The 46,135-nt window shown below is 61.3% G+C and carries 41 protein-coding genes, 1 tRNA gene and 1 pseudogene; 30 read left to right on the forward strand and 13 right to left on the reverse strand.

Annotated elements, in window-relative coordinates:
• Nucleotides 1–131: 131 nt before the first annotated feature.
• Nucleotides 132–1,421 (reverse strand): citrate synthase, encoded by a 1,290-nt coding sequence (gltA, locus tag N4Q37_RS25705; protein ID WP_260962950.1) that lies wholly within the window; start codon nt 1,419–1,421, stop codon nt 132–134.
• 365 nt (nt 1,422–1,786) lie between these two features.
• On the opposite strand from gltA, the gene sdhC reads away from it, so the two are divergent.
• The 11 genes from sdhC to N4Q37_RS25760 all read left to right on the forward strand — a co-directional run bounded on the left by sdhC (nt 1,787) and on the right by N4Q37_RS25760 (nt 15,688).
• Nucleotides 1,787–2,161, forward strand: coding sequence for a succinate dehydrogenase, cytochrome b556 subunit (gene sdhC, locus N4Q37_RS25710; protein WP_003179220.1), 375 nt, complete (start codon nt 1,787–1,789; stop codon nt 2,159–2,161).
• Nucleotides 2,155–2,523, forward strand: a complete 369-nt coding sequence (sdhD, locus tag N4Q37_RS25715; RefSeq protein WP_260962954.1) for a succinate dehydrogenase, hydrophobic membrane anchor protein — start codon at nt 2,155–2,157, stop codon at nt 2,521–2,523. The genes sdhC and sdhD overlap by 7 nt, the downstream gene beginning before the upstream one ends.
• 3 nt (nt 2,524–2,526) lie before the next feature.
• Entirely contained in the window at nt 2,527–4,299 is a 1,773-nt protein-coding gene (gene sdhA, locus N4Q37_RS25720) for a succinate dehydrogenase flavoprotein subunit (protein WP_260962956.1), read from the forward strand.
• Nucleotides 4,300–4,310: 11 nt separating this feature from the next.
• On the forward strand, nt 4,311–5,015 hold the full coding sequence (locus N4Q37_RS25725) for a succinate dehydrogenase iron-sulfur subunit (RefSeq protein ID WP_024780617.1): 705 nt from the start codon (nt 4,311–4,313) through the stop codon (nt 5,013–5,015).
• Nucleotides 5,016–5,279: 264 nt separating this feature from the next.
• Complete coding sequence (locus N4Q37_RS25730) at nt 5,280–8,111, forward strand: 2-oxoglutarate dehydrogenase E1 component (protein ID WP_260962961.1); 2,832 nt, start codon at nt 5,280–5,282, stop codon at nt 8,109–8,111.
• Between the two features lie 42 nt (nt 8,112–8,153).
• Nucleotides 8,154–9,377, forward strand: coding sequence for a 2-oxoglutarate dehydrogenase complex dihydrolipoyllysine-residue succinyltransferase (odhB, locus tag N4Q37_RS25735; RefSeq protein WP_260962962.1), 1,224 nt, complete (start codon nt 8,154–8,156; stop codon nt 9,375–9,377).
• 97 nt (nt 9,378–9,474) lie between these two features.
• Complete coding sequence (gene lpdA, locus N4Q37_RS25740; RefSeq protein ID WP_260962965.1) at nt 9,475–10,911, forward strand: dihydrolipoyl dehydrogenase; 1,437 nt, start codon at nt 9,475–9,477, stop codon at nt 10,909–10,911.
• 197 nt (nt 10,912–11,108) lie between these two features.
• Nucleotides 11,109–12,275, forward strand: a complete 1,167-nt coding sequence (sucC, locus tag N4Q37_RS25745; protein ID WP_130203743.1) for an ADP-forming succinate--CoA ligase subunit beta — start codon at nt 11,109–11,111, stop codon at nt 12,273–12,275.
• A complete protein-coding gene (sucD, locus tag N4Q37_RS25750; RefSeq protein ID WP_053149972.1) occupies nt 12,275–13,159 on the forward strand; it encodes a succinate--CoA ligase subunit alpha in 885 nt (294 codons plus the stop codon). Before sucC ends, sucD begins: the two co-directional genes overlap by 1 nt.
• Nucleotides 13,160–13,490: 331 nt before the next feature.
• Nucleotides 13,491–14,804, forward strand: coding sequence for a branched-chain amino acid transport system II carrier protein (brnQ, locus tag N4Q37_RS25755; RefSeq protein WP_260962969.1), 1,314 nt, complete (start codon nt 13,491–13,493; stop codon nt 14,802–14,804).
• A 146-nt stretch (nt 14,805–14,950) separates the two neighbouring features.
• Nucleotides 14,951–15,688: a DUF599 domain-containing protein gene (locus N4Q37_RS25760; protein ID WP_260962971.1), complete on the forward strand. Its 738-nt coding sequence runs from the start codon at nt 14,951–14,953 to the stop codon at nt 15,686–15,688.
• 222 nt (nt 15,689–15,910) lie between these two features.
• Here N4Q37_RS25760 and N4Q37_RS25765 read toward each other — a convergent pair whose 3' ends face one another.
• Complete coding sequence (locus tag N4Q37_RS25765) at nt 15,911–16,162, reverse strand: hypothetical protein (RefSeq protein WP_260962973.1); 252 nt, start codon at nt 16,160–16,162, stop codon at nt 15,911–15,913.
• A gap of 156 nt (nt 16,163–16,318) precedes the next feature.
• Here N4Q37_RS25765 and N4Q37_RS25770 point away from each other — a divergent pair, with 156 nt between their 5' ends.
• The 4 genes from N4Q37_RS25770 (at nt 16,319) to N4Q37_RS25785 (ending at nt 20,043) form a co-directional block, all read left to right on the forward strand.
• Nucleotides 16,319–16,795, forward strand: a complete 477-nt coding sequence (locus N4Q37_RS25770) for a PaaI family thioesterase (RefSeq protein ID WP_260962975.1) — start codon at nt 16,319–16,321, stop codon at nt 16,793–16,795.
• Nucleotides 16,792–17,253, forward strand: coding sequence for a PaaI family thioesterase (locus N4Q37_RS25775; RefSeq protein WP_260962977.1), 462 nt, complete (start codon nt 16,792–16,794; stop codon nt 17,251–17,253). Before N4Q37_RS25770 ends, N4Q37_RS25775 begins: the two co-directional genes overlap by 4 nt.
• Before the next feature lie 87 nt (nt 17,254–17,340).
• A complete protein-coding gene (htpG, locus tag N4Q37_RS25780; RefSeq protein ID WP_260962979.1) occupies nt 17,341–19,245 on the forward strand; it encodes a molecular chaperone HtpG in 1,905 nt (634 codons plus the stop codon).
• A gap of 69 nt (nt 19,246–19,314) precedes the next feature.
• Entirely contained in the window at nt 19,315–20,043 is a 729-nt protein-coding gene (locus N4Q37_RS25785) for a dienelactone hydrolase family protein (protein ID WP_260962980.1), read from the forward strand.
• A 101-nt stretch (nt 20,044–20,144) separates the two neighbouring features.
• Here the strand turns inward: N4Q37_RS25785 and N4Q37_RS25790 are convergent, their stop codons facing one another.
• Nucleotides 20,145–21,005 (reverse strand): pirin family protein, encoded by an 861-nt coding sequence (locus tag N4Q37_RS25790; protein WP_260962982.1) that lies wholly within the window; start codon nt 21,003–21,005, stop codon nt 20,145–20,147.
• A 247-nt stretch (nt 21,006–21,252) separates the two neighbouring features.
• Between N4Q37_RS25790 and N4Q37_RS25795 the strand changes: the two genes are divergently transcribed.
• Nucleotides 21,253–21,717 carry a DUF3859 domain-containing protein gene (locus N4Q37_RS25795; protein WP_260962984.1) on the forward strand — a complete coding sequence of 155 codons (465 nt, stop codon included), beginning with the start codon at nt 21,253–21,255 and terminating at the stop codon, nt 21,715–21,717.
• Nucleotides 21,718–21,794: 77 nt separating this feature from the next.
• On the opposite strand, the gene fabB is transcribed toward N4Q37_RS25795, so the two are convergent.
• The 5 genes from fabB to N4Q37_RS25820 all read right to left on the reverse strand — a co-directional run bounded on the left by fabB (nt 21,795) and on the right by N4Q37_RS25820 (nt 28,736).
• Nucleotides 21,795–23,015, reverse strand: coding sequence for a beta-ketoacyl-ACP synthase I (gene fabB, locus N4Q37_RS25800; RefSeq protein WP_260962986.1), 1,221 nt, complete (start codon nt 23,013–23,015; stop codon nt 21,795–21,797).
• A gap of 11 nt (nt 23,016–23,026) precedes the next feature.
• A complete protein-coding gene (fabA, locus tag N4Q37_RS25805) occupies nt 23,027–23,542 on the reverse strand; it encodes a 3-hydroxyacyl-[acyl-carrier-protein] dehydratase FabA (protein ID WP_260962987.1) in 516 nt (171 codons plus the stop codon).
• Between the two features lie 239 nt (nt 23,543–23,781).
• A complete protein-coding gene (locus N4Q37_RS25810; protein WP_260962989.1) occupies nt 23,782–25,683 on the reverse strand; it encodes an ATP-binding protein in 1,902 nt (633 codons plus the stop codon).
• Complete coding sequence (locus tag N4Q37_RS25815; protein WP_260962991.1) at nt 25,680–26,612, reverse strand: ABC transporter substrate-binding protein; 933 nt, start codon at nt 26,610–26,612, stop codon at nt 25,680–25,682. The genes N4Q37_RS25810 and N4Q37_RS25815 overlap by 4 nt, the downstream gene beginning before the upstream one ends.
• Nucleotides 26,613–28,736 carry a TonB-dependent receptor plug domain-containing protein gene (locus tag N4Q37_RS25820; RefSeq protein WP_260962992.1) on the reverse strand — a complete coding sequence of 708 codons (2,124 nt, stop codon included), beginning with the start codon at nt 28,734–28,736 and terminating at the stop codon, nt 26,613–26,615.
• A gap of 199 nt (nt 28,737–28,935) precedes the next feature.
• Here N4Q37_RS25820 and N4Q37_RS25825 point away from each other — a divergent pair, with 199 nt between their 5' ends.
• The 8 genes from N4Q37_RS25825 to N4Q37_RS25860 all read left to right on the forward strand — a co-directional run bounded on the left by N4Q37_RS25825 (nt 28,936) and on the right by N4Q37_RS25860 (nt 35,185).
• Nucleotides 28,936–29,961, forward strand: coding sequence for an NAD(P)H-dependent glycerol-3-phosphate dehydrogenase (locus N4Q37_RS25825; protein ID WP_260962994.1), 1,026 nt, complete (start codon nt 28,936–28,938; stop codon nt 29,959–29,961).
• Between the two features lie 29 nt (nt 29,962–29,990).
• Nucleotides 29,991–30,338, forward strand: coding sequence for a DUF4389 domain-containing protein (locus N4Q37_RS25830; RefSeq protein ID WP_260962995.1), 348 nt, complete (start codon nt 29,991–29,993; stop codon nt 30,336–30,338).
• The gene (sixA, locus tag N4Q37_RS25835; RefSeq protein WP_260962997.1) at nt 30,335–30,778 is read left to right on the forward strand and encodes a phosphohistidine phosphatase SixA; all 444 of its coding nucleotides are present in this window, start codon (nt 30,335–30,337) and stop codon (nt 30,776–30,778) included. The genes N4Q37_RS25830 and sixA overlap by 4 nt, the downstream gene beginning before the upstream one ends.
• Nucleotides 30,779–30,938: 160 nt before the next feature.
• A complete protein-coding gene (locus tag N4Q37_RS25840; protein ID WP_260962999.1) occupies nt 30,939–31,382 on the forward strand; it encodes a hotdog fold thioesterase in 444 nt (147 codons plus the stop codon).
• A gap of 121 nt (nt 31,383–31,503) precedes the next feature.
• A complete protein-coding gene (locus tag N4Q37_RS25845) occupies nt 31,504–32,298 on the forward strand; it encodes an alpha/beta fold hydrolase (protein ID WP_260963001.1) in 795 nt (264 codons plus the stop codon).
• Nucleotides 32,295–33,146, forward strand: a complete 852-nt coding sequence (locus N4Q37_RS25850) for an alpha/beta hydrolase (protein WP_260963003.1) — start codon at nt 32,295–32,297, stop codon at nt 33,144–33,146. The genes N4Q37_RS25845 and N4Q37_RS25850 overlap by 4 nt, the downstream gene beginning before the upstream one ends.
• 129 nt (nt 33,147–33,275) lie before the next feature.
• Nucleotides 33,276–34,094 carry a DUF4892 domain-containing protein gene (locus N4Q37_RS25855; RefSeq protein ID WP_260963004.1) on the forward strand — a complete coding sequence of 273 codons (819 nt, stop codon included), beginning with the start codon at nt 33,276–33,278 and terminating at the stop codon, nt 34,092–34,094.
• A gap of 53 nt (nt 34,095–34,147) precedes the next feature.
• A complete protein-coding gene (locus N4Q37_RS25860; RefSeq protein WP_260963006.1) occupies nt 34,148–35,185 on the forward strand; it encodes an AI-2E family transporter in 1,038 nt (345 codons plus the stop codon).
• Between the two features lie 92 nt (nt 35,186–35,277).
• Here the strand turns inward: N4Q37_RS25860 and xopAW are convergent, their stop codons facing one another.
• From xopAW to N4Q37_RS25875, 3 genes are all read right to left on the reverse strand, one after another.
• Nucleotides 35,278–36,126, reverse strand: a complete 849-nt coding sequence (gene xopAW / locus N4Q37_RS25865; protein WP_260963007.1) for an EF-hand domain-containing protein — start codon at nt 36,124–36,126, stop codon at nt 35,278–35,280.
• 147 nt (nt 36,127–36,273) lie between these two features.
• On the reverse strand, nt 36,274–37,320 hold the full coding sequence (locus tag N4Q37_RS25870; RefSeq protein ID WP_260963009.1) for a sensor histidine kinase: 1,047 nt from the start codon (nt 37,318–37,320) through the stop codon (nt 36,274–36,276).
• Nucleotides 37,320–38,078 (reverse strand): response regulator, encoded by a 759-nt coding sequence (locus tag N4Q37_RS25875; RefSeq protein ID WP_260963011.1) that lies wholly within the window; start codon nt 38,076–38,078, stop codon nt 37,320–37,322. Before N4Q37_RS25875 ends, N4Q37_RS25870 begins: the two co-directional genes overlap by 1 nt.
• Before the next feature lie 292 nt (nt 38,079–38,370).
• Between N4Q37_RS25875 and pyrF the strand changes: the two genes are divergently transcribed.
• Entirely contained in the window at nt 38,371–39,069 is a 699-nt protein-coding gene (gene pyrF, locus N4Q37_RS25880) for an orotidine-5'-phosphate decarboxylase (protein ID WP_260963013.1), read from the forward strand.
• Nucleotides 39,070–39,169: 100 nt separating this feature from the next.
• On the opposite strand, the gene N4Q37_RS25885 is transcribed toward pyrF, so the two are convergent.
• On the reverse strand, nt 39,170–40,174 hold the full coding sequence (locus N4Q37_RS25885; RefSeq protein WP_260963014.1) for an NADP-dependent oxidoreductase: 1,005 nt from the start codon (nt 40,172–40,174) through the stop codon (nt 39,170–39,172).
• Between the two features lie 223 nt (nt 40,175–40,397).
• On the opposite strand from N4Q37_RS25885, the gene N4Q37_RS25890 reads away from it, so the two are divergent.
• From N4Q37_RS25890 to N4Q37_RS28005, 4 genes and pseudogenes are all read left to right on the forward strand, one after another.
• Entirely contained in the window at nt 40,398–41,156 is a 759-nt protein-coding gene (locus N4Q37_RS25890; RefSeq protein WP_260963016.1) for an SDR family oxidoreductase, read from the forward strand.
• 207 nt (nt 41,157–41,363) lie between these two features.
• Nucleotides 41,364–42,755, forward strand: coding sequence for an aminotransferase-like domain-containing protein (locus tag N4Q37_RS25895; RefSeq protein ID WP_260963019.1), 1,392 nt, complete (start codon nt 41,364–41,366; stop codon nt 42,753–42,755).
• Nucleotides 42,756–42,904: 149 nt separating this feature from the next.
• A pseudogene (locus tag N4Q37_RS28000) lies at nt 42,905–43,969 on the forward strand (HAMP domain-containing protein); the annotation flags it as partial.
• Nucleotides 43,967–44,830, forward strand: coding sequence for a methyl-accepting chemotaxis protein (locus N4Q37_RS28005; protein ID WP_390897963.1), 864 nt, complete (start codon nt 43,967–43,969; stop codon nt 44,828–44,830). The pseudogene N4Q37_RS28000 and the gene N4Q37_RS28005, both read left to right, overlap by 3 nt.
• 100 nt (nt 44,831–44,930) lie before the next feature.
• Here the strand turns inward: N4Q37_RS28005 and N4Q37_RS25905 are convergent, their stop codons facing one another.
• On the reverse strand, nt 44,931–45,689 hold the full coding sequence (locus N4Q37_RS25905) for a hypothetical protein (protein ID WP_260963023.1): 759 nt from the start codon (nt 45,687–45,689) through the stop codon (nt 44,931–44,933).
• 372 nt (nt 45,690–46,061) lie between these two features.
• Between N4Q37_RS25905 and N4Q37_RS25910 the strand changes: the two genes are divergently transcribed.
• Nucleotides 46,062–46,134 (forward strand) — tRNA-Glu (locus tag N4Q37_RS25910).
• The last annotated feature ends 1 nt before the right edge of the window (nt 46,135 follow it).

Consider the following 46,135-nt stretch of genomic DNA (forward strand, 5'->3'; position numbering starts at 1 on the left):
GATGATGGCCTCCGAAAACAAAACACCCTGCGAAAGCGTAGCCCTCGCAGGGTGTGGGGGTGACCATCTCATTAAACGGCCCCTGCTCTATATAAGAAGCAGGGGCCGTTTCGGTGTGGCGTCAGACCTTGTTACTTGCGATCTTCCAGCTTGGTGATGTCACGCGACTCGTAGCCGGTGTACAACTGGCGTGGGCGACCGATCTTGTACGGGCTGGAGAGCATCTCCTTCCAGTGGGAGATCCAGCCGACGGTCCGCGCCAGGGCGAAGATCACGGTGAACATGCTGGTTGGAATGCCGATCGCCTTGAGGATGATCCCCGAGTAGAAGTCGACGTTCGGGTACAGCGAGCGCTCGATGAAGTAAGGATCGGTCAGGGCGATCTCTTCCAGGCGCATGGCCAGTTCGAGTTGCGGATCGTTCTTGATCCCCAGTTCCTTGAGCACTTCGTCGCAGGTCTGCTTCATGACGGTGGCGCGCGGGTCGCGGTTCTTGTAGACCCGGTGACCGAAGCCCATCAGCTTGAACGGATCGTTCTTGTCCTTGGCCTTGGCAATGAACTTGTCGATGTTCGAGACATCGCCGATTTCATCGAGCATGGTCAGTACCGCTTCGTTGGCACCGCCGTGGGCCGGGCCCCAGAGTGCGGCGATACCGGCGGCGATACAGGCGAACGGGTTGGCACCCGAAGAGCCGGCCAGGCGCACGGTGGACGTGGAGGCGTTCTGCTCGTGGTCGGCGTGGAGGATGAAGATCCGGTCCATGGCCTTGGCGAGCACCGGGCTGATCGGTTTGATCTCGCACGGGGTGTTGAACATCATATGCAGGAAGTTCTCTGCATAGTTCAGGTCGTTGCGTGGGTACATCATGGGCTGGCCCATGGAGTACTTGTAGACCATCGCTGCCAGGGTCGGCATCTTCGCCACCAGGCGGACCGCGGAAATCTCGCGATGCTGGGGGTTATTGATGTCCAGGGAGTCGTGGTAGAACGCCGAGAGGGCGCCGACGACACCGCACATGACGGCCATCGGGTGGGCGTCGCGACGGAAGCCGTTGAAGAAGCTCTTCAGTTGTTCGTGAACCATCGTGTGGTTCTTCACGGTGCTGACGAACCGGGCCTTTTGCTCTGCGGTTGGCAGCTCGCCGTTGAGCAGCAGGTAGCAGGTTTCCAGGTAGTCCGATTTTTCAGCCAGTTGCTCGATCGGGTAGCCGCGGTGCAGCAGGATGCCGTTATCGCCGTCGATATAGGTGATCTTCGACTCGCACGAAGCGGTCGACATGAACCCTGGGTCGAAGGTGAAGCGGCCCGTGGCCGTCAGGCCGCGAACGTCGATTACATCGGGACCAACGGTGCCGGTTAAAATGGGCAGCTCGACGGGGGCTGCGCCCTCGATGATCAACTGCGCTTTTTTGTCAGCCATGTGGCCTCCTATTAATGCTTGAAATCATCAGACAGACCCCCCACGCAGGGCCCGCACCACTATAGTGAGATAAATCCGAAAGTCAATTTGCCTAAAGTCTTGCTCCAGAAGGCTTTAACCGGACTTTTTCCTCGAAATTGCCTGCCATTTACGCCTTTTGTCCCGTATGTGCAATGCGCTATTAGGGGAAGGTGAACGCGTTGTCATTAGTAGCCTAACTGTCTATACTCGGCCACCGACCGCCAGGGGCTTATGGGCCTGCTTTTCTGGGGGTCGTCACTCCCAGGGTGGTGAGTACCTGACCAGTGCGCGCCCCAACAACTTTGCCCTGATTGTTAGGGGCTCTTCAGTGTGAAAAAAAAGCCGTGAAAAGCCAACGACCTGTAAACCTAGACCTAAGGACCATCAAACTCCCAGTCACTGCTTACACGTCCATTCTTCACCGTATTTCCGGTGTCATCCTCTTCGTCAGCCTGGCCATCATGCTTTATGCATTGGACAAGTCGCTCGATTCGGAAGAAGGCTTCGGTCAGGTGAAAGCGTGTCTGACCAGTCCGCTAGCCAAGCTAGTGATTTGGGGCATCCTGTCCGCCTTGCTGTATCACTTGGTCGCCGGTGTGCGCCACTTGATCATGGACATGGGCATCGGTGAGACGCTGGAAGGCGGCAAGCTGGGCTCGAAAATCATTATCGCCGTGTCTGCGGTGCTGATCGTTCTGGCAGGAGTCTGGATATGGTAACCAACGTCACGAACCTCTCGCGTTCGGGCCTCTATGACTGGATGGCGCAGCGTGTGTCTGCGGTCGTTCTCGCGGCTTATTTCATTTTCCTGATCGGATATGTCATAGCAAACCCTGGCCTTGGCTACGCCCAATGGCATGAGCTGTTCGCACACAACGGAATGCGTATCTTCAGTCTGCTGGCGCTTGTCGCACTGGGCGCTCACGCCTGGGTGGGCATGTGGACCATTGCCACCGACTACCTGACGCCGATGGCGTTCGGTAAATCGGCGACTGCCGTACGTTTCCTCTTCCAGGCAGTATGCGGCGTCGCGATGTTCGCCTACTTCGTCTGGGGTGTGCAGATTCTTTGGGGTATCTGATTCATGGCTAACATTCCTACGATTTCTTTCGACGCCATCATCATTGGCGGCGGCGGCGCCGGCATGCGCGCAGCGCTGCAATTGGCACAGGGCGGCCACAAGACTGCGGTGATCACCAAGGTTTTTCCGACCCGTTCGCACACTGTTTCCGCCCAGGGCGGCATCACTTGCGCCATCGCTTCGGCCGACCCGAACGATGACTGGCGCTGGCACATGTACGATACCGTCAAGGGTTCCGACTACATCGGTGACCAGGACGCGATCGAATACATGTGTCAGGAAGGCCCGGCCGCGGTATTCGAGCTGGACCACATGGGCCTGCCGTTCTCGCGTACCGAAACCGGTCGTATCTACCAGCGTCCTTTCGGCGGTCAGTCAAAGGATTACGGCAAAGGCGGGCAGGCTGCCCGTACCTGCGCCGCGTCCGACCGTACCGGTCACGCGCTGCTGCACACTCTTTATCAGGGCAACCTGAAAGCCGGTACCACGTTCCTGAACGAGTACTACGCCGTTGACCTGGTGAAAAACCAGGACGGCGCGTTCGTCGGCGTGATCGCCATCTGCATCGAAACCGGCGAAACCACCTACATCCGTTCGAAAGCCACCGTGCTGGCGACCGGCGGTGCCGGCCGTATCTACGCATCCACCACCAACGCCCTGATCAACACCGGTGACGGCGTCGGCATGGCCCTGCGTGCTGGCGTACCGGTACAAGACATCGAAATGTGGCAGTTCCACCCAACCGGCATCGCCGGCGCCGGTGTACTGGTCACCGAAGGTTGCCGTGGTGAAGGCGGTTACCTGATCAACAAGCACGGCGAGCGTTTCATGGAGCGTTATGCTCCGAACGCCAAGGACCTTGCCGGTCGTGACGTGGTTGCCCGTTCGATGGTTAAAGAGATCATCGCCGGCAACGGTTGCGGTCCGAATGGCGACCACGTGATGCTCAAGCTCGACCACCTGGGCGAGGAAGTGCTGCACAGCCGCCTGCCAGGCATTTGCGAACTGTCCAAGACCTTCGCTCACGTCGATCCAGTGGTTGCGCCGGTTCCAGTCGTTCCAACCTGCCACTACATGATGGGCGGCGTAGCCACCAACATTCATGGCCAAGCCATCACCCAGAACGCCGAAGGCGTGGACGAAATCATCCCTGGCCTGTTCGCAGTGGGTGAAGTGGCTTGCGTATCGGTTCACGGTGCCAACCGCCTGGGCGGCAACTCGCTGCTCGACCTGGTGGTATTCGGTCGCGCTGCCGGCCTGCACTTGGAAAAAGCCCTGAGCGACGGCATCGAATACGACGACGCCACCGACGCCAACATCAATGCGGCCCTGGCGCGCCTGAACGCGCTGAACAACCGTACCGATGGCGAAGACGTGGCCACCCTGCGTCGCGAGCTGCAAAGCTGCATGCAGAACTACTTCGGTGTATTCCGTACCGGCGAATACATGCAGAAGGGCATTGCCCAGTTGGCGCAATTGCGTGAACGAATTGCCAACGTGAAGATCAACGATAAATCGCAGGCGTTCAACACTGCGCGTATCGAAGCGTTGGAGCTGCAAAACCTGCTGGAAGTGGCTGAAGCCACCGCGATCGCGGCCGAAGTGCGTAAAGAGTCCCGTGGTGCCCATGCCCGCGAAGACTACGAAGACCGTGACGACGAAAACTGGCTGTGCCACACCCTGTACTTCCCGGGTGAGAAACGCGTTGCCAAGCGTGCCGTGAACTTCTCGCCGAAGACTGTTCCGACTTTCGAACCTAAAGTCCGGACTTATTAAGGGTGGCCACTATGTTGCAAGTCAGTGTTTATCGTTACAACCCTGATCAGGACGCCGCGCCGTTCATGCAGGATTTCCAGGTCGATACCGGTGGTAAAGACCTGATGGTGCTGGACGTGCTGGCCCTGATCAAGGAACAGGACGAAGGTTTTTCCTATCGTCGCTCGTGCCGTGAGGGCGTTTGCGGCTCCGACGGCATGAACATCAACGGCAAGAACGGCCTGGCGTGCATCACGCCGCTGTCTGCCGTGGTCAAGGGCAACAAGCTGATCGTACGTCCGCTGCCAGGTTTGCCGGTTATCCGTGACCTGGTCGTCGATATGAGCATCTTCTACAAGCAATACGAGAAGGTGAAGCCATTCCTGCAGAACGACACGCCGGCTCCGGCCATCGAACGTCTGCAGTCCCCGGAAGAGCGTGAAAAGCTCGACGGTCTGTACGAGTGCATCCTGTGCGCCTGCTGCTCGACCTCGTGCCCGTCCTTCTGGTGGAACCCGGACAAATTCCTGGGCCCGGCCGCCCTGCTGCAAGCGTACCGCTTCCTGGCAGACAGCCGTGACACCAAGACGTCCGAGCGTCTGGCTGCACTGGATGACCCGTTCAGCGTATTCCGCTGCCGCGGGATCATGAACTGCGTCAACGTCTGCCCGAAAGGCCTGAACCCGACTAAGGCCATCGGTCACGTACGTAACATGCTGCTGCAAAGCGGCGTGTGATTCAGCTGCTGTACCCGTAGGACCGCTGTACCCGTAGAGGCTAAGGCGCGGGCTTCAACCCGCGTCATAGCTATAACCAGAGCAGCCGCCCACAAAGCGGCGGTTCTTTTATCTTGAAGAAATGAGACAAGCAGGGGAATCCGGGCTGGTACCCGGACTATCAGCATGATCCTTAGTGGCTTGTTTTAGTCGCTGCACTCGGACTTCTGCAAGTTGCTCGGTGTTCTTCGCCGGTGGTGCTCCCCTAATCGAGGGTGACCAAGCATGCAAGAAAGCGTGATGCAGCGCATGTGGAACAGTGCCCACCTTTCCGGTGGTAACGCTGCCTATGTGGAAGAGCTCTACGAGCTCTACCTGCACGACCCTAACGCTGTGCCAGAAGAATGGCGCACCTACTTTCAGAAGTTGCCGACCGAAGGCAACTCTGCCACCGATGTTTCGCACTCCACGATTCGCGATCATTTCGTGCTGCTGGCAAAGAACCAGCGCCGCGCCCAACCGGTTTCCGCCGGCAGCGTGAGCACTGAGCATGAGAAGAAGCAAGTTGAAGTGCTGCGATTGATCCAGGCCTACCGTATGCGTGGCCACCAGGCAGCCCAGCTTGACCCGCTGGGACTGTGGCAGCGTCCTGCACCTGCAGACCTGTCGATCAATCATTACGGCTTGACCAATGCCGATCTTGATACGACCTTCCGTGCCGGCGACCTGTTCATCGGCAAAGAGGAAGCGAGCCTACGCGAAATTCACGAAGCGTTGCAGCAGACATATTGCCGCACCATCGGCGCTGAATTCACGCACATCACCGATTCCGAGCAGCGCCAGTGGTTCCAGCAGCGTCTGGAAAGCGTGCGCGGTCGCCCAACGTACTCCGCCGACATCAAGACCCATGTGCTGGAGCGCGTGACGGCTGGTGAAGGCCTGGAGAAATACCTGGGTACCAAATACCCGGGCACCAAGCGTTTCGGCCTGGAAGGCGGCGAAAGCCTGATCCCGATGCTCGACGAGCTGATCCAGCGTTCCGGTTCCTACGGCACCAAGGAAGTGGTCATCGGCATGGCCCACCGTGGCCGCCTGAACGTGCTGGTCAACACCTTCGGCAAGAACCCGCGCGAGCTGTTCGACGAGTTCGAAGGCAAGAAGAAGGTCGAGCTGGGCTCCGGTGACGTGAAGTACCACCAGGGCTTCTCGTCCAACGTGATGACCACCGGCGGTGAAGTCCACCTGGCCATGGCATTCAACCCATCCCACCTGGAAATCGTTTCCCCGGTGGTCGAGGGGTCGGTTCGTGCCCGCCAGGATCGTCGCAACGACCCGACTGGCGAGAAGGTCCTGCCGATCTCCATCCACGGTGACGCGGCGTTCGCCGGCCAGGGCGTGGTCATGGAAACCTTCCAGATGTCGCAGACCCGCGGTTTCAAGACCGGCGGTACCGTGCACATCGTGATCAACAACCAGGTTGGTTTCACCATCAGCAACCCGCTGGACTCGCGTTCCACCGAGTACGCCACCGACGTCGCGAAGATGATCCAGGCGCCGATCCTCCATGTGAATGGCGATGATCCGGAAGCCGTGCTGTTCGTGACCCAACTGGCCATCGACTACCGCATGCAGTTCAAGCGTGACGTGGTGATCGACCTGGTTTGCTACCGTCGTCGTGGCCACAACGAAGCGGACGAGCCAAGCGGCACCCAGCCTCTGATGTATCAGCAGATCACCAAGCAGCGCACCACCCGCGAGCTGTATGCCGATCGCCTGATCCAGGCCGGTGTGCTCGACGCCGAGCGCGTCCAGGCCAAGGTCGACGAGTACCGCAGCGCGCTGGACAACGGTCTGCACGTGGTGAAAAGCCTGGTCAAGGAGCCGAACAAAGAGTTGTTCGTGGACTGGCGTCCATACCTGGGCCACGCCTGGACTGCACGTCACGACACGCGCTTCGACCTCAAGACCTTGCAGGAACTGTCCGCCAAGCTGCTGGAAATCCCGGAAGGCTTCGTGGTTCAGCGTCAGGTTGCGAAGATCTACGAAGACCGTCAGAAGATGCAAGCCGGCGGCCTGCCGATCAACTGGGGCTACGCCGAAACCATGGCGTACGCGACCCTGGCGTTCGAAGGTCACCCGATCCGCATGACCGGCCAGGACATCGGCCGCGGTACGTTCTCGCACCGTCATGCTGTCTTGCACAACCAGAAAGATGCCAGCACCTACATTCCGCTGAAGAACCTGTACGACGGTCAGCCGCTGTTCGATCTGTACGACTCGTTCCTTTCGGAAGAAGCCGTACTGGCGTTCGAATACGGTTACTCGACCACCACGCCAAACGCGCTGGTGATCTGGGAAGCCCAGTTCGGTGACTTCGCCAACGGTGCACAGGTCGTGATCGACCAGTTCATCACCAGTGGCGAGCACAAGTGGGGTCGTCTCTGCGGCCTGACCATGCTGCTGCCGCACGGCTACGAAGGCCAAGGCCCCGAGCACTCCTCGGCACGTCTTGAGCGCTACCTGCAACTGTGCGCCGAGCACAACATCCAGGTGTGCATGCCAACCACACCGGCTCAGATCTACCACTTGTTGCGTCGTCAGGTGATTCGCCCGCTGCGCAAGCCTCTGGTGGTCCTGACGCCGAAGTCGCTGTTGCGCCACAAGCTGGCCATCTCGACGCTCGAAGACCTGGCCGACGGTTCGTTCCATACCGTTATCCCGGAAATCGATGCCCTGGACCCGAAAAAGGTCGAGCGCGTTGTCCTGTGCAGCGGCAAGGTCTATTACGACCTGCTGGAAAAACGTCGTGCCGAAGGCCGTGAAGATATCGCCATCGTGCGTATCGAGCAGCTGTACCCATTCCCTGAGGACGACCTGAAGGAAGTCCTGGCGCCTTACACCAATGCCAAAGCGGCTGTCTGGTGTCAGGAAGAGCCGATGAACCAGGGTGCCTGGTACTGCAGCCAACACCACCTGCGTCGCAGCGTCGGCAACCTCAACAAGTCTCTCGTACTCGAGTACGCGGGCCGCGAGGCTTCTGCTGCACCTGCATGCGGTTACGCATCGATGCACGCCGAGCAGCAGGAACAACTGCTGCAAGACGCGTTTACCGTTTAACGCCTTCGCGCACCTGAAACCGAATTTAAGGAACCAAAGACAATGGCTATCGAGATCAAAGCCCCCACTTTCCCGGAATCGGTTGCCGATGGCACCGTTGCCACCTGGCACAAGCAACCGGGCGACGTCGTCAAGCGTGACGAACTGATCGTCGACATCGAGACCGACAAGGTCGTGCTGGAAGTCCTGGCGACTGCCGACGGCGTGCTGGGCGCTATCGTCAAGAACGAAGGCGACACCGTCCTGTCCGACGAAGTGCTGGGCTCGATCGTTGAAGGTGGCGCCGCTGCCGCCGCTCCGGCTGCCGCTGCTGCTCCAGCCGCTGCCCAGGCTGCTGCCCCTGCTGCCGATGGCGAAGACGACCCAGTCGCCGCGCCTGCCGCTCGCAAGATCGCAGAAGAAAACGGCATCAACATCGCTTCCGTTGCCGGCACCGGCAAGGGCGGTCGCGTGACCAAGGAAGACGTGGTAGCCGCCGTTGCCGCCAAGAAAGCCGCCCCGGCTGCCGCACCTGCCAAGGCTGCCGCCCCGGCCGCTGCCGCGCCGGTGTTCGCCGCTGGTGACCGCGTCGAGAAGCGCGTTCCGATGACCCGCCTGCGTGCCAAGGTTGCCGAGCGCCTGGTCGAAGCCCAGTCGAACATGGCGATGCTGACCACCTTCAACGAAGTCGACATGACCGAAGTCATGGCCCTGCGTTCGAAGTACAAGGATCTGTTCGAGAAGTCCCACAACGGCGTGCGCCTGGGCTTCATGTCGTTCTTCGTCAAGGCTGCCACCGAAGCGCTGAAACGCTTCCCGGCTGTCAACGCGTCGATCGACGGTTCCGACATCGTCTACCACGGCTATGCCGACATCGGTGTCGCGGTTTCCAGCGACCGTGGCCTGGTGGTTCCGGTACTGCGTAACGCCGAGCTGATGAGCCTGGCCGAAATCGAAGGCGGCATCGCCACCTTCGGCAAGAAGGCCCGTGACGGCAAGCTGTCCATCGAAGAAATGACCGGCGGTACGTTCACCATCACCAACGGTGGTACATTCGGTTCGATGATGTCGACTCCGATCGTCAACCCGCCGCAAGCGGCAATCCTGGGCATGCACAACATCATCCAGCGTCCGATGGCCATCAACGGCCAGGTCGTGATCCGCCCGATGATGTACCTGGCACTGTCCTACGATCACCGTCTGATCGATGGCAAAGAAGCTGTAACCTTCCTGGTGACCATCAAGAACCTGCTGGAAGATCCGGCTCGTCTGTTGCTGGATATCTGATAGAAGCAGCCATGAGCTGCAAGTTCCAGGCTGCGTGAAACGGCGGCCTGGCTTGTGGCTTGCGGCTTGAAGCTTTTCGCTAAAGAGGATTTTTTGAATGTCGCAGAAATTTGACGTAGTAGTGATCGGTGCTGGCCCTGGCGGCTACGTGGCTGCCATCAAGGCCGCGCAACTCGGTCTGAGCACTGCCTGCATCGAGAAGTACACCGATGCCGAAGGCAAGCAAGCCCTGGGCGGCACCTGCCTGAACGTAGGCTGCATTCCTTCCAAGGCACTGCTGGACAGCTCCTGGAAATACAAGGAAGCGAAAGAAAGCTTCAACGTCCATGGTATCTCCACCGGCGAAGTCAAGATGGACGTCGCTGCGATGGTTGGCCGCAAGGCTGGCATCGTCAAGAACCTGACTGGCGGCGTTGCCACCCTGTTCAAGGCCAACGGCGTGACTTCGATCCAGGGCCACGGCAAGCTGTTGCTGGGCAAGAAGGTCGAAGTGACCAAGCCAGACGGTTCGGTTGAAGTGATCGAGGCCGAGAACGTCATCCTGGCACCGGGCTCGCGTCCGATCGACATCCCGCCTGCACCGGTTGACCAGAACGTCATCGTCGACTCCACTGGCGCCCTGGAATTCCAGGCTGTGCCTAAGCGCCTGGGTGTGATCGGCGCTGGCGTGATCGGCCTGGAACTGGGTTCGGTCTGGTCGCGCCTGGGTGCACAAGTGACCGTCCTGGAAGCCCTCGACACGTTCCTGATGGCCGCCGACACCGCTGTTTCCAAGGAAGCGCTGAAAACCCTGACCAAGCAGGGCCTGGACATCAAGCTGGGCGCCCGCGTGACCGGCTCCAAGGTCAACGGCGAAGAAGTCGTGGTGAACTACACCGACGCCAATGGCGAGCAAACCATCACTTTCGACAAACTGATCGTCGCGGTTGGCCGTCGTCCGGTGACCACCGACCTGCTGGCTGCTGACAGCGGCGTGGAAATCGACGAGCGCGGTTTCCTCAAAGTTGACGATTACTGCGCCACCACCGTACCGGGCGTCTACGCCATCGGTGACGTGGTTCGTGGCATGATGCTGGCCCACAAGGCTTCGGAGGAGGGCATCATGGTCGTCGAGCGCATCAAGGGCCATAAAGCCCAGATGAACTACGACCTGATCCCATCGGTCATCTACACCCACCCGGAAATCGCATGGGTCGGTAAAACCGAGCAGGCCTTGAAAGCCGAAGGTGTTGAGGTTAACGTCGGCACCTTCCCGTTCGCCGCCAGTGGCCGCGCCATGGCAGCCAACGATACCGGCGGTTTCGTGAAAGTCATTGCCGATGCCAAGACGGATCGCGTACTGGGTGTTCACGTCATCGGCCCAAGCGCTGCCGAGCTGGTACAGCAAGGCGCGATCGGCATGGAATTCGGCACCAGCGCTGAAGACCTGGGCATGATGGTCTTCTCCCATCCGACCCTGTCCGAAGCCTTGCACGAAGCGGCCCTGGCCGTGAACGGCGGCGCCATCCACGTGGCCAACCGCAAGAAGCGTTAATCAATAATAAGAAACCACGGCGGTTCGGCCCGTCGTGAGCCTTGCGCGCAAGACTCACCGCGGAATGTCCGCTGGACGCAGTCTTGCGTAGCTGGACCGGTTCACCGGAAGGCTACGCAAGCAGCAGTCACAGGTGGTGCGGCACTGGAACGGTGCAGCACCGAATGCGCAGTACCTAAACGAAGACGGTAATAAGCATGAATCTTCACGAGTATCAGGGTAAGCAGCTGTTCGCTGAGTACGGCCTGCCAGTATCCACAGGCTACGCGGTAGACACCCCGGAAGCAGCAGCAGAAGCTTGCGACAAAATCGGCGGCAGCGAGTGGGTTGTCAAAGCCCAGGTTCACGCCGGTGGTCGCGGTAAAGCGGGCGGCGTCAAGCTGGTTCGCAGCAAAGAAGACGCCAAGGCCTTCGCACAGCAGTGGCTGGGCAAGCGTCTGGTGACTTACCAGACTGATGCCAACGGTCAGCCAGTCACCAAGATCCTGGTTGAATCGTGCACTGATATCGCTAAAGAGCTGTACCTGGGCGCTGTCGTTGACCGTTCGAGCCGCCGCATCGTGTTCATGGCTTCCACCGAAGGTGGCGTGGACATCGAGAAAATCGCCCACGACACCCCTGAGAAAATCCTCAAGGCCACTATCGATCCACTGGTTGGCGCACAGCCATTCCAGGGTCGTGAGCTGGCATTCCAGCTGGGTCTGGAAGGCAAGCAGGTTGCTCAGTTCGCCAAGATCTTCGTTGGCCTGGCCAAGCTGTTCCAGGATCACGACCTGGCCCTGCTGGAAGTCAACCCGCTGGTGATCAAGGCCGACGGCGACCTGCACTGCCTCGATGCCAAGATCAACATCGACGCCAACGCCATGTACCGTCAGCCTAAGCTGAAGACTTTCCACGATCCGTCGCAAGACGATCCGCGCGAAGCGCACGCTGCCAAGTTCGAACTGAACTACGTAGCCCTGGAAGGTAACATCGGCTGCATGGTCAACGGTGCCGGCCTGGCCATGGGTACCATGGACATCGTCAACCTGCACGGCGGCAAGCCAGCCAACTTCCTCGACGTAGGCGGTGGTGCTACCAAGGAACGCGTAACCGAAGCCTTCAAGATCATCCTGTCCGACACCAACGTCGCCGCAGTACTGGTCAACATCTTCGGCGGCATCGTTCGCTGCGACATGATTGCCGAAGGCATCATCGGCGCCGTGAAAGAAGTCGGCGTGAAAATCCCGGTTGTTGTTCGCCTCGAAGGCAACAACGCTGAGCTGGGCGCTAAAGTACTGGCAGAAAGCGGTTTGAACATCATCGCTGCTACCAGCCTGACCGACGCTGCTCAACAAGTTGTTAAAGCTGCGGAGGGCAAATAATGAGCGTCCTGATCAATAAAGACACCAAGGTTATCTGCCAGGGTATCACCGGTTCGCAGGGTAGCTTCCACACTCAGCAAGCCATCGAGTACGGCACCCAGATGGTGGGCGGCGTGACTCCAGGCAAAGGCGGCACCGAGCACCTGGGCCTGCCAGTGTTCAACACCGTGAAAGACGCTGTAGCCGCCACTGGCGCCACCGCCAGCGTGATCTACGTTCCAGCTCCTTTCTGCAAGGACTCGATCCTGGAAGCTGCTTTCGGCGGCATCAAGCTGATCGTCTGCATCACCGAAGGCATCCCGACCATCGACATGCTGGAAGCCAAGGTCAAGTGCGACGAGCTGGGTATCACCCTGATCGGCCCTAACTGCCCAGGCGTGATCACTCCAGGCGAATGCAAGATCGGCATCATGCCAGGTCACATTCACTTGCCAGGCAAGGTCGGTATCGTTTCCCGTTCCGGCACCCTGACCTACGAAGCTGTGAAGCAGACCACTGACGCCGGTTTCGGTCAGTCGACTTGCGTCGGCATCGGCGGTGACCCGATCCCAGGCTCCAACTTCATCGACATCCTGAAGCTGTTCCAGGAAGACCCGAAGACCGAAGCGATCGTGATGATCGGTGAGATCGGCGGTTCGGCTGAAGAAGAAGCGGCTGCCTTCATCAAGGCAAACGTGACCAAGCCGGTTGTTTCCTACATCGCAGGTGTGACTGCTCCTCCGGGCAAGCGCATGGGCCATGCTGGCGCAATCATCTCTGGCGGCAAAGGCACTGCAGACGAGAAGTTCGCTGCACTGCAAGACGCAGGCGTGAAAACCGTGCGTTCGCTGGCAGACATCGGCAAGGCCCTGGCCGAGCTGACTGGCTGGGAAATGAAGAAGTAAGCTTCGGCTGACTTTTTGTTCCAGCAACAGAGGCCACCTTCGGGTGGCCTCTGTCGTTTTCGGGAGCAGGACCTGTGGCTCCCTCGCCACAGGTTCTGCGCAGGAAAAATAGATACGTAAACGCGACAAGAGGCTGTCGCGCATCGGATAGTTCGCCCCTTAACAGTGCGTTTTTCCCATAAATTCGTTAGGCTGTCCGCGATTTTCTGCGGCTGCTGCCCACAAGGACGCGACGCGCTAACCGGGTCGGTCTTATACGGATCGACAGCATTTCCCTCACCCATAAGGGAAATCCCTCTCTAAATTCCGATTCAGTAGTGTGGTTTCCTTAATGAAAGCGTTGAAAGGCCAGGATGTCCTGGCGCTTGGTTTCATGACTTTTGCCCTGTTCGTCGGGGCTGGCAACATCATCTTCCCTCCTATCGTCGGTTTGCAGTCCGGACCTCATGTCTGGATGGCGGCGCTGGGTTTCCTGATTACCGCGGTCGGGCTGCCGGTCGTCACCGTCGTCGCGCTGGCCAAGGTCGGTGGCGCGATGGACGCCCTGAGCAGCCCCATCGGCAAGCTCGCTGGTGGCGTGTTGGCGGCGGTGTGCTACCTGGCGGTCGGCCCGCTGTTCGCCACCCCACGTACGGCTACCGTCTCCTTCGAAGTCGGCCTGGCGCCGCTGACCGGCGAGAGCCCGCTGGCACTGTTCCTCTACAGCGCGGTGTATTTCCTGGTGGTGTTCTTCATCTCGCTTTACCCAGGCCGCTTGCTGGACACCGTCGGACGTTTCCTCGCCCCGCTGAAGATCATCGCCCTGGCCGTGCTGGGCATCGCCGCGTTTGCCCTGCCGGCCGGTGACATCGGCGTGGCGACCCCCGAGTATGTGGCGGCACCGTTCTCCCAAGGCTTCATCAATGGCTACCTGACCATGGACACCTTGGGCGCCTTGGTGTTTGGCATCGTCATCGTGAACGCGATCCGTTCCCGTGGTGTCGAGTCGCCAGCCTTGATCACCCGCTACGCCATCATCGCCGGACTGATCGCCGGGGTGGGCCTGGCGCTGGTCTATGTCAGTCTGTTCCGCCTCGGTTCGGGCAGCCATGCAGTGGCGGTGGGCGCGACCAACGGCGCGGCGGTGCTGCATGCCTACGTGCAGCACACGTTCGGTAACCTGGGCAGTGGTTTCCTCGCCGTGCTGATTTCCCTCGCGTGCCTGGTAACCGCGGTCGGCCTGACATGCGCCTGCGCGGAGTACTTCAGCCGCATCCTGCCGCTGTCCTACAAGACCTTGGTGGTGATCCTGGCGGCGTTTTCGCTGCTGGTGTCCAACCTGGGCCTGACCAAGCTGATCGCCTTCTCGATTCCGGTCCTGACCGCTATCTATCCGCCGTGCATCGCCCTGGTCGCCTTGAGCTTCTGCAAGGACTTCTGGCACGAGCAGGGGCGCATCGTCGGTCCGGTGATGCTGGTGTCGTTCCTGTTTGGCCTGATCGATGCGCTCAAGGGCGCTGGACTGGCGGACTGGATGCCGGCACAACTGGCCCACCTGCCGCTGAGCGAGCAAGGCCTGGCCTGGCTGGTGCCATCGGTCATGACCCTGGCGGTCGCCGTGGTGTGTGACCGTCTGTTGGGCAAGCGCAGCGAAGCCTTGGCGTAAGCGGTTATCCACAGCCTCACTGGTTATACCGAAATGCCCCGTATCAATTGATACGGGGCATTTTTTTCAGGTGCAGTGTCTTTTTCCATGGACTAACGTCGAAGCAGTGCCTCGAAAGGCTTACACAAAGACCCACAAGGAATTGCATGCCATTCATCCAAGCCAATCTGATCCATCTTCTGGCCGCCGCCTGGTTCATCACCTGCTGGGCGGGCTATACCCGTTATGCCACCTGGAAGGCACGCGACACCGCGTGCCTGGCCAGTGTGATGCACCTGTACCGCGAAGACTGGATGCGCCGCATGTTGCTGCGCGAAAACCGCATCGCCGACGCCAGCGTGATCGGCAACCTGGAGCGCAACGCGTCATTCTTCGCGTCCAGTACGCTGATTATCCTCGCCGGCATCCTGACGGTCCTCGGGGCCTCTGATCGGGCGGTGTCGCTGCTGGCGGACCTGCCGTTGGTGCAGCAGGCCTCCCAGGGCATGGCGGAACTCAAGTTGCTGTGCCTGGCACTGGTGTTTGTCTATGCCTTCTTCACCTTCAGCTGGTGCATGCGCCAATACAATTTCGCGGCGGTGTTGGTGGGGTCGGCGCCGATGATCGGTGAACGTCATGTCTCGGAGCAGGAGCGCAAGGCTTTTGCACTGCGGGCGGCACGGGTTATTTCGATGGCGGCCAACCAGTTCAACTTCGGCCTGCGCTCTTATTATTTCGGCATGACCATGTTGGCCTGGTTTGTCAGCCCGTGGTTATTCATGTTGATGAGTGCCGGTGTGGTGTTTGTGCTCTATCAACGTGAATTTCATTCCGATGTGCTGGATGTCATGGTCTATACGCCAACGGAAGTGCCGATACCGGAAGTTGGCAAGGATGCAACCTGACAGAAACGCCAATCTGTCCAGGCTCCAGGCAAAAGAAAACCCGCACCAGGCGGGTTTTCTTTTGTGGCTAAGGATTGAACGAAAAGTCGCCGAGCGGTGATTAGGCAAGGCGAAAACAGGCGAGGAAGCGCAGTTTACTGATTGTAAATGAGCATTCCGAGCCTGTTTTCAACGCAGCATGATCATCGCGCAGGCACTTTTCGTTCAAAACCTAAAACCGTATCAGTTGGTCTTAGGCGCGGTGGCAGGGGCTTGTTCCTGCGTGGCGGCTTTGTTCGATTCGGCCTGATCTTTGGCGGCTTCGGCGTTTTCTTTCGCCGCGTCGTTCACTTTATCCTGTGCTTTGTTCATGTCTTGCTGAGCTTGCTCAGCATGTTGTTGGGCATCTTGAGCCTTGTCCTCGGATTTCTTGTCGCAGGCGGCGAGGCCGAGGGAGGCGGCCAACATCAAGGCAATAGCTAAAGTCTTACGCATGGGGTGTTTCTCCTTATGGAAGTAACTACTGGCCTTTTGAGCACACCCCCTCAGGTTAAGTTCCTCTTTTGCGACAGATATATAACTTTGCACCACAGCGGAACTTTATGGCGTACGCCTGTTTTCCGGCACCCGTAGAAAAAGGGCATTGATGAAATGGCTGAAGATCCCGTTTTTGAGCGTGCGACACGCTTTTTATCCGCATTGAGGCATTGCCAGGTGCTGGGCTTGAAGTTGCACAGTGCCAGTCGAGACGGACTGACGGTCGTCCTGCCGTTCAGCCCGCAGATCGTTGACAACCCCCTGACGGGCATTATCCACGGCGGGGCGTTGACCTCACTGATGGACACGGCGTGTGGCATGTCGACCTTGTGCGTGCTGCCGCAGTTCGAGGTCTGTCCGACCCTGGACCTGCGCATCGACTATATGCACGCCGCCGAGCCCCATAAGGACGTCTATGGTTTTGCACAATGCTACCGGGTCACTCCAGACGTGATTTTCACCCGCGGGTTCGCCTATCAGGATGACCCCGAACAGCCCATCGCCCATGTGGTCGGCACGTTCATGCGCCTGGGCCAGCATGCCCGTGGCCTTACAAAAGGAGGCCCGATGGCCGTCGTGGACAAATCATGACCGAGATTACCCAAGAACGACTGCGCCAGGCCTGTGAGCAGGGCGACTACGGATTGCTGCTGGCATCGATTCCCTATGCACAACTGATCGGCATCCAATGCACGCGCCAAGGCGATGAACTGCTGTTTTGCCTGCCGGCCAACAAGGACAACATTGGCAACCCTTTGCTGCCCGCGATCCACGGCGGGGTCATCGCCGGGTTCATGGAACTGGCGGCTGCCGTTCATCTGTTGATCGCCATCGGTGTGACGAGCGTGCCGAAAATCATCGATTTCTCCCTGGATTACCTGCGCGCCGGGCAGTTTCGCGACACCTACGCCAGATGCCAGGTGTGGCGCCAAGGGCGGCGGGTGGCGAACGTTGCGATCACCGCCTGGCAAGACGTCGAGGCCGAACCCATCGCCACCGCCCGGGCGCATTTCAAGGTGCAGGAGCCTGCGAAAACAGCCCGCCCTTGAAATCACCAGCGTTGCCCCCACCTTGTGGACATCCCGCCGCCAATCTCAGCGAGGCGGACACCACCATCCACTTGGAGTTTGATGACCATGAGCGTGGAAACTCAAAAGGAAACCCTGGGCTTCCAGACCGAGGTGAAGCAACTGCTGCACCTGATGATTCACTCGCTGTATTCGAATAAGGAAATCTTCCTTCGCGAGCTGATTTCGAACGCCTCTGATGCCGTCGACAAATTACGTTTCGAAGCGCTGTCCAAGCCTGAGCTGCTCGAAGGCGGCGCCGAGCTGAAAATCCGTGTGAGCTTCGACAAGGACGCCAAGACCGTCACCCTCGAAGACAATGGCATCGGCATGAGCCGCGAAGAGGTGATCGCACACCTGGGCACCATAGCCAAGTCCGGTACCGCCGACTTCATGAAAAACCTGTCTGGCGACCAGAAGAAAGATTCCCACCTGATCGGCCAGTTCGGTGTCGGTTTCTACTCTGCGTTCATCGTTGCCGACCATGTCGAAGTCTTTACCCGCCGTGCCGGCCTCGCTGCGAGCGAAGGCGTGCACTGGTCCTCCAAGGGCGAGGGCGAATTCGAAGTCGCCACTCTCGACAAGGCGGATCGCGGTACTCGCATCGTGCTGCACCTCAAGTCCGGCGAAGACGAATTCGCCGATGGCTGGCGTCTGCGCAACATCGTCAAGAAGTACTCCGACCATATCGCGCTGCCGATCGAGCTGCCGAAGGAAGTCAGCGCTGCTGAAGGCGAAGCAAAGCCTGAAGTGGAATGGGAAACCGTCAACCGCGCCAGTGCCCTGTGGACTCGCCCACGCACCGAGGTGAAGGACGAAGAGTACCAAGAGTTCTACAAGCACATCGCCCATGATTTCGAGAACCCGCTGAGCTGGAGCCATAACAAGGTCGAAGGCAAGCTGGAGTACAACTCGCTGCTGTACGTACCGGCCCGTGCGCCGTTCGACCTGTACCAGCGCGAAGCGCCACGCGGCCTGAAGCTGTACGTGCAGCGGGTGTTCGTGATGGACCAGGCCGAATCGTTCCTGCCGCTGTACCTGCGCTTCATCAAGGGCGTGGTGGATTCCAACGATTTGTCGCTGAACGTTTCGCGGGAAATCCTGCAGAAAGATCCGATCATCGATTCCATGAAGTCGGCACTGACCAAGCGCGTGCTGGACATGTTGGAAAAACTGGCGAAGAACGAACCTGAGCAGTACAAGGGCTTCTGGAAAAACTTCGGCCAGGTGATGAAGGAAGGCCCGGCCGAGGACTTCGCCAACAAAGAGAAAATCGCCGGCCTGCTGCGCTTCGCCTCGACCCAGGGTGACGATGGTGAGCAGATCGTTGGCCTGGCCGACTACCTGGCCCGTGCCAAGGAAGGTCAGGACAAGATCTACTACCTGACCGGTGAAACTTATGCACAGGTCAAGAACAGCCCGCACCTGGAAGTCTTCCGCAAGAAAGGCATCGAAGTGCTGCTGCTGACCGACCGCATCGACGAGTGGCTGATGAGCTACCTCAACGAGTTTGACGGCAAGAGCTTTGTCGACGTTGCCCGTGGCGACCTCGACCTCGGCAACCTGGATTCGGAAGAAGACAAGAAAGCCGCCGAGGAAATCGCCAAGAGCAAGGAAGGCCTGGTGGAGCGCATCAAGACAGCCTTGGGTGAGGCGGTCAGCGAAGTGCGTGTGTCTCACCGCCTGACCGACTCCCCGGCGATCCTGGCCATCGGTGAGCAGGACCTGGGCCTGCAAATGCGTCAGATCCTCGAGGCTAGCGGCCAGAAGGTGCCGGATTCCAAGCCGATCTTCGAATTCAACCCGGCTCACCCGCTGGTGGAGAAACTGGACAGCGAACAGAGCGAGGAGCGTTTCGGCGACCTGTCGCACATCCTGTTCGACCAGGCGGCCCTGGCGGCTGGCGACAGCCTGAAGGACCCGGCGGCCTATGTGCGCCGCCTGAACAAGCTGTTGGTTGAGCTGTCAGCTTAATCAAGTGAAGACAAAACCCGCTTTGGCGGGTTTTGTCATTTTTGGGGTTCACTCAACGAGGAGTCCGTCATGAGTCAGGTTACGGTTCGTTCGCTGGTTTATCAGATCGAAGGTCAAGCCTATGAAGGCCGCCTGGCCTTCGATGCCAATCAACAAGGCCCGCGTCCGGGGCTGCTGATGGCGCCCAATTGGATGGGCGTGGGGGCGGGTGCCGAAGAACTCGCCAAGTCGGTGGCGGCCAACGGCTATGTGGTGCTGATCGCCGACCTGTATGGGCAGGCGGTGCGCCCGGCTAACGCCGATGAAGCGGGGGCGGCGATGATGCCCCTGAAGAACGACCGGGCCCTGTTACGCAAGCGCATGCAGGCGGCATTCGAGCAGTTGCAGAGCCAGGGCGAAGCGCCGGTCGATGTTTCGAAACTGGCAACGTTCGGCTTCTGCTTCGGGGGGTGCTGTGCCCTGGAGCTGGCCCGCAGCGGCGCGCCACTGAAGGCCGCGGTCTCGTTCCACGGCACCTTGGACACGCCGAATCCGGCGGATGCCCGGAACATCAAGGGTTCGGTATTGGTGATGCACGGCGCTTCGGATCCGTTGGTGCCCAAGGAACAGCTGCCGGCCTTCGAAGCTGAAATGAACGCCGCCGGGGTGGACTGGCAGTTGTTGAGCTACGGTGGCGCGGTGCATTCGTTTACCGATCCGCAGGCCAATGTGCCGGGCAAGATGATGTACAACCCCAAGGTCGCCGCGCGGGCGTTCAGGTCGATGCATAATTTGCTGGATGAGGTGTTCAAGGAGTGAGCGCCTGACTGCTTCATGGCAATCAGCTTAGGCACATATCGCTGGGATCCTGTGGGGTACATCCTGTGGGAGCAAGCTTTGCTCCCTCAGGAATTGTGCATTCAAGGCAACTCGATCCGCTCGTTTTCCCCCGGCACCGTCGGCCAGTCTCCGGCCGCCCAGCGCCGACGGGCTTCGTCTATGCGGGCCGGGTCACTGGAGACAAAGTTCCAGTTGATCCGCCGTGGCCCGTCCAGCGGTGCGCCACCGAACAGCACGGCGTGACAATCACTGCCGGCGAACAGCGTCATTTCTTCCCCGGCCGGCAGGACCACCAAGGCATGGGGTTCCAGTGGCTCGCCGTCCAATGAGGACTCGCCGCTCAACACATACAGTGCCCGTTCTTCATGCTCGGTGGGGATCAGCAGCGTCGTCGCGGGTTGCAGGTGCAATTCGGCATACAGCGTTGGCGACAGCACCGGCACCGGCGATTCCAGGCAAAAGCCCGAGCCGGCGATCATGCGGATGCTGACCCCAAGATTGTCGCTGACCGGCAGGGTCCGTGCCGGATGGTGGCTGTAGTGCCCTGGCCCTTGCTCATGGGATTTGGGCGAGGCCAGCCAGACTTGCAGGCCGTGCATGACGAAAGCCTCGGTCAGCGACGATGCGGGCGTGCGCTCGACGTGGGCGATTGCGCTGCCGGCGGTCATCCAGCTGACGTCCCCGGCTTCGACCACCTGGTCGGAACCCAGGCTGTCCTTGTGCTGGAGCTTGCCTTCGAACAGGTAGGTGAGGGTGGACAGGCCGATGTGGGGATGCTGGCGGATGTTCATGCCCTTGCCGGCCGGGTAGCGGGTTTGCAGCATGTGGTCAAAAAACACGAAAGGCCCGACGGCGCGGCATTTGGCCGACGGCAATGGACGGAGGATCGGCTGGCCTTCGACGTCTTCTGCGCGAGGGCGAACGGTCAGGAGCGTGGTCATGGAGACTTCCAGGGTGAACGACGGATGCCGCCAGCATAACCCGCCTCACCGGCAAAAGTGGTGCGGGACAACTTTTTGGCGGTGTTGTGTGAGAGCAAAGCTTGCCCGCGATGATGATCACGCAGTCTTGAGGGCGGAGGTGTCTGCATCGCGAGCAAGCTTTGCTCCCACAAGTGAATGTCTCTTTGTCATCAGCCTGTCACCCCGGCGTCATACCCTCGCGCTCATCTCAATCAAGGAGCGCACTATGCACCTCACCCGTTCAAGCGCACTGGTGGCGTTATCGTTGGTCTGCGGCCTGGCCCAGGCGCAAGTCCGTGTCGAAGGTCCGGTGGAGTACGGGGTCTTCGAAGGGGCGAAGGCCGAGCTGCAATCGGGGGAGCGGGTCCTGCGTCGTAGCAATGAGCCCATCCGCCAGACCGAAAGCGTGCCGGCAAAACTGGGCACCAAGTTCGGCATGCGTTATCAGTTGGCGGGCAAGGTCGCGGATGATCAACCACTGACGCTGCTGTATTTCACGCCGGGCATCCGGACGCCCGACGGCGTGCGTCACGATAAGTTCGAGATCATCCAGAAACTGGTGCCTGGCGCGCCCCAGGATGTGATGGCCTACGAGTTCACCGAAAGTCATGAAGTGGTGCCGGGGGAGTGGCGATTCATGGTGTTCCAGGGTGATCGGCTGCTGGCGCAGCAGCGCTTTGTCGTGCGTTGAGCTCAGGCATATCCGCCAGGCAAAAAAAACGCCCCGAACCAGTCGGGGCGTTTTCCTGTGGGGTGTAGCGGCGGGGCTTACTTGCCCTGCCAGCGCTTCAACACCAGGGTGGCGTTGGTGCCACCGAAGCCGAAGCTGTTGCTCATCACGGTATTGATGGTGGCGTCTTCGCGAGTCTTGGTCAGGATGGGCAGGTCGGCCACTTCCGGATCCAGTTCGTCGATGTTGGCGGAACCCGCCATGAAGTTGCCTTCCATCATCAGCATGCAGTAGATGGCTTCGTGAACGCCGGCGGCGCCCAGGGAGTGACCCGACAGGCTCTTGGTGGAGCTGATGGCTGGGGCCTTGTCGCCGAACACTTCACGAACGCCTTTCATTTCCGCGACGTCGCCGACCGGAGTCGAGGTGCCATGGGTGTTCAGGTAGTCGATCGGGGTGTCGACGGTGGACATGGCCATCTGCATGCAACGCACAGCGCCTTCGCCACTCGGTGCAACCATGTCATAGCCATCGGAAGTAGCGCCGTAGCCGACGATTTCCGCGTAGATTTTCGCGCCACGGGCCAGGGCGTGTTCCAGCTCCTCGACCACCACCATGCCGCCGCCGCCAGCGATGACGAAGCCGTCACGGTCGGCGTCGTAGGCGCGGGAAGCTTTTTCCGGGGTTTCGTTGCGTTTGCTGGACAGGGCGCCCATGGCGTCGAACAGGAACGATTGGCTCCAATGTTCTTCTTCACCGCCACCGGCGAATACGATGTCCTGCTTGCCCATCTGGATCTGTTCCATGGCGGTACCGATGCAGTGGGCACTGGTGGCGCAGGCAGAAGCGATGGAGTAGTTCAGGCCCTTGATCTTGAACGGCGTGGCCAGGCAGGCGGAAACGGTGCTGCTCATGGTCCGCGTGACGCGGTACGGGCCGACGCGCTTGACGCCTTTCTCGCGCAGGATGTCCAGCGCTTCCATCTGGTTCAGGGTCGAGGCGCCGCCCGAGCCGGCGATCAGGCCGGTGCGCGGGTTGGACACTTGCTCTTCGGTCAGGCCGGAGTCAGCGATGGCGTCCTTCATGGCCAGGTAGGCGTAGGCCGCTGCGTGGCCGACGAAACGGTAGATCTTGCGATCGATCAGCTCTTCGAGATTGAGGTCAATGGAGCCGGAAACCTGGCTACGCAGACCCATTTCGGCGTATTCCGGGTTGTACCGGATGCCCGGGCGACTTGCACGCAGGTTAGCGGAGACGGTCTCTTTGTCATTGCCCAGGCACGAAACGATGCCCAGACCAGTGATAACGACGCGGCGCATGCGGATAACCCTTAGAAGTTGTCAGTGGAGGTGAAAACGCCGACCCGGAGGCCTTCGGCGGTGTAGATCTCGCGTCCGTCGACAGCGACCGAACCATCGGCGATGGCCATGTTCAGCTTGCCCTTGAGGACGCGTTTGATATGAATGTTATAGGTGATTTTCCTGGCGGTCGGCAGGACCTGGCCAAAGAACTTCACTTCGCCCGAACCCAGGGCGCGACCGCGGCCTGGCAGACCCTGCCAGCCCAGGAAAAAGCCGACCAGTTGCCACATTGCATCGAGGCCCAGGCAGCCTGGCATCACCGGATCGCCTTCGAAATGGCAGGCGAAGAACCACAGGTCCGGAGTGATATCCAGCTCGGCGACCAATTCACCTTTGCCGTACTTGCCACCCTCTTCGCTGATATGGGTGATGCGATCCACCATCAGCATGTTCGGGGCGGGCAGTTGCGCGTTACCTGGGCCGAACAGCTCACCGCGACTGCAGCGCAGCAGATCTTCCCGGGTAAAGGCGTTTTGTTTGGTCATGCGAGCTCCTCAATAGTCCCATGCGGCAGGGTGGGGCAAATCTTCCCGACCGATCGAAGCGTTCATGCCTCGCATCGGCAGCCTACTCATAGACTATTGCGTTGTAGTGAAAGTCACAGCACACGGGGAATGAAAGTACACCTGTGCACTGAAATTTTTATTCAAGCCCCAATCGGGACTTGTTCGGGTGGTTAAGACTGCCGCACTTTCGTCTTTCACGCCAGTCGCAGATGGTCCGGTCAGCGTACCCAACGCTGCAAAATCTGCTGCAGATCGACTCTTTTGAACGGTTTGGCCAGGTAATCGTTCATGCCTGCCGCCAGGCAGGCCTCGCGATCCCCCTGCAACGCGTTGGCTGTCAGGGCGATGATCGGTACGTCCGTGTAGCCGGGCAGACGGCGAATCTGCCGCGTGGCTTCGTAGCCATCGATGATGGGCAACCGGCAATCCATCAGGATGGCTTCGAAAACCTGCTCATCGGCGTGCTCAATGGCCCGGGCCCCATCCTCGGCGACGCTGACGATGAAACCCAGGCTGCGCAGCATGGCTTCGATCACGGTCTGATTGACCGGGTTATCTTCCACCAACAACACATTGCGACCTTCGCCGTCGCCGCTGCTCACCGCTACTCGCGGCGCCCGCGCCGGTGGCGTCTGGCGTGACAGGGCCAGGGGAATCTCGAGGGTGAACACCGAGCCCTGGCCTTCTTCGCTCTGGGCCCGCAACGTGCCGCCCATGCGTTCGGCCAGGGTGCGGGCGATCGGCAGGCCCAGTCCGGTGCCGCCGTAGCGCCGGGAAATAGAACTGTCGGCCTGCTGGAAGGCATCGAACATGCGCTCCAGGCTCTCGGCCGGAATGCCGATGCCGCTGTCGCGCACCGTGCAAGTGAACCACAACAATTCGTGATCCAGGGCCTGCCACTGGCATTGCACGGTGATCCGTCCCTGCTCGGTGAATTTCAACGCGTTGCCGATCAGGTTCACCAGGATCTGCCGGATCCGTGTCGGATCGCCTTGTACTTCCAGAGCCTGCATGTCGTCGGGAGTCAGCAGGTCAAGGCCCAGCATGCGTTGTGCGGCGCTGTGCTGGAAGGATTGGGCGCAGTTGCTCACCAGTTCCGCCAGATTGAACGGAATGTGTTCCAGCTCCAGGGCCGAGCGCTCGATGCGCGAGAAATCGAGGATGTCGTTGATCACCTTCAGCAGGTGTTCGCTGGATTGCGAAGCCAGCGCGGTGTACTCGTGCTGCTCGTCGGTCATGGGCGTGGTTTCGAGCAGTTGCAGCATGCCCAGCACGCCGTTCATGGGGGTGCGCAGCTCATGGCTCATCATCGCCAGGAACTCGGACTTGGCGCTGTTGGCCTTTTCCGCTTCCTCGCGGGTCTTGATCAGTTGCGCCATGGCCTGGTGCTGTTCCTGGCTGGCTTGCTCCAGACCGTCGGCCAGGTTGTTGATGTGCCGTGACAGGGCCCCCAGCTCGGCGTCATCGACGATGGGCAGCGGGGTGCTGTAGTCGCCTTGCTGGATCGCCTTGACCGCGTTGCCGATGTCTCGGATCGGCCGGGACAGGTCGGACGCCAGCCGACGGGCCACCAGGAAGGTGAACAACAGGGCGAACAGCGCCAGGATGGCGGCCTTGAGCAGGATCTCCTGCTGGCGCTGACTGAAGGCGTCGCTGGACATGCCGACGACCACCCGGCCCAGGTAGTCCTCGCCGGACGTCCCGATGGACGTGCTGGTGCCTTGCAGGAAGTCATTGTTCAGGGCAATGCGTTGCAGGCGAACCGGCGCCTGGAACACTTCGACCTGTTGCGAGCGGCTGCGGCTCTGTTCCGGTTGTTCGACATACACCAGGACCTTGTCGGTGCTGTCCTGGATCTCGAGGAAACGTACGTGCGGGGTCGCCAGGGTCGCGGTGAGCAGGCTTTCGAGCACGTCCTTGTTGCCCGAGATCACCCCGTACTCCGTGGCGGGCGCCAGTTGGTTGGCGATCAATTGCCCGGTGTGATTGAGCTCCTGGCGCAGGTCCTGGATTCGCACGAAGGTAAAGAAGCTGATCAGCAACACGGTCAGCAGCAGAGCCGGGCCCAGGGCGATGAGCTGGGTCCGGGTATTGATATCCCAACGACGGCGCAAGGTCATGGGCGGTGTTCTCCTTCGGCCAGCTGTGCCGCGACGGACTCGGCGTCAATCGGTTCGATCCCCAGGGAACGGGCGACTTGCCGGTTGCTCAGGACTTTGAAACGGTGCGGGTACAACGTGCGCGGCCAACTGGCGGCGGGGCGATCGAGCAGGTCGTCGAGGATTGCCAGCCAGTCTTCCTGGTCGCTGTAGGTGCTGGCCAGGCTGCCGGCCTTGACGAACGCGGCGCTGGGCCCGATCAGCGCCCGCTGTCGGGCATAGCTGCTGAGCAAGAGGTTTTTCACGGTCTTGGGGTTGTACAGGTCGGGATCGTCGAGGCCCAGCAGGACGTCGCTCTGGCCCAGCAGGGTTTGCAGGGGGCGGCTGTCGCTGGTGTCTTCCCAGCGCTCGCTCACCACCTCCAGGCCCAGCGGCGCGGCGGCTTGGCGAACGTCGTCGAGCAAGAATTCGCTGTGCCGATCGAACAGCACGCCGACCCTGCGTGATTGCGGCAGGATCTTGGCAATCAGCCGCAATTGCCGCGCGATAGGCGGGTCGCTCCACAGCAGGCTCAGGTGCCCGGGGATTGCTTCGCCGAGGCGTTCCCGGGCTTGCTGGCGGCTGATTCGCAGCACCAGGGTGGCCGGCCCGCGGCTGTCCTGCAGGCGCCAGTCGAGGCTGGGCAGGTCGAGCAGGACCAGGCGGACATTGCCTGGCAGTTTGTCCGGTGCCGGCAGGCTGGCCAGCGGACTGAAGCGCACCTCGTCTTCGGGGCGCAGCACCTTCAGGGCCTGGGTGAACGACTGAACGCCGGGGCTGTCCTGGGCGCCGGTCAACAGGATCTCGGCGGCCCGGGCCTGGAACGTCGCCAGCCAACCGGCCAGTAGCAGGCAGAGCAGCAGCGGTAGGCGGCCAGGGAATGACGTCTTGTGCAATAGCGCCCGGAACATCTAGAAGGACAACTCCGCGCTGAAATACAGGACATGCCGCGAGTCGTATTGGTTGCCCACGAACGTGGTGGGTTGATTGTCGAGACGCTGTTGGAGCACGCCGGCCAGTTCCAGGTTGGCCTTGGCCAGGGGAATGCGCCGGGCGAGGCGGGTGTCGATCCGTTCGAAGCGATAGCCATTGAGCGCATTGGCACCGTAATAGAACACCGCGCTGTTCCAGCCAGCGCCCCAATCGCGCAGCCAGCCGGCCGAGCCGCTGTTGCGCGCTGTCAATCGTTCGTCGAGGGGGTTGCTGGCTTCGGCGTCGACATAGGCATAGGTCAGGCGCAGGCGATCGATGCTGGTCAGGCGCCAGTCGAGTTGGGTTTCGCTCCCCGAGAAGCGGGATCGGTTGGAGTTGCTGGCGATGTACTGATTGTTGCGCAGCGGCTCGCTGATCATGCCGGTGATTTCGTCATGGAAGAGCTTCGTATCGACGCTCAGGCCCAGGTCGACGAAGTAGCCGTTGTAGCCCAGCTCCCGGGAGCGCATGTGCTCCTGTTCCAGGTTCCCCGGCCCACGGGTCTGGACGAAATAACGGGCACTGTGCTGGCCGAAGGCCGCAGGTTGCAGGTTGGTGACCTGATAGCTCCAGTTGACGTTGTTCTCGAACATGTCCGGCGAGCGCACGGCCTCGGAGTACACCGCCCGCAGGCCATGGCGCGGGGTGATCAGGTAGTTGACCGCGACGCGGGGTGTCAATGAGCTGCCGGTCAGGCGCGTGTCCTCGAACATCGCACCGCCCTGCAACAGCCAGTGTTCGCTGGCTCGCCATTCGAGCTGGCCGAACAGGCGCCAGGTGGTGTCGTCCAGGGTACCGTTGAAGTACGTCTCGGAGTCGGCCCGGTCGTAGCGATAGTTGGCCCCGGTGACCAATCGCAGGCTGTCGGACAGGCTCAGGGTGTCCTGGATTTCCAGGTCGTAGCGCGACTCCCGGGCACTCTGGTCGATATCGCCGCACAAGGTTTGCGAGGCGCCGTTGCGCCATTGGTCGAGCACCTGGTCGGCCAGTGCCCGTTCCTGCGGTGTACCGGCCGGGGCGCCGCTGCTGCTGAAGCCGGCGATATTGCGCGCCAGCCGCTCGGCGTAATAGGGGTTGAGCTGCCAGAGGTCGGTCAGTTGCGGGCTGAACGATATCTCGGCGTCGCAGGCGCGCCAGGTCTGCTGGCGATCCCAATGCTGGATCGAGCCTTGTACATAAAGACTGTGATCCGGGTCCAGGTCCAGGTTCCAGCGCAGCGAGCCGGCATAATCCTTGGCAATGACATCGGAATTATCCCCAGCGGCTGTAATACCGGGGAACACCGGACGGTAGGTATATGGTCGCTGGTTACTCCCGTCCTTGGCGTTCAATTGCCAGTCGATGCTCTGGCGATCATCCAGGGTCTGGCTGACGGACAGGTTGAAGCGGTCCAGGCGGCGACTGTCGCGGTAGTCGGCGCCGTTGCGGTCGCTGTCGAAACCGTCGTCTTCCTGGCCGGACAGCGACAGCCGCAAGTCACCACCTTCCCAGCCGCTGCCCTGGCTGGCGTACCAGTCGCTGATACCACGCTGGCCCCGGGTGATTTTCAGCCGGGTGCCGTGGCTGTCGGCCGGGGCCCGCGTGATGATATTGACCACCGCCATCAGCGCGTTGGCGCCATAGCTGACGGTGTTGGGGCCGCGGAAGACCTCGATTCGCTCGATGTCTTCCATGGCCACCGGAATATCGCTCCAGTCCACCGTGGCCAGGCCGGCGCGGTACACCGAGCGGCCGTCGATCAGCACCTGCATGCGGCGCGCTTCGCTGGCGTTGGTGCCGTGATAGTTCACCGTCGCCTGGTTGCCGCTGATGTTGCCGACCATCATGCCCGGCACCAGGCGCAGCAGCTCGCTGATGTCGCGGGCGCCGCTGGCCTTGATCAATTCGCCGTCCAGCACGGTCATGCTGCCGGGAACTGCCGCAGGCGATTGTTTCAGGCGCGTGGCGGTCAGCACTTGCGGCAGGGGCTGGCTGTCCACGAACAAGTCGTCGGCCAGCGCTGTCGGGCTGATGATCAGCGCCAGCAGCAGCGATGAGCCTGAGCGGGAAGGGCCAACGGACACGGCACAGCCTTTGAAAAGGAAGGAATGGCGGGCATGGTAACCGAGCTGAATGACTTTTCCATGTGCGTTGACAGCATTTTCCTAGGAATTGGTGGTCAGCTTCCTACAGTTAAGGGGAAATTTCGCCGGGGCTGGTCGCGATCCGGCCGCTCCGTATAATGCCCGGCATTGCCACTTGGTATGGATGAGCGGATTGCATATGACTGAACAGCGCCCGATTGCGGTCCTGGGGGGAGGGAGTTTCGGCACCGCCGTGGCGAACCTGCTGGCCGAGAACGGCCACGCGGTACGCCAATGGATGCGTGACCCGGAGCAGGCCGAGGCCATCCGCGTCAACCGTGAGAACCCGCGTTATCTCAAAGGCATCAAGGTCCGCCCGGAAGTGGAACCGGTGACGGACTTGCAAGCCACTTTGGAGGGCTGCGACCTGTTCTTCGTTGCCTTGCCGTCCAGCGCCTTGCGCGCGGTGCTGGCGCCTTTTGCCGAGCACTTGAGCGGCAAGCTGCTGGTAAGCCTGACCAAGGGCATCGAAGCCCAGACATTCAAGCTGATGAGCGAGATCCTCGAGGAAATCGCACCCAAGGCACGGATTGGGGTGATTTCCGGGCCGAACCTGGCCCGGGAAATCGCCGAGCATGCGCTGACCGCCACGGTGGTCGCCAGTGAAGACGAAGAACTCTGCCAACGGGTCCAGGCCGCGCTGCACGGCCGCACTTTCCGGGTCTATGCCAGCGCCGACCGTTTTGGCGTGGAACTGGGCGGGGCGCTGAAGAACGTCTACGCGATCATCGCCGGCATGGCCGTGGCGTTGGGCATGGGGGAGAACACCAAGAGCATGCTGATCACCCGGGCGCTGGCGGAAATGACCCGTTTTGCCGTCAGCCAGGGCGCCAATCCGATGACGTTCCTCGGCCTGGCGGGCGTGGGCGACCTGATCGTTACCTGCTCCTCGCCCAAGAGCCGCAACTACCAGGTCGGTTTCGCCCTGGGCCAGGGCCTGAGCCTGGACGAGGCGGTGTCGCGCCTGGGCGAAGTGGCCGAAGGGGTCAACACCCTCAAAGTGCTCAAGGCCAAGTCCCAGGAGACCGGGGTGTACATGCCGCTGGTCGCCGGGTTGCACGCGATCCTGTTCGAAGGGCGCACGCTGGAGCAGGTGATCGAGCTGCTGATGCGTGGCGAACCGAAGACCGACGTCGATTTTATTTCCACCAGCGGCTTCAATTGAAAACCGCTGATTGCAAGCAGGAGCAAGTCATGAACGATCCGAAAGGACAACCCCAATACGAATCCATCCTGCTGCGGGTGCTGTGGATGGTGATCTATGTGCTGGTCTGGCAAGTGGCGCAGTTCATCCTGGGCGCCGCAGTGCTGGTGCAACTGATCTACCGGCTGATCTACGGCGCACCCAGTGCCAGCCTGATGAATTTCGGCGACAGCTTGAGCCAGTTCCTGGCACAGATCGGTCGTTTCGGCACGTTCCACAGTGACCAGAAACCCTGGCCGTTCGCTGATTGGCCGACCCCGCGCGCGCCTGAAGGCGAAGCCCCTCACGCCGTGGCGCCGGCACCGCATCCGGTCCGGGACGAGGAGCCGAAGCTATGAAACTGTGGGTATTGCGCCATGGTGAGGCCGAGCCTTACGGCGCGCGTCCTGATCCTGAGCGCAACCTGACCGTCAAGGGTCGTGCCGAAGTGCTGCACAGTGCCGCTCGGTTGATGGGCGAGCCGTTGCGCGCCATTTACGCCAGCCCCTATGTACGTGCCCAGCAAACCGCCCAACTGGTGCGCGAAGCCCTGGGTTTCGAACCGGAACTGATCACTGTCGACTGGCTCAAGCCCGAAACCCGGCCGCAACATGTCCTGGAACACCTCAAGGACCACGACGATGTGCTGCTGGTCAGCCACAACCCGTTGGTGGGCAGCTTGTTGGGCTTTTTGCAACACGGCCACTTGCAGCAACCCGAACAGGTGCAAACGGCGGGCCTGGCCGAACTGGAAGGCGACCTGCCGCTGGCCGGGGCGATGACGCTCAAGCCTGCGTAAATCGGAAGCCGGTCAGGCTCAGCTTGTGAGAGCAGGGCTTGCCCGCGGTGGCCTCGATGCGCAATACCTGAACCACCGCGGCGTCCGTATCGCGGGCAAGCCTTGCTCCCACAGGGCGGTGCAGGATTGAATGCAAAAAAATCACACAGGAAGGGCAACGATGAGTCTGTGGCGTACCACTCCCAACATCGAGCAATTGAACGCTGCCGGTAAGAACACCATCAGCGAGGTGCTGGACATTCGTTTCGAGTCGTTCGACGACGAATCCCTGACGGCCAGCATGGTGGTCGATCATCGAACCCACCAGCCGTTCGGCTTGTTGCACGGGGGGGCTTCGGTGGTGTTGGCCGAAACGGTCGGTTCCATGGCTGCCTACCTGTGCGTAGACCCCAGCAAGTTCTATTGCGTGGGCCTGGAGATCAACGCCAACCACTTGCGCGGCGTGCGCAGCGGACGGGTAACGGCCACGGCCCGGATGGTTCACCTGGGCCGTACCACCCAGGTCTGGGACATCCGCCTGGTCAATGACGAGGGCAAGCTCAACTGTGTCTCGCGCCTGACCATGGCGGTGGTGCCGCTGGGCGAGCAACCGCCGGCGCGTTGAACGCGATCCCCTGCGCCCCATAGCCCAAGCGCGACTGTCATCATTGCTGTCAGTTACGGTCATTGCCGTGCCCTTGGGTTGTGCGGACAATCGGTGGCAGTTCCCCAATGGATCGGCTGTCATGTCACAACAGATATTCTTCGCCCACGCCAATGGCTTTCCTTCGGCCACCTACGGCAAGCTGTTCGCCGCGCTGGCGCCGCAATACCAGGTCGCGCACCTGGCGTTGCATGGTCATGACCCGCGTTTCCCGGTGGACGATAACTGGCACAACCTGGTGGATGAACTCATCCATCACCTGGAGCAGCAACCGGAACCGGTGTGGGGTGTGGGGCATTCGTTTGGCGGCGTCTTGCATCTGCACGCCGCGTTACGTTGCCCACAGCTTTATCGCGGTGTGGTCATGCTCGATTCGCCCGTGCTGACCCGCACCGATCGGTGGGTGATCCTGGCCGCGAAGCGCTTGGGCTTCATCGACCGCTTGACCCCGGCCGGGCGGACCCTGGGGCGACGGGAAGAGTTCTCTGACCTGGCATCGGCGCGACAATACTTCGCTGGCAAGACGCTGTTCCGTGGTTTTGACCCGGAATGCTTCGACGCCTACCTGCAACACGGCCTCCAACCGGTGGGCGAGCGCCTGCGGCTGCGTTTCGACCCCGCCACGGAAATCAGCATCTACCGTGGCGTGCCGCACACCAGCCCCGGGCAGGCCAGTCAGCTCAAGGTGCCGCTGGCGGTGGTGCGGGGCCGACAGAGTCGTGTGGTGATGCGTCATCATGCGCGTTGGGTGAGGCGCATGCCCCATGGCGAATCGTTGAGCGTGCCCGGTGGCCACATGTTTCCCCTCGAACATCCCCAGGACACGGCCCTGTTGCTCAAGAATCTGTTGCAACGCTGGGAAGGAGGTTGCCCATGAGTGGGGTTGAAGAGGTCCGTCTGAGCTTGCCCCACATCGAACTGGCCGCGCACCTGTTCGGGCCGGAAGACGGTCGTCCGCTGATTGCCCTGCATGGCTGGCTGGACAACGCCAACAGCTTCGCCCGCCTGGCACCCCGGCTGGAGGGGGTACGGGTCATTGCCCTGGACATGGCTGGCCACGGCCATTCCGGGCATCGGCCGATCGGTGCCGGCTACGCCCTCTGGGATTACGCCCACGACGTCCTGCAAGTGGCCGAGCAACTGGGTCTGAAGCGTTTCGCCCTGTTGGGGCATTCCATGGGGGCCATTGTGTCGCTGGTGCTCGCCGGCTCGTTGCCGGAGCGAATCACTCACCTGGGATTGATCGACGGGGTTATTCCGCCTACCGCCAAAGGCGAAAATTCCGCGGAACGCATGGGCATGGCCCTACAGGCGCAGTTGGATCTCCAGCAAAAGCGCAAACCGGTCTACAAAACCCTCGACCGGGCCATCGAAGCCCGCATGAAAGGGTTGGTGGCGGTCAGCCGCGAGGCGGCGGAACTGTTGGCCCAGCGAGGGCTGATGCCGGTGCCGGGCGGCTACACCTGGCGGACCGACAACCGCTTGACCTTGCCCTCGCCACTGCGCCTGACCGAGGAACAGGCCATGGCCTTCGTGATGCGGGTCGGTTGTCCTGCGCACCTGGTGGTGGCGGCCGACGGCATGCTGGCCCAGCACCCACAATTGCTGGAGCGTCTACCCTTCAGTCATGAACAGTTGCCCGGCGGCCATCATTTGCACCTGAACGACGAAGCGGGTGCGGCGCTTGTAGCAGACTGTTTCAATCGGTTCTTCAGCGTTTCTTGACTTGCACCGGGCAACTGTCGAGGCTGGGCGGGTTGAAAGGGAGACAACCATGACAGATCTCTGTTTACCCGCCTCGTGGCGCCCGGGCGATGCCCGTGGCCTCCAGTCAGCCCAGGCCAAGCCCATCCGATGAAATTATCCGTTCGCGTATCCGCCCTTTTGGTGCTGGCGTGCCTGGGCCCGGTTTCGTTCGCCGACGATGTGCCCGGCAGTCACGACCTGGAGCGCGTGCCGCGCATGCCCGACGCTCAGATCGTCGACTACCGGCAGGCCAGCGACCTGGAACGCGTCTACCCGCTGGGTTCGATCCGCAAGATCAGCGGCCAGTTGCGCTTCGACGGCCAGGTCGACAGCCGTGGCAACGTCACGTCGGTGACCTACGAACTGCCGCCGGAACACACCGCCACCCAGGCGTTTACCGCCGCTCGCGAAGCGCTGCAGAAGCAGGACGCCGAATTGCTGTTCTGGTGCCAGGCCCGTGACTGCGGCGAGAGCAGCCTGTGGGCCAATGACGTCTTCGGCAATGCCAAGCTCTATGGCGCCGACAACGGCCAGGCCTACCTGCTGCTACGCCTGGCACCACCGGCGGACAACACGCTGATTGCGCTGTATGGCATCACACGCGGTAACCGCAAGGCTTACCTGCACGTCGAACAGTTCGAGGCGAATGCTCCGTTGGGGGTTCTGCTACCGACATCGGCCACGCTGTTGCGCCAGCTCAAGGACACCGGGGTGCTGGACATGCCCCGTCTTGTCGGTGAGCCGGACGACAGCTGGTTGCGTCTGTTGTCCAGGGCGCTGAACCTGGACACGGGCCTGCGGGTCAGTATCGCCGGCCCCAAGGCTGAAGACTGGCGCCAGGCATTGATTGACCAGGGTGTCCGGGCAGCGCGCATGGAGACTGCCGACGACGATACGGTGGGCCTGCACCTGGAGTTGCTGCGCTAATCCGCTGCGGGCGCGATGCCGTTGCCCGGGCCTGACTTTTTTCGAGACTTTATATGCTCAATAACGATCGGCTGTTGGTGCAGATCCTGCTTCTGGTGTTGTTCGGCGCCAGCCTCTGGGTGATGGCGCCGTTCTGGTCAGCGTTGTTCTGGGGCGCCGTGCTGGCGTTTGCCAGTTGGCCGCTGATGCGCTTGCTGACCCGCTGGGTCAATGGTCGCGAATCCCTGGCGGCGGGTTTGCTGACCGTGGGCTGGATGCTGCTGGTGGCGGTGCCGCTGGTGTGGCTGGGCCTCAACCTGGCCGATCATGTGCGCGATGCCACCGCGTTCATCCGCGATGTGCAGGTCGATGGGCTGCCCGATGCACCCGCCTGGTTGGGCGGCGTGCCACTGGTAGGAGGGCGGCTGGTGGCCATCTGGAACAGCATCGACCAACAGGGGGCGGCAATGATGGTGTCCATCAAGCCCTACCTGGGACAGGTCGGCAATTGGCTGCTGGCGCGCAGCAAGCAGATTGGCGGCGGTATGCTCGAGTTGACCCTGAGCATTGTCTTCGTGTTCTTTTTCTACCGCGACGGACCGCGTCTGGCGGTGTTCGTCCACGGCTTGCTGGAGCGCCTGATCGGTGACCGTGCCGGTTACTACATCGAGCTGGTGGCCGGCACGGTGCAGCGGGTGGTCAACGGCGTGATCGGCACCGCGGCGGCCCAGGCCTTGCTGGCGCTGATCGGCTTCTTGATCGCCGGCGTGCCGGGGGCGCTGGTGCTGGGGATCGTCACTTTCCTGCTCAGCCTGATCCCCATGGGGCCGCCGCTGGTCTGGATCCCTGCCACGGCCTGGCTGGCATGGAAAGGCGAGTACGGGATGGCGGTATTCCTTGGCATCTGGGGCACCTTCATCATCAGTGGCGTGGACAACGTGCTCAAGCCCTACCTGATCAGCCGGGGCGGAAACCTGCCCCTGGTGATCGTGTTGCTCGGGGTCTTCGGTGGGCTGATCGCCTTTGGTTTCATCGGCCTCTTCATCGGCCCGACGCTGCTGGCGGTGGCGTATAGCCTGTTGACGGATTGGAGCAAGAGCCAGGCGCGCTAGCTGCGTGTCGGGCACCTGTGGTGAGAGCTTGCTGTGGCGAGGGGATAAATCCCCTCGCCACAAGTGAGTTTCAATCCAGGCTTAGCGGTGAATCAAGTCGCCACGTTCAGGTGTTTCCCCACGCTGGCGACGTTATCCAACGAGTACTGCCGGCTGAGGTTGGCGATCATTCGGTTCAGCACTTCGCTGGCATTGGTCTGCCCGGTGGCGCTGTCGCCGTTGCGGCTGGCCTGCAAGGCGTTGGTCAGTTCCTCGCTGCTGACTTCGCCGCTGCTGTCGCGGTCGAGTGCTTCCATCAGCATCGCGCTGGTGTCGGTGCTCGTGGACGTGCTGTCGCTGGCCTGCAAGGCACTGGTCAGTTCGCTGGCCGTGACGCTGCCGTCGCCGTCGGTGTCGAGTTGGCTGAACAGTTCCTCGCTGGTGGCCTGTTGCGGCGGTGGAGGGGGCGGCGGCGTGAGGCTGGCCGTGAGTTCGTCAAGGCTGACGGTACCGTCTTCGTTCTTGTCCAGGGCCGAGAACACCTGCTGGCTGTCGACGCTGCTGTCGGTGCTGGCCAGGCCGTTGCTCAGTTCATCGCTGCTGATGACACCGTCGCCGTCGGCGTCCAAGGCACTGAGCAGTGCGTCGGCCAGTTCGGTCCCGGGTGCCTGGCCGCCGGGTGGAGGGGGCGGTGGCGCCATCGCGGCCATTTCGTCGCTGCTCAAGTCACCGCTGCTGTCACTGTCCAGGTCGGTGAAGTTTTCGCTCAGGCTGACCAGGATGCCATCGTCGCTTTTCTGCGAAAGGGCACTGCTCAGTTCGTCCTGGTTGACCGAGCCGTCGCCGTCGGTGTCGAGCTTGTCGAGCAATGCCTGTTGGAACTGCTGGTGGCGGGTATTGCTGGTCGCGGTACTGCTGCTGAGGCTGGTATAGGTCGAATAACTGCTGACGCTACCAATCATGGAGGCTCTCCTTGGGATGGAATAGCCGGTGGGTGCACCGGCTTATGCAGCGTCGGTGGGGCAGTTGTCGTGGGTGTGTGGGCTTTGTACCGAGAGAAATACACACTCCCCGGGCAACCCCGGCTCCCACAGGGAGGGGGAGGTGGTTTAGAGACGAGGCAAACGGATCACTGCCGTCAACCCACCCCCCGGTGTCTCTTCCAGGGTCAATTGTCCGTCCAGGCGTTCAGCGGCCTCGCGGGCAATGGTCATGCCGAGGCCGACACCACCGGAGTTGCGGTTGCGCGAGCCTTCGAGGCGGTAGAAGGGTTCGAACACCGCTTCGCGTTTGTCCGCCGCGATACCGGGGCCGTGGTCGATGACCCGGATCAGGACCTCATGGTCCAGGTCCTGCAGGACAATCGAGGCATGCCCTGCGTAGCGCAGGGCATTGTCCATGAGGTTGTTGATGCATGAGCGCAACGCCATCGGCTGCACCTGCAGCGGCGCGCAGCAACCGCTGGCCTGTACGTCGGCGCCGTGATCCTGGGCGTTTTCACACAACGATTCCACCAATGCTTGCACGTCCATCCATTGCAGCGCCTCGCTGGTGCGTTGTTCGTGCAAGTAGGTGAGGGTGGCGTCGAGCATGCCGATCATGTCGTCCAGGTCTTGGCGCATCTGGCCTTGCAGTTTGGTGTCATCGATCTGTTCCAGGCGCAGCTTGAGCCGTGATAGTGGTGTGCGCAGGTCGTGGGACACTGCGCCGAGCATGCGTGAACGTTGCTGCACCTGCTCGCGGATGCGCTGTTGCATCAGGTTGAAAGTATGCGCAGCCTGCCGCGCTTCCCGAGGACCGCTTTCATCCAGCGGCGCACTGTCGAGGTTCTCGCTCAGGCGCTCGGCGGCCTCGCTCAGGCGCTGGATCGGTCGGGTCAGCAGTTTGGCGCCGTACCAGGCGGCGACGATCAGGCACACGAACTGAAACGTCAGCGGCACCACCGGACCGCCAAACCAGGGGCGTGGGCGATGTTCGGGGGGCGGACCAAAGGGTGGGGGGCCTTGGTCGTGCCCGGAAAATTGCGGAGGGGGCCCGGGCGGTGGCGGCTGGTCGTAATGGATAAACCAGGCAAAGGCCAGCAGGTGCGCCAGGACGATCGCCAGCAGCAGCACGCCAAACAGGCGGCCGAACAGGGAGTCGAGGCGCAATCGCATCAACCGATGTCCCGGGCGTCGAACAAGTAGCCTTCGCCGCGCACGGTCTTGATCAGTTGCGGGGCTTTCGGGTCATCGCCCAGTTTCTGGCGCAGGCGCGAGACCAACAGGTCGATACTGCGGTCGAACGCCTCGATGGAGCGTCCGCGGGCGGCATCCAGCAGTTGTTCGCGGCTCAGGACCCGGCGCGGTCGCTCGATGAACACCCACAGCAAGCGGAACTCGGCATTGGACAGGGGGACCACCAGTCCGTCGGCGGAGATCAGTTGGCGCAGTACGCTGTTGAGCCGCCAGTTGTCGAAGCGGATATTGGCCCGTTGCTCGGAGCGATCATCGCGTACCCGGCGCAAAATCGTCTGGATCCGTGCCACCAGTTCCCTGGGTTCGAAAGGCTTGGCCATGTAGTCGTCGGCACCCAGTTCCAGGCCGATGATGCGGTCGGTGGGTTCGCAGCGGGCGGTGAGCATGAGGATCGGGATGTCCGATTCGGCGCGCAGCCAGCGGCACAGCCGCAAGCCGTCTTCGCCCGGTAGCATCAGGTCCAATACGACCACGTCGAAATGCTCGGCCTGCATCGCCTGGCGCATGGCCGCGCCATCGGTCACGCCGCTGGCGCGGATGTTGAAACGGGCCAGGTAGTCGATCAACAGTTCACGGATCGGCACATCGTCATCGACAATCAGCGCGCGGATGCTCCAGCGTTTGTCATCATCGACCATTTTTTGATCGTCAGCGTTTGCAACAGGGGTGGTCTGCATGGATGCATCATCTGCCAGATAGGCTGCCAACCGCAAAGATGGCGGCGAGGTGGTGGCTTCAGCATAGGCTTCGGGTGCCGGCGCGTGAAGTGCTGAAAGGAACGGGTTGCGGCGGCGGACGGTAGCGTGCCGGCGTGTTGCGCACATGTCATGAATGTATCGGCTTCGACACAAAGACCGATATCGCCCTCGCAGGTGGCGGATGCCGCGAGATTTACCGATCATCGGGTCCCGCATCGGCGCTGGTTCCGCTACAATGCGCGCCGATTTCGACTTGCCTGAGAGCCCGCTCATGTCCGCCTGCCAGACGCCCATTATCGTCGCCCTGGATTTCCCTACCCGTGACGCCGCCCTGAAGCTGGCCGACCAGTTGGACCCCAAGCTTTGCCGGGTCAAGGTTGGCAAGGAGCTGTTCACCAGTTGCGCTTCGGAGATCGTCGGCACCTTGCGTGACAAGGGTTTCGAAGTGTTCCTGGACCTGAAATTCCACGACATCCCCAACACCACCGCCATGGCCGTCAAGGCGGCTGCCGAGATGGGCGTTTGGATGGTCAACGTGCATTGCTCCGGCGGCCTGCGCATGATGGCGGCCTGCCGTGACGTGCTGGACCAGCGCAGCGGCCCGAAACCGCTGCTGATCGGCGTGACCGTGCTGACCAGCATGGAGCGCGAGGATCTGGCGGGCATCGGCCTGGACGTCGAGCCCCAGGTACAGGTGCTGCGCCTGGCCGCGTTGGCGCAGAAGGCCGGCCTGGACGGCCTGGTCTGTTCGGCCCTGGAAGCCAGCGCCCTGAAAGCGGCCCATCCGTCGCTGCAACTGGTGACGCCGGGAATTCGTCCGGCGGGCAGCGCCCAGGACGATCAGCGTCGCATCCTGACCCCACGCCAGGCACTGGATGCCGGTTCCGATTACCTGGTGATCGGTCGTCCGATCAGCCAGGCGGCCGATCCGGCCAAGGCGTTGGCGGCGGTGGTGGCTGAGCTGGCCTGATCGTCGCGCAGGCACTTTTCGTACAAAGCCTAACGCTGGCAACTTCCCCTGCTCGCACTATCGCGAGCAGGATCGTTCCTACAGTTGCTGGCGTTTTGCGTCAGACCTTCAACACCAGCTTCCCGAAGTTCTCCCCACTGAACAACTTGCCCAGTGTCTCCGGAAACGTCTCCAGTCCTTCGACAATGTCTTCCTTGCTCTTGAGCTGTCCCTGGGCCATCCAGCCGGCCATTTCCTGCCCGGCGGCAGCGAATTGCGCGGCATAGTCCATGACCACGAAACCTTCCATGCGCGCCCGGTTGACCAGCAGCGACAGATAGTTGGCAGGACCTTTCACCGCTTCCTTGTTGTTGTATTGACTGATGGCGCCGCAGATCACCACGCGGGCCTTGAGATTCAAGCGGCTGAGCACCGCGTCCAGGATGTCGCCGCCGACGTTGTCGAAATACACATCCACGCCTTTGGGGCATTCGCGCTTGAGACCGGCCAGGACGTCCTCGCTCTTGTAGTCGATGGCGCCGTCGAAGCCCAGTTCATCGATCAGGAATTTGCACTTGTCCGCGCCGCCGGCGATGCCGACCACACGGCAGCCCTTGATCTTGGCGATCTGCCCGGCGATGCTGCCCACTGCCCCGGCGGCGCCCGACAGCACGACGGTTTCGCCGGCCTTGGGGGCACCGACATCCAACAGGGCGAAATAGGCGGTCATGCCGGTCATGCCCAGGGCGGACAAGTAGCGCGGCAGCGGTGCCAGTTTCGGGTCGATTTTATAGAATCCCCTGGGCTCGCCAAGGAAATAATCCTGCACACCCAACGCCCCGTTGACGTAGTCCCCCACCGCGAAGCCGGGGTTGTTTGACGCAATCACCTGGCCGACACCCAGGGCCCGCATCACTTCACCGATGCCGACCGGCGCAATGTACGACTTGCCTTCATTCATCCAGCCACGCATGGCCGGGTCCAGGGACAAGTATTCGTTCTTCACCAGGATCTGGCCGGCGGCCGGTTCGCCGACCGGGACTTGTTGGTAAGTGAACGTCTCGCGGGTCGCGGCACCTAGCGGGCGCTTGGCGAGCAGGAACTGGCGATTGGTCTGGGCAGTCATGGCGGGCACTCAAGATGAATGAAGCCTTGTTGATAGACCTTCGAAGCCCGGGCTGCAAGGTTTGCTGATGCAGCGAATGCATGTCGATCCAGTCCAGTGATAGTTCTACATGGAGTCATATCACTGGGGCCCATGAGTGCCCAAACGGCAAACGGATAGTGCTGCCGCGCCAGCGGACGCTGTGACTAGACTGGCGTCCTCCGCATACTTCGAGGAATTGGCAATGAGCATGACGTTTTCCGGACAAGTCGCCGTGGTCACGGGTGCTGCCGCGGGCATCGGCCGTGCGACCGCCCAGGCATTCGCCGCCGAAGGCCTGAAAGTGGTGGTGGCCGACCTGGACGTGGCGGGCGGCGAGGGCACGGTGCAGTCCATCCGGGCGACGGGCGGCGAGGCGGTGTTCGTGCGCTGTAACGTGACGCAGGAAGACGATGTGAGGAATTTGATGGGCGAGGTGATCAAGACCTATGGTCGTCTCGATTACGCCTTCAACAATGCCGGGATCGAGATCGAGAAGGGCAAGCTGGCCGATGGCTCCCTCGATGAATTCGACGCGATCATGGGCGTCAACGTGAAAGGCGTCTGGTTGTGCATGAAATACCAGCTGCCCTTGCTGCTGGCCCAGGGTGGCGCCATCGTCAATACCGCGTCGGTAGCCGGCCTGGGCGCGGCGCCGAAGATGAGCATCTATGCGGCGTCCAAGCACGCGGTGATTGGCCTCACCAAGTCGGCGGCCATCGAATACGCCAAGAAGAAAATCCGCGTGAACGCCGTCTGCCCGGCGGTGATCGACACTGATATGTTCCGTCGTGCCTACGAGGCGGACCCGAGGAAAGCCGATTTCGCCAATACCATGCATCCGGTGGGGCGCATCGGCAAGGTCGAAGAGATCGCCAGTGCGGTGCTGTACCTGTGCAGCGACGGTGCAGCGTTTACCACAGGCCATTCCCTGGCGGTGGACGGTGGCGTCACGGCGTTCTGAAGGACGTTACGCTCTGCTTGTAGGACGAAGCCCGCACTTACTGCGGGTTTTTTCTTGAAAGGAGGCAAAGCGCTCAGACTCGGGCGCTCAATGTGTTTCAAAGGGTGAGAATCCGCTGTTTTGGCGCCGTTGTCTTACTTCGTCCGGCAGCGGCCTGTGCTTAACTGTTTCCGGAGATAAAACAAACGCTTAGGAGCTTGGTGACTCATGGAATTGAGAATCGACCGACAGGCCCTGGTGCCTGTCGTGCAGCAAATCGTCGACGCACTGACCGGCTGGATTCGACAGGATGCGGTACAGCCGGGAACGCGCCTGCCCTCCGTCCGGCAACTGGCGCGGGAAAACCTGCTCAGCCAGTCCAGCGTCAGTGAAGCGTGCGAACGCTTGGTCGCCCAAGGCGTGTTGGCGTCCCGTCACGGTTGCCGTTTTTTTGTTGCCCCGGCGGCAGGCCATGTTTCAAGCGACAGGGACCGGCAGCAGGACATCCCGTTCATCCTGGACGGACTGCTCGACAGCGGCGCGTGGGAGCTGCAACTTGGCTGTGGCGGGCTGCCCGAAAGTTGGCGCGAGAGCGATGATCTGGGCTATGCAATTCGCCAGGTCACCCGAACCGATATGGCCGGGCTGTTCAACTACAGCACACCGTTGGGCCTGCCGGCCCTGCGGGAGCAACTGTCCAGGCGCTTGAAACAGTTCAATATCGAAGCCGAGCCGGACAGGATTCTCACCTCGACAGGCGCCACTCACGGGCTGGACCTGATCGTGCGTACATTGCTCCGGCCCGGCTGTTGCGTGGTGGTGGAGAGTCCAGGCCATGCGAACCTGTTCGACCTGCTCAGGTTGCACGGTATCGATATGCTCGAGCTGCCCCGGACGCCAAGCGGCCCGGACGTCGATGCGTTGCAACGGCTGTTGGAGACCCACCGGCCCAGCGCCCTGTTCGTCAACAGCGTCTGCCACAATCCGACCGGCAGCAGCCTGGCCCCGGCGGTGGCTCAGCGGCTTCTCCAATTGACGAAAAAGCATGCCTTGCTGGTGATCGAGGACGATGTCTACGCTGACCTCCAAAGCTCTCCACGGATCCGGTTGGCGGCCCTGGATGCCGACGTGGTCTACGTCGGCAGTTTTTCCAAGACCCTGAGCAGCTCGTTGCGAGTGGGATTCGTGGTGGCGCCGCGGTCCGTCATTGCACGCTTGAGCAGGGCCAAGGAAATCACCAGCATGGGTGGGTCACGGTTTTGTGAGTCGGTCCTTGCCACGCTCCTGGCCAATGGCGCCTATCGCAAGCTGGTCCAGCGCCAGCGCCAGCGCCTGGGGGGCGACAGGGTGGCGGTGTTGCAGGTGCTGGAAGATGCCGACTGGCAAGTGTTCGGCAAACCCGCCGGCGGGATGTTTATCTGGGCCCGTTCGCCGTTTTGCGACTATGCTGGGCTACAGCGTCTGGCCAAGCGGTTCGGCGTGCGATTGTCCTCGCGTACCGCATTCAGCCCGTCGGGCGCCGAGAGTGACTGGCTACGGATCAACGTGGCCTATGCCCACGATCCCCGGGCACTGGCTTTCTTCCGCGCCACGGCTCTGGATCGACTTCCAGTGTCCTGAAAACGACGCGGCTGTAGCTTTTTGCCATTATTCCGACGCCAGCATCTTGTGTTGCAGGGCGTCTCGTTGCGAATCTGCGATCCATACACACTGGCAGAGGACTGAGCGCAATGATTTCGGCCGTGCAAGGACGTTTTGCCAACTTAGGTATGGCGAAGAAACTAGGTATCGGGTTTGTCCTGGTGTTGCTGCTCACCGCTGTGGTGGCTGCCATCGGCGTCTGGTCCCTGCAGACGATCAGTCATCGCTTCGATGGCCTGAAGCAGATGTCATCCCTCAACAGTGGGCTGCTCAAGGTCCGCTTGCTGGAGCAGGAATACGCCTTGCGCTCCGATGCCAAGACGGCCGATGCCTTGCGCAAGGGGATCGACGGGCTGGTGGCCGAGGCGAACGAGCTCAAGGCCCGGTCGAGCGCCAATGTGCCGGTGATGGACGATGTGGCGCAGGCCCTGGCGGCCTACCGCAAGGCCTTCGACGAATTTGTCGGGCTGACCCAGAGCAAGGACCTGGCACTGGAAATGGCCAGTTGGTCGGTGTCCAGTGTCGCCAACAACCTCGATGTGTTGCAGGCGGGGCTGTCGGATGACGGCGCGTATACCTTGAAAGACTCCGAAGGCAAGGAAGGCGCCGATTTCATTGAGCAGGCCAACCAGATCAGTGAAGTGTCGAGGTTGATGCTGCAGGCCATGAACGAAGCGCGGGTCCGCCTCGACCAGAGCCGCAAAGGCAACGAGGACGCCGGGCAAGGCAACATCGAGCAGGCCGAGCAGGCCATGAAGCAGGCCGAGGCCCTCAAGGAAGTGGTCAAGGACCCGGGTTACCAGACCGTACTCAACGAAGTGGCCGGGCATATCACCGGGTTCAACCAGCAACTGGCCGAATACACTGGCCTGTTGGCCAAGGAAAAAGTCGTCTACCAGCAATTGCATGAACGTGCCGCGCAGGTCGTGGAGCGGGTCGACCAGGCTTACAGCGCCGAAGACCATGCCATGCAGGTGGAACTGAAGAAGAACTCGCTGCTGATCATCGGTTCGTCGGCCTTGGCGTTGCTGGTGGGGTTGATTGCGGCCTGGGTCATTACCCGGTTGATTGTCGCGCCGCTGCGCAGTGTCATTCGGGTCGCCCAGCAGATTGCCTCGGGCGACTTGAGCGCAACGGTGGAGGTCACGCGCCGGGATGAGATTGGCCAGTTGATGCTGGCGATGCAACAGATGGGGGCGGGCCTGAGCGGGATCGTCAGTGGCTTGCAGGCCGGTATCGAGCAGTTGGCCAATTCGGCCCAATCGCTGTCGGCCGTGACCGAGCAGACCAACCTGGAGGTCAGCAGTCAGAAGGAGGAGACCGAGCAGGTCGCCACCGCCATGAACCAGATGACCGCCACCGTGCATGACGTGGCGCGCAATGCCGAGGAAGCGGCCCAGGCGGCCCAGACCGCCGACGATAAAGTCGAAAGTGGCCAGCAGGTGGTGCGCCAGAGCATGGTGCGCATCGAGCAACTGGCCGATTCGGCCATGTCGGCCAGCAATAGCATTGAAAGCCTGAGCGCCGAGATCCAGAACATCGGTACGGTGCTGAGCGTGATCAAGAGCGTGGCCGAGCAAACCAACCTGCTGGCCCTCAACGCCGCCATTGAAGCGGCCCGGGCCGGTGAGCAGGGCAGGGGGTTCGCTGTGGTGGCCGATGAGGTGCGTGCCTTGGCCCGGCGTACTCAGCAGTCCACCGAGGAAATCGAGCGGCTGGTCAGCGCCTTGCGCTCGGCGGCCCAGACTTCCGTGCAGCAGATCCAGAGCAGCGGGGAACTGGTGAAGATGGCCGTCAGCGATGCGCTGCAAACCGAAAGCGCCCTGGGGAGCATTGCGGCGGCGGTGTCGTTGATCCAGCAGATGAACCAGCAGATTGCCGCAGCCGCCGAACAGCAGAGTTCAGTGGCCGAAGAGATCAACCGCAGCGTCACCAGCATTCGCGCCAGTGCCGATCAATCGTCCGTGGCGATGCAGGGCAACGCAGCGTCCAGCATTGAACTGGCGCAGCTTGGCGTTGAACTGAAGGGGATGGTGGGGCATTTCAGGTTGTGATGCGTCGGTTACTCAAGGCACTCCGGGGGTGAGGGTGCCTTTGTGGCGTGGGAGCAAGCTCCCTCGCCACAACAAGGCCTGATTGGCCTGTCAGGTCGTCTCAGTCGTAGACCTTCTTCTTCTTCCACTCGTCGTTCGCTTCGTCTTCCTTCAAGCCTGCGGTCAACTGGTTGACTTCGCCTTCGACTGGCTGGGTCTTGGCCAGGACCATGGCGTTGACCCGGGCCAGGAGTTTCTCCAGATAGGCCAGTTGTTCGGCATAGGCCTGTGGTTCCTGTTGCTTGCGCAGGTATTGCACGCCGCGTTCGAACGCCAGGCGGGCTTGCCCGGGTTGATCTTGCTGCAGCGCTTGTTGCCCCAGGTTGTTGAAGAATTCGATGTGTAGCAGCACCAGGATGTGCCGGACTTCACGGATCCAGCGCTTGGCTTCGTTGGACGGCAGGAAACCGTCCTGGGCGGCGCGGGTGATCTGGCCATGCAAGGCTTCGAGCAGGAAACGTACGTCCTTGGCCTTGGCTTCCGTCAGGATCGGTGCCGGCGGATTGTTCACCGGGATCGATTCGCCCTGGGCGGCCAATGCGCTCAGTTCATCCAGGCGGGTCTTGACCGGTGCATTGGTTTTTTCCAGGTTCAGCAAACGCTGGCAGACGTTCATTTCCAAACGCGTTATCAGCAACTTCAGGGCCGGTGTCATCAACTGGCCGGGAAAGGTTTCGGTAAGCTCGCCACAACGCCGCAGACGGTCGTTGAGTTCAACTTTGGTGCGGGCCTTTTCCAGCTTGTTGTTTTCCACCACATGGTTCATGTAGCCAATGGCGATCAACAAGGCGATCCCGGCTACGACGAGCAGGGTGATCATGAGTGGTGTCACCGGTAAGACCTCTTTAATAGGGTACGCATGTCATGAGTGTAGTGGCTTGGCTTTTAAGCGCATAGGCCCGTACGGCGCGATTAGACGGGCGTCCTGCTGTTTTATGGGAAGCGCATCTGGGTAGGTGCACATTGCCACTATCTGCCGGGTGCGACTATAACGTCTTGGCAGGCGACAGAATATAGGCGTCAGAGACCGGACGGGCAAAATCTGCGAATTGACCTGAAACCGTGGGAAGTCATTGATTTAAATAAATTTATATCTGGGGGTTGACGACCCTTCAATCCATCCATAGAATGCGCGCCACTTGCAGCGTAAAGCACCAAGCGAAACGCGGCAGGGAGTGAATGTTGTACGTGTGTCCCCTTCGTCTAGTGGCCTAGGACACCGCCCTTTCACGGCGGTAACAGGGGTTCGAGTCCCCTAGGGGACGC

The sequence above is a fragment of the Pseudomonas citri genome (genome assembly GCF_025336485.1).
In the GTDB taxonomy this organism is placed as follows: domain Bacteria; phylum Pseudomonadota; class Gammaproteobacteria; order Pseudomonadales; family Pseudomonadaceae; genus Aquipseudomonas; species Aquipseudomonas citri.

Bases quoted from the DNA above. Each gene is read 5' to 3' on its own strand.
- sdhD (WP_260962954.1), top strand. From the start codon at position 2,155: ATGGTAACCAACGTCACGAACCTCTCGCGTTCGGGCCTCTATGACTGG.
- N4Q37_RS25875 (WP_260963011.1), bottom strand. From the start codon at position 38,078: ATGCAGACCACCCCTGTTGCAAACGCTGACGATCAAAAAATGGTCGAT.
- N4Q37_RS25795 (WP_260962984.1), top strand. From the start codon at position 21,253: ATGCACCTCACCCGTTCAAGCGCACTGGTGGCGTTATCGTTGGTCTGC.
- fabA (WP_260962987.1), bottom strand. From the start codon at position 23,542: ATGACCAAACAAAACGCCTTTACCCGGGAAGATCTGCTGCGCTGCAGT.
- brnQ (WP_260962969.1), top strand. From the start codon at position 13,491: ATGAAAGCGTTGAAAGGCCAGGATGTCCTGGCGCTTGGTTTCATGACT.
- N4Q37_RS25830 (WP_260962995.1), top strand. From the start codon at position 29,991: ATGAACGATCCGAAAGGACAACCCCAATACGAATCCATCCTGCTGCGG.
- N4Q37_RS25870 (WP_260963009.1), bottom strand. From the start codon at position 37,320: ATGCGATTGCGCCTCGACTCCCTGTTCGGCCGCCTGTTTGGCGTGCTG.
- N4Q37_RS25815 (WP_260962991.1), bottom strand. From the start codon at position 26,612: ATGTTCCGGGCGCTATTGCACAAGACGTCATTCCCTGGCCGCCTACCG.
- N4Q37_RS25895 (WP_260963019.1), top strand. From the start codon at position 41,364: ATGGAATTGAGAATCGACCGACAGGCCCTGGTGCCTGTCGTGCAGCAA.
- N4Q37_RS25850 (WP_260963003.1), top strand. From the start codon at position 32,295: ATGAGTGGGGTTGAAGAGGTCCGTCTGAGCTTGCCCCACATCGAACTG.
- sucD (WP_053149972.1), top strand. From the start codon at position 12,275: ATGAGCGTCCTGATCAATAAAGACACCAAGGTTATCTGCCAGGGTATC.
- sdhA (WP_260962956.1), top strand. From the start codon at position 2,527: ATGGCTAACATTCCTACGATTTCTTTCGACGCCATCATCATTGGCGGC.
- N4Q37_RS25825 (WP_260962994.1), top strand. From the start codon at position 28,936: ATGACTGAACAGCGCCCGATTGCGGTCCTGGGGGGAGGGAGTTTCGGC.
- N4Q37_RS25785 (WP_260962980.1), top strand. From the start codon at position 19,315: ATGAGTCAGGTTACGGTTCGTTCGCTGGTTTATCAGATCGAAGGTCAA.
- N4Q37_RS25765 (WP_260962973.1), bottom strand. From the start codon at position 16,162: ATGCGTAAGACTTTAGCTATTGCCTTGATGTTGGCCGCCTCCCTCGGC.
- pyrF (WP_260963013.1), top strand. From the start codon at position 38,371: ATGTCCGCCTGCCAGACGCCCATTATCGTCGCCCTGGATTTCCCTACC.
- N4Q37_RS25790 (WP_260962982.1), bottom strand. From the start codon at position 21,005: ATGACCACGCTCCTGACCGTTCGCCCTCGCGCAGAAGACGTCGAAGGC.
- N4Q37_RS25885 (WP_260963014.1), bottom strand. From the start codon at position 40,174: ATGACTGCCCAGACCAATCGCCAGTTCCTGCTCGCCAAGCGCCCGCTA.
- gltA (WP_260962950.1), bottom strand. From the start codon at position 1,421: ATGGCTGACAAAAAAGCGCAGTTGATCATCGAGGGCGCAGCCCCCGTC.
- N4Q37_RS25810 (WP_260962989.1), bottom strand. From the start codon at position 25,683: ATGACCTTGCGCCGTCGTTGGGATATCAATACCCGGACCCAGCTCATC.
- N4Q37_RS25860 (WP_260963006.1), top strand. From the start codon at position 34,148: ATGCTCAATAACGATCGGCTGTTGGTGCAGATCCTGCTTCTGGTGTTG.
- odhB (WP_260962962.1), top strand. From the start codon at position 8,154: ATGGCTATCGAGATCAAAGCCCCCACTTTCCCGGAATCGGTTGCCGAT.
- N4Q37_RS25760 (WP_260962971.1), top strand. From the start codon at position 14,951: ATGCCATTCATCCAAGCCAATCTGATCCATCTTCTGGCCGCCGCCTGG.
- xopAW (WP_260963007.1), bottom strand. From the start codon at position 36,126: ATGATTGGTAGCGTCAGCAGTTATTCGACCTATACCAGCCTCAGCAGC.
- N4Q37_RS25905 (WP_260963023.1), bottom strand. From the start codon at position 45,689: ATGATCACCCTGCTCGTCGTAGCCGGGATCGCCTTGTTGATCGCCATT.
- htpG (WP_260962979.1), top strand. From the start codon at position 17,341: ATGAGCGTGGAAACTCAAAAGGAAACCCTGGGCTTCCAGACCGAGGTG.
- fabB (WP_260962986.1), bottom strand. From the start codon at position 23,015: ATGCGCCGCGTCGTTATCACTGGTCTGGGCATCGTTTCGTGCCTGGGC.
- N4Q37_RS25770 (WP_260962975.1), top strand. From the start codon at position 16,319: ATGGCTGAAGATCCCGTTTTTGAGCGTGCGACACGCTTTTTATCCGCA.
- N4Q37_RS25775 (WP_260962977.1), top strand. From the start codon at position 16,792: ATGACCGAGATTACCCAAGAACGACTGCGCCAGGCCTGTGAGCAGGGC.
- N4Q37_RS25845 (WP_260963001.1), top strand. From the start codon at position 31,504: ATGTCACAACAGATATTCTTCGCCCACGCCAATGGCTTTCCTTCGGCC.
- N4Q37_RS25855 (WP_260963004.1), top strand. From the start codon at position 33,276: ATGAAATTATCCGTTCGCGTATCCGCCCTTTTGGTGCTGGCGTGCCTG.
- N4Q37_RS25890 (WP_260963016.1), top strand. From the start codon at position 40,398: ATGAGCATGACGTTTTCCGGACAAGTCGCCGTGGTCACGGGTGCTGCC.
- N4Q37_RS25840 (WP_260962999.1), top strand. From the start codon at position 30,939: ATGAGTCTGTGGCGTACCACTCCCAACATCGAGCAATTGAACGCTGCC.
- lpdA (WP_260962965.1), top strand. From the start codon at position 9,475: ATGTCGCAGAAATTTGACGTAGTAGTGATCGGTGCTGGCCCTGGCGGC.
- N4Q37_RS25725 (WP_024780617.1), top strand. From the start codon at position 4,311: ATGTTGCAAGTCAGTGTTTATCGTTACAACCCTGATCAGGACGCCGCG.
- N4Q37_RS28005 (WP_390897963.1), top strand. From the start codon at position 43,967: ATGGGGGCGGGCCTGAGCGGGATCGTCAGTGGCTTGCAGGCCGGTATC.
- sixA (WP_260962997.1), top strand. From the start codon at position 30,335: ATGAAACTGTGGGTATTGCGCCATGGTGAGGCCGAGCCTTACGGCGCG.
- sucC (WP_130203743.1), top strand. From the start codon at position 11,109: ATGAATCTTCACGAGTATCAGGGTAAGCAGCTGTTCGCTGAGTACGGC.
- N4Q37_RS25730 (WP_260962961.1), top strand. From the start codon at position 5,280: ATGCAAGAAAGCGTGATGCAGCGCATGTGGAACAGTGCCCACCTTTCC.